This window comes from Actinomadura opuntiae, from assembly GCF_030283205.1.
GTDB lineage: Bacteria > Actinomycetota > Actinomycetes > Streptosporangiales > Streptosporangiaceae > Spirillospora.
This window is the reverse complement of the sequence record NZ_JASNWF010000005.1, coordinates 278,225-332,225: the sequence shown is the minus strand read 5'-3', so window position 1 is coordinate 332,225 and position 54,001 is coordinate 278,225. Positions and strand designations below refer to the sequence as shown.

The 54,001-nt window shown below is 72.8% G+C and carries 57 protein-coding genes (2 of these 57 cut by a window edge); 33 read left to right on the top strand and 24 right to left on the bottom strand.

The features are described from left to right. On the bottom strand, nt 1–315 hold the 5' end (the start) of the coding sequence (locus QP089_RS12915; RefSeq protein ID WP_285911787.1) for an SAM-dependent methyltransferase. 423 nt of this gene lie to the left of the window's left edge; only the first 315 of its 738 coding nucleotides appear in the window; its start codon is at nt 313–315; its stop codon lies off the left edge, out of view. A gap of 183 nt (nt 316–498) precedes the next feature. Here QP089_RS12915 and panB point away from each other — a divergent pair, with 183 nt between their 5' ends. From panB to QP089_RS12895, 4 genes are all read left to right on the top strand, one after another. Then, a complete protein-coding gene (panB, locus tag QP089_RS12910) occupies nt 499–1,359 on the top strand; it encodes a 3-methyl-2-oxobutanoate hydroxymethyltransferase (RefSeq protein WP_285911786.1) in 861 nt (286 codons plus the stop codon). An 86-nt stretch (nt 1,360–1,445) separates the two neighbouring features. Then, on the top strand, nt 1,446–2,246 hold the full coding sequence (locus tag QP089_RS12905) for an SAM-dependent methyltransferase (RefSeq protein WP_285911785.1): 801 nt from the start codon (nt 1,446–1,448) through the stop codon (nt 2,244–2,246). Between the two features lie 113 nt (nt 2,247–2,359). Then, nucleotides 2,360–3,130 carry a TVP38/TMEM64 family protein gene (locus QP089_RS12900; protein ID WP_285911784.1) on the top strand — a complete coding sequence of 257 codons (771 nt, stop codon included), beginning with the start codon at nt 2,360–2,362 and terminating at the stop codon, nt 3,128–3,130. Nucleotides 3,131–3,188: 58 nt separating this feature from the next. Then, a complete protein-coding gene (locus tag QP089_RS12895) occupies nt 3,189–3,830 on the top strand; it encodes an SDR family NAD(P)-dependent oxidoreductase (RefSeq protein ID WP_285911783.1) in 642 nt (213 codons plus the stop codon). 22 nt (nt 3,831–3,852) lie between these two features. On the opposite strand, the gene QP089_RS12890 is transcribed toward QP089_RS12895, so the two are convergent. Next, on the bottom strand, nt 3,853–4,560 hold the full coding sequence (locus tag QP089_RS12890; protein WP_285911782.1) for an SDR family NAD(P)-dependent oxidoreductase: 708 nt from the start codon (nt 4,558–4,560) through the stop codon (nt 3,853–3,855). Nucleotides 4,561–4,662: 102 nt separating this feature from the next. Here QP089_RS12890 and QP089_RS12885 point away from each other — a divergent pair, with 102 nt between their 5' ends. Continuing rightward, complete coding sequence (locus tag QP089_RS12885) at nt 4,663–5,502, top strand: helix-turn-helix transcriptional regulator (RefSeq protein WP_285911781.1); 840 nt, start codon at nt 4,663–4,665, stop codon at nt 5,500–5,502. 24 nt (nt 5,503–5,526) lie between these two features. Here the strand turns inward: QP089_RS12885 and QP089_RS12880 are convergent, their stop codons facing one another. After that, nucleotides 5,527–6,504, bottom strand: coding sequence for a phosphatase PAP2 family protein (locus QP089_RS12880; protein ID WP_285911780.1), 978 nt, complete (start codon nt 6,502–6,504; stop codon nt 5,527–5,529). 520 nt (nt 6,505–7,024) lie between these two features. Here QP089_RS12880 and QP089_RS12875 point away from each other — a divergent pair. From QP089_RS12875 to QP089_RS12855, 5 genes are all read left to right on the top strand, one after another. Then, nucleotides 7,025–8,554, top strand: coding sequence for an ABC transporter substrate-binding protein (locus QP089_RS12875; RefSeq protein ID WP_285911779.1), 1,530 nt, complete (start codon nt 7,025–7,027; stop codon nt 8,552–8,554). Between the two features lie 95 nt (nt 8,555–8,649). After that, nucleotides 8,650–9,192: a TetR/AcrR family transcriptional regulator gene (locus QP089_RS12870; RefSeq protein WP_285911778.1), complete on the top strand. Its 543-nt coding sequence runs from the start codon at nt 8,650–8,652 to the stop codon at nt 9,190–9,192. Further along, nucleotides 9,186–10,127, top strand: a complete 942-nt coding sequence (locus QP089_RS12865) for an ABC transporter permease (protein WP_285911777.1) — start codon at nt 9,186–9,188, stop codon at nt 10,125–10,127. Before QP089_RS12870 ends, QP089_RS12865 begins: the two co-directional genes overlap by 7 nt. Continuing rightward, nucleotides 10,124–11,905 carry a dipeptide/oligopeptide/nickel ABC transporter permease/ATP-binding protein gene (locus tag QP089_RS12860; RefSeq protein ID WP_285911776.1) on the top strand — a complete coding sequence of 594 codons (1,782 nt, stop codon included), beginning with the start codon at nt 10,124–10,126 and terminating at the stop codon, nt 11,903–11,905. The genes QP089_RS12865 and QP089_RS12860 overlap by 4 nt, the downstream gene beginning before the upstream one ends. Next, nucleotides 11,902–12,747 (top strand): ATP-binding cassette domain-containing protein, encoded by an 846-nt coding sequence (locus QP089_RS12855; RefSeq protein WP_285911775.1) that lies wholly within the window; start codon nt 11,902–11,904, stop codon nt 12,745–12,747. The genes QP089_RS12860 and QP089_RS12855 overlap by 4 nt, the downstream gene beginning before the upstream one ends. On the opposite strand, the gene QP089_RS12850 is transcribed toward QP089_RS12855, so the two are convergent. After that, a complete protein-coding gene (locus tag QP089_RS12850; RefSeq protein WP_285911774.1) occupies nt 12,744–13,142 on the bottom strand; it encodes a winged helix-turn-helix transcriptional regulator in 399 nt (132 codons plus the stop codon). The two genes, QP089_RS12855 and QP089_RS12850, sit on opposite strands and share 4 nt — an antisense overlap. Before the next feature lie 117 nt (nt 13,143–13,259). On the opposite strand from QP089_RS12850, the gene QP089_RS12845 reads away from it, so the two are divergent. The 5 genes from QP089_RS12845 (at nt 13,260) to QP089_RS12825 (ending at nt 18,018) form a co-directional block, all read left to right on the top strand. After that, complete coding sequence (locus QP089_RS12845; RefSeq protein ID WP_285911773.1) at nt 13,260–14,105, top strand: NAD(P)H-binding protein; 846 nt, start codon at nt 13,260–13,262, stop codon at nt 14,103–14,105. Between the two features lie 115 nt (nt 14,106–14,220). Continuing rightward, nucleotides 14,221–14,694, top strand: coding sequence for a nuclear transport factor 2 family protein (locus QP089_RS12840; protein WP_285911772.1), 474 nt, complete (start codon nt 14,221–14,223; stop codon nt 14,692–14,694). 122 nt (nt 14,695–14,816) lie between these two features. Further along, nucleotides 14,817–16,025, top strand: coding sequence for a hypothetical protein (locus QP089_RS12835; protein ID WP_285911771.1), 1,209 nt, complete (start codon nt 14,817–14,819; stop codon nt 16,023–16,025). After that, on the top strand, nt 16,025–16,810 hold the full coding sequence (locus QP089_RS12830; RefSeq protein WP_285911770.1) for an SDR family oxidoreductase: 786 nt from the start codon (nt 16,025–16,027) through the stop codon (nt 16,808–16,810). Before QP089_RS12835 ends, QP089_RS12830 begins: the two co-directional genes overlap by 1 nt. A 47-nt stretch (nt 16,811–16,857) precedes the next feature. After that, nucleotides 16,858–18,018: a sulfotransferase family protein gene (locus QP089_RS12825; protein WP_285911769.1), complete on the top strand. Its 1,161-nt coding sequence runs from the start codon at nt 16,858–16,860 to the stop codon at nt 18,016–18,018. 124 nt (nt 18,019–18,142) lie between these two features. On the opposite strand, the gene QP089_RS12820 is transcribed toward QP089_RS12825, so the two are convergent. Then, entirely contained in the window at nt 18,143–18,991 is an 849-nt protein-coding gene (locus tag QP089_RS12820) for a helix-turn-helix domain-containing protein (protein ID WP_285911768.1), read from the bottom strand. 155 nt (nt 18,992–19,146) lie between these two features. On the opposite strand from QP089_RS12820, the gene QP089_RS12815 reads away from it, so the two are divergent. Then, nucleotides 19,147–19,329, top strand: coding sequence for a hypothetical protein (locus QP089_RS12815; protein ID WP_285911767.1), 183 nt, complete (start codon nt 19,147–19,149; stop codon nt 19,327–19,329). Between the two features lie 95 nt (nt 19,330–19,424). After that, nucleotides 19,425–20,258 carry a helix-turn-helix domain-containing protein gene (locus QP089_RS12810; protein WP_285911766.1) on the top strand — a complete coding sequence of 278 codons (834 nt, stop codon included), beginning with the start codon at nt 19,425–19,427 and terminating at the stop codon, nt 20,256–20,258. A gap of 68 nt (nt 20,259–20,326) precedes the next feature. Here the strand turns inward: QP089_RS12810 and QP089_RS12805 are convergent, their stop codons facing one another. Beyond that, on the bottom strand, nt 20,327–20,524 hold the full coding sequence (locus QP089_RS12805; protein ID WP_285911765.1) for a DUF397 domain-containing protein: 198 nt from the start codon (nt 20,522–20,524) through the stop codon (nt 20,327–20,329). Between the two features lie 129 nt (nt 20,525–20,653). Between QP089_RS12805 and QP089_RS12800 the strand changes: the two genes are divergently transcribed. The 5 genes from QP089_RS12800 (at nt 20,654) to QP089_RS12780 (ending at nt 26,931) form a co-directional block, all read left to right on the top strand. Continuing rightward, on the top strand, nt 20,654–21,634 hold the full coding sequence (locus QP089_RS12800) for an AfsR/SARP family transcriptional regulator (RefSeq protein WP_285911764.1): 981 nt from the start codon (nt 20,654–20,656) through the stop codon (nt 21,632–21,634). Further along, on the top strand, nt 21,631–23,754 hold the full coding sequence (locus QP089_RS12795; protein ID WP_285911763.1) for a hypothetical protein: 2,124 nt from the start codon (nt 21,631–21,633) through the stop codon (nt 23,752–23,754). Before QP089_RS12800 ends, QP089_RS12795 begins: the two co-directional genes overlap by 4 nt. A gap of 3 nt (nt 23,755–23,757) precedes the next feature. Beyond that, entirely contained in the window at nt 23,758–25,053 is a 1,296-nt protein-coding gene (locus QP089_RS12790; RefSeq protein WP_285911762.1) for a hypothetical protein, read from the top strand. After that, nucleotides 25,053–26,363, top strand: coding sequence for a DUF4407 domain-containing protein (locus QP089_RS12785; protein WP_285911761.1), 1,311 nt, complete (start codon nt 25,053–25,055; stop codon nt 26,361–26,363). Before QP089_RS12790 ends, QP089_RS12785 begins: the two co-directional genes overlap by 1 nt. A gap of 112 nt (nt 26,364–26,475) precedes the next feature. Then, nucleotides 26,476–26,931, top strand: coding sequence for a tellurite resistance TerB family protein (locus QP089_RS12780; protein WP_285911760.1), 456 nt, complete (start codon nt 26,476–26,478; stop codon nt 26,929–26,931). A gap of 1 nt (nt 26,932) precedes the next feature. Here QP089_RS12780 and QP089_RS12775 read toward each other — a convergent pair whose 3' ends face one another. The 3 genes from QP089_RS12775 to QP089_RS12765 all read right to left on the bottom strand — a co-directional run bounded on the left by QP089_RS12775 (nt 26,933) and on the right by QP089_RS12765 (nt 28,321). After that, nucleotides 26,933–27,484, bottom strand: a complete 552-nt coding sequence (locus QP089_RS12775; RefSeq protein ID WP_285911759.1) for a carboxymuconolactone decarboxylase family protein — start codon at nt 27,482–27,484, stop codon at nt 26,933–26,935. A gap of 66 nt (nt 27,485–27,550) precedes the next feature. Further along, nucleotides 27,551–27,874 carry a winged helix-turn-helix transcriptional regulator gene (locus tag QP089_RS12770; protein ID WP_285911758.1) on the bottom strand — a complete coding sequence of 108 codons (324 nt, stop codon included), beginning with the start codon at nt 27,872–27,874 and terminating at the stop codon, nt 27,551–27,553. 60 nt (nt 27,875–27,934) lie between these two features. After that, nucleotides 27,935–28,321, bottom strand: coding sequence for a nuclear transport factor 2 family protein (locus tag QP089_RS12765; protein ID WP_285911757.1), 387 nt, complete (start codon nt 28,319–28,321; stop codon nt 27,935–27,937). Between the two features lie 86 nt (nt 28,322–28,407). Here QP089_RS12765 and QP089_RS12760 point away from each other — a divergent pair, with 86 nt between their 5' ends. Both QP089_RS12760 and QP089_RS12755 read left to right on the top strand, forming a co-directional pair. Next, a complete protein-coding gene (locus tag QP089_RS12760) occupies nt 28,408–29,199 on the top strand; it encodes a helix-turn-helix domain-containing protein (protein WP_285911756.1) in 792 nt (263 codons plus the stop codon). Nucleotides 29,200–29,603: 404 nt separating this feature from the next. Next, the gene (locus QP089_RS12755) at nt 29,604–30,176 is read left to right on the top strand and encodes a dihydrofolate reductase family protein (RefSeq protein WP_285911755.1); all 573 of its coding nucleotides are present in this window, start codon (nt 29,604–29,606) and stop codon (nt 30,174–30,176) included. A 10-nt stretch (nt 30,177–30,186) separates the two neighbouring features. Here the strand turns inward: QP089_RS12755 and QP089_RS12750 are convergent, their stop codons facing one another. Together QP089_RS12750 and QP089_RS12745 are read right to left on the bottom strand one after the other, a co-directional pair. Then, a complete protein-coding gene (locus QP089_RS12750) occupies nt 30,187–30,624 on the bottom strand; it encodes a VOC family protein (protein WP_285911754.1) in 438 nt (145 codons plus the stop codon). A 1-nt stretch (nt 30,625) separates the two neighbouring features. Further along, the gene (locus QP089_RS12745) at nt 30,626–31,192 is read right to left on the bottom strand and encodes a DinB family protein (RefSeq protein ID WP_285911753.1); all 567 of its coding nucleotides are present in this window, start codon (nt 31,190–31,192) and stop codon (nt 30,626–30,628) included. Between the two features lie 105 nt (nt 31,193–31,297). On the opposite strand from QP089_RS12745, the gene QP089_RS12740 reads away from it, so the two are divergent. Both QP089_RS12740 and QP089_RS12735 read left to right on the top strand, forming a co-directional pair. Beyond that, entirely contained in the window at nt 31,298–31,744 is a 447-nt protein-coding gene (locus QP089_RS12740; RefSeq protein ID WP_285911752.1) for an ester cyclase, read from the top strand. A gap of 21 nt (nt 31,745–31,765) precedes the next feature. Next, nucleotides 31,766–32,260, top strand: a complete 495-nt coding sequence (locus QP089_RS12735) for a DUF3237 domain-containing protein (protein WP_285911751.1) — start codon at nt 31,766–31,768, stop codon at nt 32,258–32,260. On the opposite strand, the gene QP089_RS12730 is transcribed toward QP089_RS12735, so the two are convergent. From QP089_RS12730 to QP089_RS12720, 3 genes are all read right to left on the bottom strand, one after another. Further along, on the bottom strand, nt 32,236–33,246 hold the full coding sequence (locus QP089_RS12730; RefSeq protein ID WP_285911750.1) for an AF_0692 family protein: 1,011 nt from the start codon (nt 33,244–33,246) through the stop codon (nt 32,236–32,238). The two genes, QP089_RS12735 and QP089_RS12730, sit on opposite strands and share 25 nt — an antisense overlap. A gap of 67 nt (nt 33,247–33,313) precedes the next feature. Then, a complete protein-coding gene (locus QP089_RS12725) occupies nt 33,314–33,979 on the bottom strand; it encodes a response regulator (protein WP_285911749.1) in 666 nt (221 codons plus the stop codon). A 12-nt stretch (nt 33,980–33,991) separates the two neighbouring features. Continuing rightward, a complete protein-coding gene (locus QP089_RS12720) occupies nt 33,992–35,089 on the bottom strand; it encodes a sensor histidine kinase (RefSeq protein ID WP_285911748.1) in 1,098 nt (365 codons plus the stop codon). A 179-nt stretch (nt 35,090–35,268) separates the two neighbouring features. On the opposite strand from QP089_RS12720, the gene QP089_RS12715 reads away from it, so the two are divergent. Then, entirely contained in the window at nt 35,269–36,807 is a 1,539-nt protein-coding gene (locus tag QP089_RS12715; RefSeq protein WP_285911747.1) for a sigma-70 family RNA polymerase sigma factor, read from the top strand. A 41-nt stretch (nt 36,808–36,848) separates the two neighbouring features. Here the strand turns inward: QP089_RS12715 and QP089_RS12710 are convergent, their stop codons facing one another. After that, nucleotides 36,849–37,619, bottom strand: coding sequence for a CAP domain-containing protein (locus tag QP089_RS12710; RefSeq protein ID WP_285911746.1), 771 nt, complete (start codon nt 37,617–37,619; stop codon nt 36,849–36,851). Between the two features lie 237 nt (nt 37,620–37,856). On the opposite strand from QP089_RS12710, the gene QP089_RS12705 reads away from it, so the two are divergent. Continuing rightward, nucleotides 37,857–39,272, top strand: coding sequence for a hypothetical protein (locus QP089_RS12705; protein ID WP_285911744.1), 1,416 nt, complete (start codon nt 37,857–37,859; stop codon nt 39,270–39,272). A gap of 133 nt (nt 39,273–39,405) precedes the next feature. Beyond that, the gene (locus QP089_RS12700) at nt 39,406–40,908 is read left to right on the top strand and encodes a cellulose binding domain-containing protein (protein WP_285911743.1); all 1,503 of its coding nucleotides are present in this window, start codon (nt 39,406–39,408) and stop codon (nt 40,906–40,908) included. A gap of 22 nt (nt 40,909–40,930) precedes the next feature. Here the strand turns inward: QP089_RS12700 and QP089_RS12695 are convergent, their stop codons facing one another. After that, nucleotides 40,931–42,283, bottom strand: coding sequence for a sensor histidine kinase (locus QP089_RS12695; protein ID WP_285911742.1), 1,353 nt, complete (start codon nt 42,281–42,283; stop codon nt 40,931–40,933). Between the two features lie 137 nt (nt 42,284–42,420). Between QP089_RS12695 and QP089_RS12690 the strand changes: the two genes are divergently transcribed. Beyond that, a complete protein-coding gene (locus QP089_RS12690) occupies nt 42,421–42,924 on the top strand; it encodes a hypothetical protein (RefSeq protein ID WP_285911741.1) in 504 nt (167 codons plus the stop codon). 8 nt (nt 42,925–42,932) lie between these two features. Here the strand turns inward: QP089_RS12690 and QP089_RS12685 are convergent, their stop codons facing one another. After that, nucleotides 42,933–43,610 carry a response regulator transcription factor gene (locus tag QP089_RS12685; RefSeq protein WP_285911740.1) on the bottom strand — a complete coding sequence of 226 codons (678 nt, stop codon included), beginning with the start codon at nt 43,608–43,610 and terminating at the stop codon, nt 42,933–42,935. A gap of 243 nt (nt 43,611–43,853) precedes the next feature. On the opposite strand from QP089_RS12685, the gene QP089_RS12680 reads away from it, so the two are divergent. Then, entirely contained in the window at nt 43,854–44,246 is a 393-nt protein-coding gene (locus QP089_RS12680) for a hypothetical protein (protein ID WP_285911739.1), read from the top strand. Between the two features lie 12 nt (nt 44,247–44,258). On the opposite strand, the gene QP089_RS12675 is transcribed toward QP089_RS12680, so the two are convergent. The 3 genes from QP089_RS12675 to QP089_RS12665 all read right to left on the bottom strand — a co-directional run bounded on the left by QP089_RS12675 (nt 44,259) and on the right by QP089_RS12665 (nt 46,636). Further along, nucleotides 44,259–45,122, bottom strand: coding sequence for an SDR family NAD(P)-dependent oxidoreductase (locus tag QP089_RS12675; RefSeq protein WP_285911738.1), 864 nt, complete (start codon nt 45,120–45,122; stop codon nt 44,259–44,261). Continuing rightward, nucleotides 45,113–46,090: an alpha/beta fold hydrolase gene (locus QP089_RS12670; RefSeq protein WP_285911737.1), complete on the bottom strand. Its 978-nt coding sequence runs from the start codon at nt 46,088–46,090 to the stop codon at nt 45,113–45,115. The genes QP089_RS12675 and QP089_RS12670 overlap by 10 nt, the downstream gene beginning before the upstream one ends. Nucleotides 46,091–46,195: 105 nt before the next feature. Continuing rightward, complete coding sequence (locus QP089_RS12665; RefSeq protein WP_285911736.1) at nt 46,196–46,636, bottom strand: hotdog family protein; 441 nt, start codon at nt 46,634–46,636, stop codon at nt 46,196–46,198. A gap of 154 nt (nt 46,637–46,790) precedes the next feature. Here QP089_RS12665 and QP089_RS12660 point away from each other — a divergent pair, with 154 nt between their 5' ends. Continuing rightward, on the top strand, nt 46,791–47,522 hold the full coding sequence (locus QP089_RS12660) for an HD domain-containing protein (RefSeq protein WP_285911735.1): 732 nt from the start codon (nt 46,791–46,793) through the stop codon (nt 47,520–47,522). A gap of 11 nt (nt 47,523–47,533) precedes the next feature. Here the strand turns inward: QP089_RS12660 and QP089_RS12655 are convergent, their stop codons facing one another. Both QP089_RS12655 and QP089_RS12650 read right to left on the bottom strand, forming a co-directional pair. Then, complete coding sequence (locus QP089_RS12655; RefSeq protein WP_285911734.1) at nt 47,534–47,854, bottom strand: nuclear transport factor 2 family protein; 321 nt, start codon at nt 47,852–47,854, stop codon at nt 47,534–47,536. 90 nt (nt 47,855–47,944) lie between these two features. Next, nucleotides 47,945–50,968 carry a hypothetical protein gene (locus tag QP089_RS12650; protein WP_285911733.1) on the bottom strand — a complete coding sequence of 1,008 codons (3,024 nt, stop codon included), beginning with the start codon at nt 50,966–50,968 and terminating at the stop codon, nt 47,945–47,947. 181 nt (nt 50,969–51,149) lie between these two features. Between QP089_RS12650 and sigJ the strand changes: the two genes are divergently transcribed. After that, nucleotides 51,150–52,082, top strand: a complete 933-nt coding sequence (gene sigJ / locus QP089_RS12645; protein ID WP_285911732.1) for an RNA polymerase sigma factor SigJ — start codon at nt 51,150–51,152, stop codon at nt 52,080–52,082. A 116-nt stretch (nt 52,083–52,198) separates the two neighbouring features. Here the strand turns inward: sigJ and QP089_RS12640 are convergent, their stop codons facing one another. Together QP089_RS12640 and QP089_RS12635 are read right to left on the bottom strand one after the other, a co-directional pair. Continuing rightward, the gene (locus tag QP089_RS12640) at nt 52,199–53,455 is read right to left on the bottom strand and encodes an oxygenase MpaB family protein (RefSeq protein WP_285911731.1); all 1,257 of its coding nucleotides are present in this window, start codon (nt 53,453–53,455) and stop codon (nt 52,199–52,201) included. 281 nt (nt 53,456–53,736) lie between these two features. After that, nucleotides 53,737–54,001, bottom strand: partial view of a hypothetical protein gene (locus tag QP089_RS12635; RefSeq protein ID WP_285911730.1) — the 3' end only. It continues 359 nt past the right edge of the window; 265 of the gene's 624 nt are visible here — the last part of the coding sequence; its start codon lies off the right edge, out of view — the gene reads right to left on this strand; its stop codon occupies nt 53,737–53,739.

The following is a 54,001-nucleotide window of genomic DNA, read 5'->3' as shown; positions in this document are numbered from 1 at the left end:
GAACTCATGCGAGGGGTCGAGTTCCGCGGCGTCCCGGTGGTGCAGGACGAGGCGCTCGTCCACGCCGAGGTCGCGCGCCTTCTCGCGGGCACGCGCCAGCGCCCCTTCGTCGATGTCGACGCCCTCGGCCCGCACCCCCTCATGCGCGGCCAGCGCGCGCAGGAGCCATTCACCGCCGCCGCAGCCGAGGTCGAGGACGCGGGCGTCGCCGCGCGGGACGCCGTGCTCCAGCAGGCTGCGGACCGAATCGTCGTCGAGAGGGGCCGCGATGGGATGGTCTGCGTGGGCGAGTCCGGAGATCTGGTCACGATCCATCCGCCCGAGCCTGACGCGTTCAAGTCCCGCGCACAACCGCGTTTCCCGAACCCGCCCCGGTGCCATGTCCGCGCGGCGGGCGGCGGACATGGAGTCTCGACCCGGTGGGACGGGCGTGTCAGGATGGCGGGAGTCCGGAGACGCCGTTAGGGCGCTTCGAGATGAGCAAGGGGAGCCGTCGTCATGACGCGTGTTTCGCATGCCCGCTCGCAGAACAGGCCGTCCCTCTACGGGGGTGAATTCTCCCGCCGCGTGAACGTGCGGGACATCGCCGCCGCCAAGGAGAACGGCGAGAAATGGCCGATGCTCACCGCCTACGACGCGATGACCGCGTCCGTCTTCGACCAGGCGGGCATCCCCGTGCTCCTGGTCGGCGACACGATGGGCGCCTGCCACCTGGGGTACGGCTCGACCGTCCCAGTGACGCTGGAGGAGGTCCTCGTCCTGGCGTCCGCGGTGGTCCGCGGGACGGAGCGGGCGCTGATCATCGGCGACCTGCCGTTCGGCAGCTACCAGGCGGGTCCGGCGCAGGCGCTGCGCAGCGCGACGCGGCTGGTCAAGGAGGCCGGGGTCGGCGCGGTCAAGCTGGAGGGCGGGGAGCGCAGCGCCCGCCAGATCGACATGATGGTGTCCGCCGGCATCCCCGTCATGGGCCACCTCGGGCTGACGCCGCAGTCGGTGAACGCGTTCGGCGGCTACCGGGTGCAGGGCCGCGGCGAGACGGCGGCGCGGCGGCTCGTCCGGGACGCCCGCGCCGTGCAGGCCGCGGGGGCGTTCGCGGTCGTCCTCGAAGCGGTGCCGGAGGAGCTGGCCACCGAGGTCACCGGCGCGCTGGACATCCCCACGGTCGGGATCGGCGCGGGCCCGAACTGCGACGCGCAGGTCCTCGTCTGGACGGACGCGATGGGCCTCACGCCGGGGCGGGTGCCGCGCTTCGTCAAGGACTACGCGGGCATCCGGGCCACGCTGGACGAGGCCGTGCGCACCTTCGCGGAGGAGGTCGTGAACGGCGCCTTCCCGGCCGCGGAGCACGCCTACCACTGACGCGGCCGGGCAGCGATTCCCGCTTTGAGCGCAGATGTCCGACAATGACGGTGATCGCCGTTGATGCGGCTGGAGAGGGGTTCGCGATGGACGGCTCCGGGAACGTGCCGCCGCCGGGCGTGGTCGACATGACGACGCCGAGCGTGGCCCGCATGTACGACTACTTCCTCGGCGGCAAGGACAACTACGAGTGCGACCGCCTCGCCGCCGAGGAGGTCAGGCGGGCGCTGCCGACGGTGGAGGGGGTCGCGCGGGCCAACCGGGCGTTCCTGCAGCGGGCGGTCCGGTTCGTCGCCGAGAGCGGCATCGACCAGTTCCTCGATCTCGGCACCGGGCTGCCGACGCAGGGCAACGTGCACGAGGTCGCCCGCGCCGTGCGGCCCGGCGCGCGGGTCGCCTACGTGGACGACGACCCGCTGGTGGCCGCGCACGCGCGGGCGCTGGTCGACGCCGACGACCGGACCGCCGTCGTCCAGGCCGACCTGCGCGAGCCCGGCGCGGTGCTGGACGACCCGCAGGTGCGGCGGCTGATCGACTTCGGCCGGCCGGTGTGCGTGCTGTTCGTCGCGGTGCTGCACTTCGTCCCCGACGAGCGGGACCCGGCGGGGATCGTCCGGCGGTTCACCGACGCGGTCCCGCCCGGCAGCCACGTGATCCTGTCGCACGCGGCGGTGGAGGAGCAACGCAACGTGAACGTCGGGGAGACCTACCGTTCGCAGTCGGCGAACGCGGCGCTGGTCGCCCGGACGCGCGAGCAGGTGGCCGGGCTGCTGGACGGCCTGACGATCCTGGAGCCCGGCGTCGTCCCGCTGCACGAGTGGCGGCCCGCCGGCGGCGAGTACGTCACCGACGCCGGCTGGACCGCCGTCGCCCGCAAGGACCGCTGACCCGGCCGGCGACCGGAGCGTCCGGAGCGCGGCCACGGGGGCGGGGGTGGTGCTTTTACCCGCCGCGCCTCGTAGCGTGACCTGGACACCGGAAACTCGCCCGCAGGAGAGACATGAGCCGCCAACCCGCCGCCGCGCCCTTGCCGGGTGCCGGCGAGGCAGCGAAGGAACCGCAGCCGGACGGGGGTCCCGCCGTCAGCCGGGGGGCCGTCGTGAAGCTGCTGGTCCTCGGCGCCGCGCTGCTCGGCGTCGGGGTGCTGGTGGCGGTGGCCGGCGGCGCGGTGTGGGGCGACGTCGGCGACTGGGTCGACTCGCTCGGCTGGTGGGGGCCTGTGGTCTTCGCGCTCTGCTACGCGCTGGCAGTGACCGCGCTGGTGCCGGGCTCGGTGCTGAACGCCTCCGCCGGGGCGCTGTTCGGCGTCGCCGTCGGCGTCGGGTCGGTGCTCGTCGGGGCCACCGCGGGCGCCGCGCTCTCGTTCGCGATGGCGAGGGCGCTGGGCCGCCCCGCGGTCGCCCGGTACGCCGGTTCGGGGCGGCTCGCGCGGCTGGACGCCTACCTGTCGCGCCGCGCGTTCGAGTCGATCCTGGTGCTGCGGATGGTCGGGCTGTTCCCGTTCGGCGTGGTGAACTACGGCGCCGGTGTGGCGGGCGTCCGGTTCGGGCCCTACATCGCGGGCACCTTCGTCGGGATCCTCCCCGGCACCCTCGTCTACACCGGGCTCGGCAAGGCCCTGCGCGAGCCCGGTTCCCCCATGGTGTGGATAGCGCCGGTCGGGTTGATCCTGCTCAGCGCGTTCAGCTGGTGGCTGTCGCGGTACGTCCGGTCCCGCGGCGAGGGCGCCGAGGCGGGCACCGCGCCCGCCCTGGCCGAACTCGACGACTAGCGCTTGACCTTCACACCGGTGTGAAGCTCTAGTGTCACGGCCGTCGAAGGGAGACGAGATGCCGGGAGCAGTGGTCATCGGGGCGGGGCCGGGGATCGGCCGGGCCGTCGCGCGGCGGTTCGCCCGCGAGGGGATGCCGGTCGCCCTCGTCGGACGCAACGCCGGGAAGCTCGCCGAGATCGGGGAGGCCGCGGCGCCCGTCGTCCGGCTGGCCGCCGACGCCGCCGACGAGACGGCGCTGCGCGGCGCCCTCGACGCGGCGGCGGCCGAGTTCGGCGTCCCGGACGTCGTGGTCTACAACGCGGCGCTCGTCCGGCCGGACCGGATCGGCGAGCTGTCGGCCCGCGAGCAGCTGGACGCCTGGGCGGTCAACGTCGGCGGGGCGCTGACGGCCGCCGCCCACGTCGCGCCGGACATGGCGCGGCGCGGGAGCGGCACGTTCATCGTCACCGGCGGCATGCCGGAGCCGAAGCCCGAGTACGTCAGCCTCTCGCTCGGCAAGGCCGGGGTGCGGACGCTGGTGACCCTGCTCGACCAGGAGTACGGGCCGTCCGGCGTCCACGCGGCGAGCGTGACCGTGGCCGGCCCCGTCGCCGCGGGGACCTTCTTCGACCCCGAGCGCATCGCCGAGCACTACTGGCGCCTGCACGTCCAGCCGCGCGATGAGTGGCAGCGGGAGATCGTCCACACCCCCGCCTAGACGCCCCCGGCCGGGCGCGCCGTCACCAGGGGAGGCGGCCCTCGGCGTCGAAGTAGCCGCCGGTCGGGCCGTCCGGCGCGACCTGCGCCATCCGGACGATGATCTCGGCGCCCTCCTCGACGGTCTGCGTGCCGGTGCGCCCGTTCAGGTCCGTCGCGGTGAACCCGGGCTCGACCGCGTTGATCCGCATCTCCGGGAACGCCTTCGCGAACTGCACCGTGATCATGTTGACCGCGGCCTTGGACGCCGGGTACGCGACGCCCGGGTAGGCGTACGCGGGCGTCGACGGGTCGCTGACCTTCGCCAGCGAGGCGAGCCCGCTGGACACGTTCACGATGACCGGCGCCTCCGCCTTCCGCAGCAGCGGCAGGAACGCGTGCGTGACGCGCACCACCCCGAACACGTTGGTCTCGAAGGACGTGCGCATCAGGTCGGCCGTGACCTCGGCGGCGCCGGGCACGCCGTTGTCGGGCAGCCGGGCCTCGATTCCGGCGTTGTTGACCAGCACGTCGAGGCCCCCGTCGGCCTCGATCGTCTTTGCGGCGGCCTCGACGGACGCGTCGTCGGTCACGTCGAGGACGACCAGCCGCGCGCCCAGTTCGGCGGCGGCGCGGCGGCCCCGCTCGGCGTCCCGGCTGCCGATGTAGACGGTGTGGCCCGCCGCGATGAGCCGCCGCGCGGTCTCGTAGCCCAGGCCCTTGTTCGCTCCGGTGATCAGTGTCGTCGTCATGTCTCCAGGTTGCGGCGCGGCGGCGCGGTCAGCCAGTCGTCCCCTCTTCCTGGGAACGGCGGTACCAGGCAGCTGCGCGGTGCGGGCGGGCAGACTGGGGGCATGGCACCGGGGAAGTTCGGCAGGACGCTGCACCGCTGGCGCGACCGCGTCGCGCCCGAGGCGGCCGGGCTGCCCGCCGGCGGGCACCGCCGCACGGCCGGGCTGCGCCGCGAGGAGCTGGCGCAGCTGGCCGGGATCTCCGTCGACTACGTCACGCGCCTGGAGCAGGGCCGCGCGTCCAACCCGTCGCCGCAGGTCGTCGAGGCGCTGGCGCGGGCCCTGCGGCTGTCGCCGGACGAGCGCGAGCACATGTTCCACCTCGCCGGGCTGGCGCCGCCGGGCCCGGACGCGGTGCCCGCGTACATCACCCCGAGCGTCCAGCGGCTGCTGGACCGGCTCGCCGGCACGCCCGTCGCGGTCTACGACGCCGCCTGGACGCTGCTGCTGGCAAACCCGATGTACACGGCGCTGATGGGCGACACGTCGAGCTGGCGGGGATTCGAGCGCAACGGGGTGTGGCGCAACTTCGTCGGGCCGGAGAACCGCGTCCGGTCCACGCCGGAGGAGCGGCGCGCGTTCCTGGCCGCGCTGGTCGGCGACCTGCGCGCGACGGCCGGCCGCTACCACGCCGACCAGGGGCTGCAACGGCTGATCGCGGAGCTGCACCGGACGAGCGAGCGGTTCGCCGAGCTGTGGGACTCCGGCACCGTCGGGCGGCACGACGCGTCCCGCAAGACCATCGACCATCCGCGGGTGGGCACCCTCACGCTGGACTGCGACGTGCTGAACGTGAACGGCAGCGACCTGCGCATCATGATCTACACGGCGGAGCCCGGCACCCCGGACGCCGAGCGCCTCGCGCTCCTCGGCGTGCTCGGCACCCAGTCCCTCGTCGGCTGACCCCGGGAACCCGGGCCGGCCGGGCTAGCCGGCGGCCTTGTCCGGGTCGGCCCGGGTGATGCCGCCGGGCGGCAGTTCCAGGCCGGCCATGGCGGCGGTCGTCGTGGCGGCCGCGCCGTTAACCCCGTTCGCGCCGTTAACCCCGTTCGGGCCCTTCACCCCGTTCACGCCGTTCGTGCCGTTAACCCCGTTCGTGCCGGAGCCGGCGGCAGAGCTCTTCGCGGGGCTCTCCACGGGTTCGGGTCGGGCGGGGGCCTCGCCGTCCGGCTCCGCGGCGCTCTCGTCCACCACGGCGCCCGCTTCGGGGACGGGCGCGGGCCGCTTGCGCCGGATCAGCTGGCCGCCCGCGTAGACCGTCCCGTTGCCGGCCCAGACGAGACCGGTCGCGAAGAGGGTCCCCATGGCCACCACCACGCCGGCCACGACGTCCAGCACGTAGTGGTTGGCGGTCACCACGACCACGATCGCGGTGACGATCGGGTGCAGCACCGCGATCCACCGCGCGCGGTAGCGCCACAGCAGCGCCATGATCACGGCCGTCACCCAGACGGCCCAGCCCATGTGCAGGGACGGCATGGCGGCGAACTGGTCGGCCTTCACCCCGCCGGGGCTGTGGACGGTGCCGAAGCCGGCCCTGGCCACCGAGTCGACGAACCCGTCGTCCGGCAGCAGCCGCGGCGGCATCACCGGCAGGAGGAAGAAGACGACCAGCCCGACGAGGTTCATCAGGACCAGGGAGTTGCGCGCGGGCCGGTAGACGCCGGGCCCGGCGAGGTAGCACAGCAGCAGCACGCCCATCGTGAAGCCGGTGTGCATGTGCTGGTAGATCCAGACCGCCACCTCTGACAGATCGTGATGCCGGGTCAACCATCGGTTAACGCGGAGTTCGACGTCCAGGCCGAGGCGGTCCTCTATGCTCAGCACGTCCCGGCCGTGCGCGAGCGCCGGCCCGTACCGGGTGTCGGCCAGCGACCGGACGTAGCCGTAGACCTCGAGCAGCACGAAGACGATCGCCAGCTCGCCGATCAGCCACGGCCGCTTGCGGCGCGGCCGGCGGACGCCGGTGTCACGGCCGGTGCGTCGCCCCTCGGGGCGCAGGAGTAGCGCGCGGACGGCTCAGCCCTCTTTCCCACGGACGGCCCGGCGGGACCCTGCGCGAGCCGCTCAACGGCCGACCGTACATCCCTTCCGCCCCCTGTGGCACACCGGGGTCCGATCATCGCCGGCCGTCCGCCCGCGTTACGGCCTTCCCCCGCCCGGTCACCGGACGGGCGGGAGGCGATCACGGGGCGGCAAAGGCCAGGTCAAACCGGGTGGGGCGGGTGCTTCCCGCCGGTTCCGGGCGCGGTCCGGCGATTAAAACCGTATAACGATCGGTTTTCTCGGCCGGAGCCATTGACGGGCAGAAACCGATCACATTACGGTTTTCGATCAGCGACGGACACCGCCGAAACCCCGCGCGGCGCCGTCCGCGGACAGCCCCGCCGGTGACGCCGGTCCCGGCCCTCCGGACGGAGAGATCATGAAGAGGTACTCCCCCCGCATCGCGGCCTCGGCGGCCTGCGCCGCGGCCGCGCTGGCGCTGACGGGCTGCGGAGGCGGCGGCTCGGCGAGCGGCGGCGCGTCCGGACTCGACATCGCCACGCTGACGGCCGCGCAGAGCCTCGACCCGGCCGACGCGATCGGCAGCGCGCTGCCCTTCTTCCAGGCCGCCTACGACACGCTCATCAAGCGGGACCCGGACGGCTCCTACAAGCCGATGCTCGCCACCCAGTGGTCCTACGACAAGGACCGGACGCACCTGTCCCTGACCCTGCACAGCGGCGTGAAGTTCAGTGACGGGACCGCGTTCGACGGCGAGGCGGTCAAGGCGAACCTGGAGCACTTCAAGAACGGCGGCGGAGGCGGCGCCAAGTACGTGAAGTCGATCAAGGACGTCAAGGTCGTCGACCCGACCCACGTCGTGCTGGAGCTGTCCCAGCCCGATCCCGGCCTGGAGTTCTACCTCAGCGACGCGGCGGGCCTCATGGCGAGCCCGGCCAAGCTCAAGGACGGGAGCCTCAAGACGACCCCGGTCGGCACCGGCCCCTACGTCCTGGACAAGGGCAAGACCGCCGTCGGCACCAAGTACGTCTTCGACCGAAAGAAGGACTACTGGGGCGACAAGGCCAAGTTCGACACGCTCACGATCAGCGTGTTCGACAACGAGACCGCACTGGTCAACGGGCTGAAGACCGGGCAGATCGACAGCGCCGTCCTCCAGGACGCCAACCAGCAGGCCGCCATCGCCTCCGACGGCAACCTGAAGAAGACGCCGTTCACCTTCGACGTCCAGAGCCTGCTGCTGTTCGACCGGGGCGGGGCCCGCACCCCCGCGCTCGGCAAGGTGAAGGTCCGCCAGGCGATCAACTACGCCCTGGACCGCAGGACGATGCTCGACAAGATCCGCCAGGGCCGCGGCGAGATCACCGACCAGGTGTTCGGGCCGGAGACCAAGGCCTACGACAAGACCCTCGACGCCTACTACTCGCACGACCCCGCGAAGGCCAGGCAGTTGCTCGCCCAGGCCGGCTACTCCGGCGGGTTCACGCTCAAGCTGCCGCGCGTGCCGTCCATGGGCGACGCGCTCGTCTCCTCGATCCAGACCGACCTCGGCGCGGTCGGCATCAAGGTCACCTGGGACCAGCTGGACGCCGCCGGCGCCGTCCAGAAGGTCTACCGCGACCGCGCGTACTCGGCCATGGTCATGAACAACGGGCAGTCGTCGATCGACTGGGTGACCGACCAGGACCTGGTGACGCCCGGGGCGTTCAACATGTTCGGCACCACCGACCCGACCGTGACGAGGCTGCTCGCGCAGGTGCAGGCCGGCGACGCGAACCAGGCCGCCACCGCGTCCCGCGAACTGAACAGGCACCTGGTCGAGGAGGCGTGGTTCGCCCCCTTCTACCGCCTCCAGTACCTGCTGGTGTCGAGCAAGGACGTCAAGGCCGTGACGCAGTCCGGCATGGCCGTGCCGTCGATCTACGACTACACGCCGGCCGGGTCCTGACGGGCCGGGGCGGGGGAGCGGAAGCGCGCGCGGGCACGGGCATGGCGAAACGGGGGCCGTACGGGAAGGGCCAGGCCAAGCGCAAGGAGATCCTCATGGCCGCGCTTGAGGTCTTCGCGGCCGAGGGCTACCGGGGCACCTCCCTGCGCAAGGTGGCGGACCGGTGCGGCCTCAGCCTGCCCGGCCTGATGCACTACTTCGGGTCCAAGGAGGACCTGCTCACGCAGGTGCTGCGGATGCGGGACGAGACGGCCCGGCTGCGGCACCCGGACCACACCCCGGAGACCTACCGGCGGATCGTCCTGGAGGGGACGGCCACCCCCGGGCTCGTGGAGCTGTTCGTGTCCATGGCGGCGGCCGCCGGCGACCCCCGGCACCCCGCCCACGCCCACTTCGCGGAGCGCTACCCGATGATCCGCGACCAGGTCGCCGCGTTCCTGCGCGGCCGCATGGACGAGGGACGGATGCGCTCGGACGTCCCGCCCGACCGGCTCGCGGCGCTGTTCGTCGCCGTCGCCGACGGCATCCAGATGCAGTGGCTGGTGGACCGCTCCCTGGACATGGAGCAGCCGATCGGGGACGTGATGCGGCTGCTGCGGCCCGCCGGAGCCCCCGCGGAAGGAGGAGGCCGATGCTGAGGTTCGTCGCGCGGAGGCTCGTGTCGGGAGCGGTGCTCCTGTTCGTCATCTCCCTGCTGTCCTACCTGCTGCTGTCGATCCCGGACAACGACGTCGGGCGCCAGCTGCTCGGGCAGGGCGCCGAGCAGTCGGCGGTCGAGGCCAAGAACGCCGCGCTCGGCCTCGACCGGCCCGTGCTCGTGCAGTACGGCGACTGGCTGTCGCACGCCGTCCGCGGTGACCTCGGCACGTCCTGGTTCACCAGCGAGGACGTCACGCAGGCGATCGCCAACCGGCTGCCGGTGACCATCAGCCTGATGCTCGGCGTCACGCTGGTGACGGCCGTCGTGTCGTTCCTGCTCGGCGTGTGGGCCGGGGTGCGGCGCGGGGTCGTCGACCGGTTCGTGCAGGTGCTCGGGGTCGTCGGATACGCGCTGCCGGGGTTCCTGGTGACGCTCGTCCTGGTGCTGGTGTTCGCGGTGAAGCTCGACTGGTTCCCCGCGATCGGCTACACCCCCATCGACGCGTCGCCCGGCGGGTGGCTGTCGACGATCACGCTGCCGGTGGCGTCGCTGTCGGTCGCGTCGGTCGCGGGCGTCTCGCAGCAGGTGCGGGGCGCGGTCATCGACGTCCTGCGCCAGGACTACGTCCGGACGCTGCGCGCCCGCGGGCTGTCGACGCCGCGGATCGTGTTCAAGCACGTGCTGCGCAACGCCTCCGCGCCCGCGCTGGTGCTGCTCGGCCTGCAGTTCATCGGGCTGCTGGGCGGCGCGGTGCTGGTCGAGCAGATCTTCGGGCTGCCCGGCATCGGCAGCATGACCGTCTCCTACACCGCGCGCGGCGACGTCCCGGTGGTCATGGCGCTGGTCATGCTCACGGTCATCGGGGTCGTCCTGATCAACCTGGTGACCGACGTGCTGATCGGCTGGCTGAACCCGAAGGCGAGACTCTCATGAGCGGGATTGTTGAGCTCGATGCCGGGGCCGGGGTCGTCGCGGTTCGGCGGCGGGGGGTTCTGCGGCGGCTGCTGCGCAATCCGCTCGGTGCCGTGTCCCTCGTCCTGCTCGCGCTGCTGGTGCTGGCCGTGGCGCTGGCGCCGCTGCTCGCGCCGCAGGGCCCGCAGACCGCCTCGCTCGGCGACGCGTTCGCCGGGGCGAGCGGCGCGCACCCGCTCGGGATGGACTCGGCGGGCCGCGACATCCTGTCGCGCCTCCTGTACGGCGGGCGCAACACGCTCGGCGGCGCCGCCCTCAGCGTGGCCATCGCGCTGCTGCTCGGCGTCCCGTCCGGGCTGTACGCCGGCTACTACGCGGGCGCGTTCGACTCGGCCGCCACCTGGGTCGCCAATCTCGTGATGGCACTGCCCGCGATGGTGGTGCTGCTGGCGTCCCGCGCGATCCTCGGCTCCGATCCGTGGGTCCTGATGATCGTGCTCGGCTTCCTCGTCGCGCCGCAGTTCTTCCGCATGGTGCGCGGCATCGTCGCGGACGTGCGGGGCGAGGCGTACGTGGACGCGGCGCGGGTGTCGGGGCTGTCGGACACCCGGATCGTCGCCCGGCACGTCCTCACGGTGGTGCGCGGGCCCGTCATCATCCAGGTCGCGCTGGTCGCCGGGCTCGCCATCGGACTGCAGGCCGGCCTGGAGTTCCTCGGCGTGGGCGGCGGCTCCACCGCGACCTGGGGCGCGATGCTCAACGAGGCGTTCCAGAACATCCAGCGCGCGCCGATCCTGATGCTGTGGCCGGGGCTCGCGCTCGGCCTCACCAGCGGCGCGCTCGTCCTGCTGGCCACCGCGCTGCGCGACGCCCTGGAGGACCGTGCCGGGACGCCCCCGGCGCGCCCCCGCCGACGCGGCACCGCCACCGCGCCGGTCGCCGGTGACGCGGGTGGCGACCGGGCGGAGCTGCTGTCGATCCGCGGGCTGGCGGTCGCGTATGCGCGTCCCGACAGCACCGAGGCCGAGGTCGTCCACGGCATCGACCTGGACGTGCGTCCGGGCGAGATCGTCGGGCTGGTCGGCGAGTCGGGCTCCGGGAAGACGCAGACCGCGTTCTCGGCGCTCGGGATCCTGCCGGACGGCGGGCGCGTCAGCCGCGGCAGCATCATCGTCGCAGGCCAGGAGATCGCCGGGCTGCCCGAGCGGCGGCATCGCGCGCTGCGCGGGACGACCGTCGCCTACGTCCCGCAGGAGCCGATGAGCAACCTCGATCCCGCGTTCACCATCGGCAGCCAGCTCACCGAGCCGATGCGGCACGTCCTGGGCCTGTCCCGCAGGCAGGCCGCCGAGCGCGCCCTCGACCTGCTCCGCATGGTCGACATCCCCGACCCCGAGCAGGTGCTGCGCCGCTACCCGCACCAGATCTCCGGCGGCATGGCGCAGCGGGTCCTCATCGCCGGGGCGATGTCGTGCGACCCGGAACTGCTCATCGCCGACGAGCCCACCACCGCGCTGGACGTCCGCGTCCAGGCCGAGATCCTCGACCTGCTGCGCCGCCTCCAGGCCGAACGCGGCCTCGGCGTCCTGCTGGTCACCCACAACCTCGGCGTCGTCGCCGACCTGTGCGACCGCGTCGCGGTGATGAGCGCGGGGCGGATCGTGGAGACCGGCGCCGCCGACCGGGTCCTGCGCGACCCGCAGGACCCCTACACCCGCAGGCTGCTGGACGCCGTCCTGGACGACGTGCCCGCGCGTCCGCCCTGGCGGCCCGTCGAAGCGAGGAGCGAGACCGCGTGAGCACCGCATCCCCGGACGGCGCGGCGCTGCTGTCGCTGCGCGACGTCCGCGTCGCCTTCCCCGGCGGGCGCCGCCGCGCCCGCACCGAGGTGCTGAAGGGCGTCGACCTGGACGTCCGGCCCGCCGAGACGCTCGGGCTGGTCGGCGAGTCCGGCTCCGGCAAGACCACGATCGGCCGGGCGATCCTCGGCCTGGTCCCGGTCGCGTCCGGCACGATCACCTTCGACGGCGAGCGCGTCGACACCGCGAACGGCGCCCGCCGGCGCGCCCTCAGCCGCGACCTCCAGGTGATCTTCCAGGACCCCTACACGTCGCTGAACCCGTCGCTGACCATCGGCGACACCCTCGCCGAACCCCTCATCGCCCAGGGCGCCGACGCCCGCGGCACGCGCGCCCGCATCGCCGCGCTGCTCGACCGCGTCCACCTGCCGGCCGACGCCGCGCACCGCCTCCCGCGCGAGTTCTCCGGCGGCCAGCGCCAGCGGATCGCGATCGCCCGCGCGCTGGCGCTGCGTCCCCGGCTGATCGTCTGCGACGAGCCGGTCTCCGCGCTCGACCTCACCACCCAGCGCACCATCCTCGACCTGCTGCTGGAGATCCAGGCCGACACCGCCGTCGCCTACCTGTTCATCTCGCACGACCTGTCCGTCGTCCGCGCGATGAGCCACCGCGTCGCCGTCATCCACCACGGCGTGATCGTGGAGACGGGCGACGCCAGCCAGGTCACCACGGTCCCCGAACACCCCTACACGCGCACCCTCCTGCTGTCGGCGCCGGTGGCCGACGTCGCCGAGCAGCGCCGCCGCCGCGAGCGCCGCGCGGAGGCGTCGTCGGAGCGTTAGCTCCGCGGGGCCGAGGCGTTGTCGTAGTCGTGCCGGGCCCGCTCGACCGTGCCGAGGTTGGCGTCGGCCCATTCGGCGAGGTGGGCGAACAGCGGGGCGAGGCTGCGGCCGAGGTCGCTGATCTCGTACTCGACCCGGGGCGGGACCTCGGGGTGGTACGTGCGCACGACCAGGCCGTCGCGCTCGAGCTGCCGCAGGCGCTGGGTCAGCACCTTCGGGGTGATCGTGGTGATCCGCCGCTGCAGCTCGACGAAGCGCTGCCGGCCGTACTCGTTGAGGCTCCACAGGATCGGGGTGGTCCACCGGCTGAAGACGATGTCGACCACCGGGGCGATCGGGCAGGCCTGCTCGGGGTCGGCCGACGCGGCGGCGGCCTTCCATGTCGTGTCGCCCATGCGGATGCCCTCCGGGATAGTCACTTTCTTCTAGGTACCTACTATATCCAGGATGTTAGCGTCCTCAGCGTTGTGACGTACCGCTCGCCCGAGCGGTCGGACGGCTGGAGGATCGACATGATCGTTGTGACCGGAGCGACCGGGAACGTCGGTGGCGCGCTGGTGCGGGTGCTCGCGGAGGCGGGCGAGAAGGTGACCGCCACGTCCCGGAACATCACCGAGGCCGACGCGCCCCCCGGCGTCGAGCACCGCCGGGCCGACCTCGCCGACGCCGCGAGCCTGCGCCCGGTGTTCGACGGTGCCGATGCGCTGTTCCTGCAGAGCGGCGGCGCCAGCGCCCACACGCTGGACGTGGGCGCGATCCTCGACGCGGCCGAGGCCGGCGGTGTCGGGCGGGTGGTGCTGCTGTCCTCGCTGGGAGTGGCGACGCGGCCCGAGTCGGCCTCGCACGGGGTGCTGGCGCTGTCGATCGAGGAGGCGGTGCGCGGGTCGGGCCTGGACTGGACGATCCTGCGGCCGGGCAACTTCGCGTCCAACAGCTACGCCTGGGCCCCGTCGGTGCGCGCCGAGCGGACCGTGATGGCGCCGTTCGGCGACGTCGCGCTGCCGACCGTGGACCCGCGGGACATCGCCGAGGTCGCCGCCGCGGCGCTGCGCGAGGGCGGCCACGCCGGGCGGTACTACGAGCTGACCGGACCCACCCCCGTGACGCCCCGGCAGCAGGCCGAGGCGATCGGGGCCGCGCTGGGCGAGCCGGTCCGGTTCGTCGAGCTGACCCCGGACCAGGCGCGGGAGCGGATGCTGGACTTCATGCCAGCGGACGTGGCCGAGACCACCCTGGCCGTCCTGGGCTCGCCGACCCCGGCCGAGCAGCGGGTCAGCCCGGACGTCGAGAACGTGCTGGGACGGGCGCCCCGCGCGTACGCCGACTGGGCCCGCGCCAACGCCGCCGCCTTCCGCTGATCCGCAGCGGGTCCCGCGGGACCTCCGGCCGCCGCCGCGGCGGGCGGCCGGAGCGTCGTCGGATCGTTAGAACGTGTTCTTGTCTTGCGTCGGCCGAGCGGTCAGGCTGTGTCGCATGGACCTGGAAGCCCTGGAAGAGATCCGCCGGCTCAAGCACCGCTACCTGCGCTGCGTCGACCTCAAGCAGTGGGACGAGTTCGCCGGGCTGTTCACCGGCGACGCGGTCGCCGAGTACGACACCCCGGTGCTGGGCAAGACGCTGCGGCTGGAGGGGCGGGACGCGATCGTCGACTACATGCGCTCCAACCTGGGGCCCGACAAGATCAGCGCGCACACGGCCGGCAGCCCGGAGATCGACCTGGACGGGGACCGGGCGACCGGCGTCTGGTCGCTCGACGACACCATCATCATCCCCGAGCACCGGCTGCTCATCCGGGGCGCCGCGTTCTACCACGACGTCTACCGGCGCGGCGAGGACGGCCGCTGGCTGGTGGAGAAGACCGGGCACAAGCGGACCTACGAGTACATGGTGTCGCTGGACGACGCCCCGAGCCTGAAGTTCACCACCCCGGTCCCCGGCTCCCGGTGATCGGGACCCGTCCGTTGACCTGGACGTAGAACGCGTTCTAGCGTCCGTCCCGAGCACCGACCGCCGCACCGCCCGCCGCACGTGCCGGCGCGCCCATGACCTCGCGTCCCCAGGAGAGCCCGGTGGCCACCGACGCACCAGACCGTTCCGACACCGCGACGCGCCCGTTCGCCGACGCGGTCGTCGAGGCCGAGCAGATCATCCGCACCGCGCCGTTCGTCGAGACCGACCAGGACCTGGCCGAGGGCCTGGACTACCTCGCCGGCAGCATCAAGGCGTGCCTGCACATGGTCGGCGCCTACCAGCACGACCACCCGTACTTCGCCTCGTCCACCGGCCCGTACACCAAGCTGGGCCTCGACAACCCCGACACGCTGTACTTCCACGCCTACATCCGGGACGACGCCGAGTACGTCGTCACCGGGCGCCGGGGCACCACCGCCGACCTCAGCTTCCAGATCATGAACGGCGACTACTCGCCGACGCAGTCGCCCGACAGCCTCACCGCCTTCGACGACCGGAAGCTGGACATCGCCGAGGACGGCTCGTTCCGGCTGACGTTCGGGCCGCCGAAGGACGGCGCCGGGGACGACTACGTCGCGCTCGCCCCGGGGTCGGCGATGCTGATCGTCCGGGAGGTGTTCAGCGACTGGGAGAACGACCGGCCGGGGGAGATCCGCATCCACCGGGCCGACACGCTCGGGACGTCCCCGCCGTCCGTCCCGTCCGACCGGATGGCGCGGCGGTACGCGGTCGCGGGCAAGATGCTGGTGTCGAGGATCAAGACGTTCCTCGCCTTTCCCGAATGGCACTACCTGCAATTGCCGGTCAACACCCTGACCGAACCGCGGCCGACGCCGGGCGGCCTCGCGACGCAGTTCTCGTCCGTCGGCCATTACGAGCTCGACGACGACGAGGTCATGGTCATCACCGCGCCCGCCGCCGACCCGTCGGTGGCGCCGTACATGGGCTTCCAGCTCGGCAGCCTGTGGTACATCTCGCTGGACTACATCAACCACCAGACGAGCCTCACCCGCGACCAGGCCCGCGTGGACGAGGACGGGAAGATCCGGTACGTCGTCAGCGAGCGCGACCCCGGCCTCGCCAACTGGATCGAGCGGACCGGCCACCGCCGCGGCTATCTCCAGTTCCGCTGGCAGCGCCTCACCCGCGACCTGTCGCCGGACGACGGACCCACCGCGGAAATCGTCAAGTTCGACGACCTGCCGCGCGTTCTCCCGTACTACGAGAAGCAGCGCGTCACCGCCGAGGAATGGGCTGAGCGGATCGCCTCCCGGCAGGTCGCCGTCGCGCGAAGGATGCTCGGCTGATGGCATCGGAACTGCTCAAGGACAAGGTCGTCGTCGTTTCCGGTGTCGGCCCCGGGTTGGGACGCGGCCTCGCGCTGCAAAGCGCCAAGGCGGGCGCGGACATCGTGCTCGCCGCGCGCAACGAGACCCGCCTCGCCGAGGTCGCCAAGGAGGTCGAGGACCTCGGCCGCCGCGCGGTCACCGTGCCGACCGACATCAACGACCCGGCGGCCTGCGAAAGGCTCGCGGAAACGGCGCTGACGTCGTTCGGGCGGGTCGACGGCCTGATCAACAACGCCTTCGCGACCCCGCCGCTGCGCGACCTGATGAAGGTCGACATCGACGCCGTCCGGGCCGGTTTCGAAACGAACGTCCTGGCCGCCCTCCGCCTGACCAGGCTGTTCGTGCCTGCTCTGGAGGAGCGCGGCGGATCCGTCGTGATGATCAACTCGGCGGTGCTGCGGCATTCCCGGCGCACTTTCGGCGCCTACAAGATGGCCAAGGCCGCGCTCCTGGCGATGACGCAGAACCTCTCCACCGAACTGGGGCCGCGCGGCATCCGCGTGAACACGATCGCGCCCGGCTACATCTGGGCGGACAACCTGCAGTGGTACTTCAACCATCTCGCCGAGAAGCGCGGCGTCCCGATGCAGCAGGTGTACGACGAGAACGCGGCCACCACCGACCTGCGCAAGCTGCCGGAACCCGACGAGGTCGCCGACGCCGTGGTGTTCATGCTGTCGCCGCTGGCCCGCGCCGTCACCGGGCAATGCCTGGACGTCAACTCCGGCGAATGGCACCACTAGGGAAGTCCCGTGTTGAGGAAGGCCCCCGTGTTGAGGAAGGCACAGCGATGAACGCAGGCCGCGACAGCGTCGGCACGGTCGAGGACCTCCACGCGTCCGCGAGCAAGGTCACCGGCATGACGGACTTCGGCGACGACGATTACCTCGACGGGCTGACAGTGCTGCTGGACTCGCTGACGAAGGACGCGGGGCTGACGCCGGTCGGCAACAAGGCCCAGCGGGCGATGCTGCGCGGCGCGCTCGCGGCCCGGCAGTTCTCCGAGGCGGCCTGGAAACGGCACCCCGAATACGCGGACGTGCCGATCGAGCGGCCCATCTTCGTCACCGGCCTGCCCCGCACCGGCACCACCGCCCTGCACCGCCTCCTGACCGCAGATCCGGCCCACCAGGGCCTCGATCTGTGGCTGGCGGAAGTGCCGCAGCCCCGGCCGCCCCGCGAGAAATGGGCGGACGACCCCGTCTTCCAGGCGATCGACGCCGGATACCGCCGGCACCACATCGAGAACCCGGAATTCATGGGCGTCCACTACATCTCGGCCGACTCGGTCGAGGAATGCTGGCAGCTCCTGCGGCAGAACATGCTGTCGATCTCGTTCGAATGCCTGGCGCACCTGCCGACCTACTCGTCCTGGCTCGCCGGGCAGGACTGGACGCCCGCCTACGCCCGGCACCGCCGCAACCTGCAGCTCATCGGCCTGAACGACGCCGGCCGCCGCTGGGTGCTGAAGAACCCGAGCCACCTGTTCGCGCTGGACGCGCTCCTGGACGTCTACCCCGACGCCCTGATCATCCAGACGCACCGGACGCCGCGCACCGCCATGGCGTCGATGTGCAGCCTGGCCGCGCACGCCACCGCCGGCTGGTCGGACGTCTTCACCGGCGCCACGATCGGCCGCGACCAGCTCGACCTGTGGAGCCGCGGCCTGGAGGCGTTCCGCGCCGAACGCGCGAAGCACGACCCCGCGCAGTTCGCGGACGTCCATTACGACGACTTCGTCCGCGACCCGATCGGCACCGTCGAGGCCGTCTACGCGCATTTCGGGCTGCCGTTCACCGACGAGGCCCGCGCGGCGATGACGGACCTGCACGGCGAGAGCACCACCAGCGCCGCCAAGCCCGCGCACCGCTACTCCCTGGAGGACTTTGGCCTGACCGCCGCCGAGGTCGACGCCCGCTTCGCCGACTACATGAGCGACCTGCGAGCCTGAACCGCCCCGCTCCTCACGGGGAGTTCGTTTCCCGGTCCGGCACCCGGTAGGTGTGCCGGTCGCTCCGGTCACGCTGGCATGAACGAATCTGCCTGCGGATCGGAGGAGACGAGCGGTGCGGTGCTCACGTGGCGTCGAGGAGCCCCTCGATAAACCGGCGGGACTCGGCCGGATCCAGCGCCCGCGCCCGCACCTGCTGAAACGCGGCGGTGTAGCGGCCCACGTCCTCTGCGGAGTCCAGCGAGCACCTGCGGTTGAGCATCTCGGTGTAGACGACCTTCGGGTCGTCGCCGGTGAACTCGAAGATCCGGAAGGTGAATCCCATCGCCTGGTGCGGGCCGGCCTCGAACGGCAGGACCAGCAGCGTCAGCCACGGCTGCGCGGAGGCGTCGGCCAGCCTGGCCAGCTGCTCCCGCATGACGGCCGGGGACCCGACGGAGCGGCGCAGCGCCGCCTCGTCCAGGACCACGGTGAGCTCGGGCGGATTCGCACGTTCCAATGCCCGCTGCCGGTCGAGGCACAGCTCGACGCGGCGCTCGGCGACGTCCAGCGGGAGGGCCGGCCATGCCGCAAAGTAGGCGCGCGCGTACGCGGGAGTCTGCAGCAGCCCTGTGACCAGGCTGTTCTCGTAGATCTGGATCGCGGCGGCCTCCTCCTCCAGGCTGAGCAGGGTCTCGCCGCCCTCGTCGAGCAGGTCGGCGTACCGGGACCACCAGCCCTTGGCGCGCGCCTCGCGGACCATCTGGAGCAGCTCCTCGCGGCGTCCGTCCGTGACGCCGTACAGGTCGAGCAGCTCGCGGGCGTCCTGGATGCGGACGGCGACCTGGTTGTTCTCGATCCTGCTGATCTTCGCGGGAGAGCACTCCAGGTAGGCGGCGACCTCGTCGAGGGTCTTCTCCGACGCGGCCCGCAGCCGATGCAGCTCGGCGGCGAGCCGCCGCCGCTGCATGACCGGGCTCCTGCCTCGTGTCATCCCACTCCTTGCAAACGGTAAGTCCCATCGAGCGCGCCGCGGCCCCCGAGGAGCGGAGCGGTACAGAGCAAGGGAGCGTACCCATGTCCTCGCAGCAACAGTTCCCTACCCCCACCCTCCCTCCTTTCGGAAGATTCCGTCCAATCCTGGAGATTGTGGAACGCTTCCTCGTGACCGCCGCCGCCCTGTTCAGGGGCGGTGGGCACGGCGCCGCGTCGGTCGCCTGTCTCGCGCTGGCCGTCGCCTGTGCCATGCCGCCGCTCGTCGTCGAAGGGCTCGCGGTGGCCCGCACCCGACGGAGGTGCCGGGAGCGCGGGACGCCGGATACGGGCGACTAGCCCGCTTGGTTGCGATTGTCCAATCCCAGATGGCACACTTGCAACTTGCAAGTTGCAGAATGCTATTCACATGCGGTGCCACCCCGGAGGATCACATGGCGCCAAAGCCCACCACCGTGCACGACCGCCGCAAGCGGCTGGGCCGGGCGCTGCGCACCGCCCGCGAGCGCGCCGGCCGAGACCTCGCCGAGGCCGCGGCGCCCCTCGGCTGGACGGCGGAGCGCCTGGGGGCGCTCGAAGAGGGGCTGGTGACGATCCGCAGGGCGGATGCCAAGGAGTTGCTGACCGGCTACGGAGCCGCCGACGCCGCGACGCTCGCACTCGTCGAGGGCACGGCCGGCTGGTGGACGCCGCACTCCGACCTCGTCGACGAGCCGCTGGAGAAGCTGCTCGTCTTGGAGGACGGCATGGCCCGCCTGCGAAGCCACCAGGCGGGCCTCGTCCCCGGGCTGCTGCAGACCCCGGACTACGCCTGGGAACTGATGGTGACCATGTCCGACCAGCCGCTCGACCGGGTGCAGCGGCTGGTGGACCTGCGGCGGGCGCGGGCGCGGGCGTTCACCCGCGAGCCCCGGCCGCAGGTCACCGTCGTCCTCGATGAAGGGGCGCTGCGCCGGCCCGTCGGCGGCCCGGCGGTGATGCGCCGGCAGTACCGGCATCTGATCGAAACGGGACGGCTGCCGGGCGCGGACGTCCGCGTCAGGCCGTTCGACGCGGCGCCGCACCACGCGAGCGGCCTGACGTTCCATGTCTTCGAATTCACGGGAGACGGGCCGGTGGTCCAGCTGGAGCTCCTCGATCGCGAGGAGCTCATCCGATCCGAGCGCGAAGTGGCGCTCTACCGCGACGCGTTCGACCTCGCGCTGGCCGGCGCCCTTTCGAGGGAAGAATCGGTGGCGTTTCTGCAGGAACTGGAGCGGGGGTGCTGACATCGGGCGGCAGCGCCCGCGCCGCGGGGGCCGAGCGCTCCCGCCCGATGTCGGTGGAGCGTGCCGTGTCAGCGGTTCCGCAGCAGGTCGAAGAAGGCGCGCGCCGCCTCGCCCGGCACCCGCAGGACCACGCCCGCCGGGGCCTTGGAGTCGCGCAGAAGGACGCCGCCGTCCAGCGCCGCCGCCACCTCGACGCAATTGCTGTTCGCCGCGCCGGAGTACGAGCTCTTCCGGAAGGCCGCCGTTTCGGTACCGGTGTTCTTCATGCCTTTTCCTCGCTTCGCGGAGAAGTGAATACCTGGGAAAAGGCTTCTGTGTAGGTGTGGGCGCGAAGGTGGGATTCGCGCTGGGAAGGCGACCGGGAATTCCGCTCGCCAGTACGGAGGGGGAAATCAATGGCAGAAGAAGTCGACATTGTTCCTGACGTTCGTTTCACGCTGTTCGGCCGGGTCGGCGCCACCGCCGGCGGCCGGCCGCTGGACCTCGGCGCCCGGCAGTCGCGCTGCCTGCTCGCCGTCCTGCTGCTCGCCGACGGCCCCGTCCACCGCGACCGGCTCGTCGACTCCCTCTGGGAGGAGCCGTCCGACGGCGCGAACCAGGACCTCTACCGCCTCGTCGGCCGGCTGAAGAAGACGCTGGCCGGAGCGGGGCTCGACGGGGCGCTCGAGTGCCGGGACGGCCTGTACCGGCTGACGGTGCCGCCCGGCTCGCTCGACGTCGCCCGGTTCCGCGACCTGGTCAGGCGGGCGGCGGCCGAGGACGACGAGCGGGCCGCCGCCCTGCTGGAGGAGGCGATGCGGGTCGCGGCGGACGAACCGCTGGCGGACCTCGTCGGCCTGCGGATGGACGCGCAGCGGCAGGGGCTGGTGGAGGAGCGGCGCGCCGCGCGGCTGGAGCTGGAGCGGGTGTCGCTGAGGCTCGGCCGGCACCAGGCCAGGATCCCGGCCCTGGCGGCCGCATTCCGCGCGGACCGAGCGGACGAGGCGATGGCCGGGCTGCTGATGATCGCGCTCTACCGCGCGGGGCGCCAGAACGAGGCCATGGCCGTCTACGGCGAGGTCCGGGAGCACCTGGACGAGGTCGGCGGGGTCGGGGTGGGCCGTGAGCTGGCCTGCCTGTACGAGCGGATGATCAGGAACGAGCTGGACGAGGCGGTGCCCGATCCGCAGGCCCGTACCGGACGGCAGGCACCCCGCGGCGGCACCGGGCCCGGCGACACCGGTCCCGGACGCGACCGCGAGCCCGAGCGTGACCGCGAGCCGAGGCGCCGGGCGGCGGACAGGGATCCCGCCGTCCACAACGAGTTCAAGGACAAGGTCATCGCGCCGAACGCGGTGTTCGGCATCTCGAACCACTACGGGCGGGAGGGCCGATGAGCGAGCCGGGTGGGCGGGAAACGTCCGAGCCCTCGGAGCCGCGCAAGGCGTCCGGATCCGACTCCGGCGCGGACGCCTCGGACGGCCCGGCCGGCGGACCGTCGCAGGACCAGGCGATCAATGTCGTCGTCAACGCGTTCCACGACGTGGTCACCGCGCCCGGCTCGGCGTTCGGAGTATCGACCGTGAACACCACGGTCGCCTCCGCGGCGACGGGACCGCTCTCCTCGGCGGTCATCTCGACGACCGTGGAGCTGTACGCCGAGCCCGAGCCGTTCGAGAGGGCCCTGGCCTCGCTCGCCGAGAACTCCGCCGTCGCTCTCTGCGGCGAGGTCGGCTGCGGAAAGCGGACCTCGGCGATCGCGCTGCTGCGTGCAGTCCTTCCGGCCGAAGCCCCCATCGTGTCGCTGTCCCCGGTGGCGACGCTCGACCAGCTGGCGAAGAAGCGGGACTACACGGCCGGTCAGGGATACGCGGTGTTCGACAGGCTCGGTCGGGAGAAGGGGCTGGAGGCCGACCACCAGTGGGAGGTCCTCCGGACCCGGGTGCGGGGCGCAGGGGCCTACCTGGTCGTCACCACCCGCGAACGCGGCGGGCGGCGTCCCGAGTCGGTCGAACACTTCCCCTGGCGGCGCCCGGCGCTCGGTGCCGCTCTGAGCCTTTACCTCGGCGACACGGCGAGCGAGGAGGCGGTCGCGGAGGTCACCGAGCTGATGCCGGCCGACGCCCCTATGAGCGACGTGGTGGAGGTGGCCCACCGGATCGTCCAGGGCGACGCGCCCATCGACGCCGTCGCGGCCGTCCTGGACCAGCTCGAGCGCTCGACCGTCCGGGACTGGTTCGACCGAGAGCCGAGCCGCGAGCAGATCCTCGACATCACGACGATGGCCTTCGCCACGGGCAGCAACATGCGCGACTTCGAAAGCTGCCGGTCGGCTCTGGAGACCGAACTGGCCGGGACGCTCCCGCCGCCCGCCGCGGCCTCGCCCGCGTCCAACGCGGGGAGCCCGCCGCCGGACGCCGCCCCGGCCCCGGCCCCGGTCGTGCCGGACGCGATCGACCAGGCCCGCCGGGACCGGCTGCTCGACCACGAACTGATCCGGCCGGAGCGGGTCACCGTCGACGGCATGCCGCGCAGGATCCTGGTCTTCCGGGAGGACCGCTATCGGCGGTACGTGCTCGAAGAGCTGAGCGACCGGTTCGGCATCGACTTCTGGAACGCGGTCAGGGCGTGGCTGCACGGGGCCGTCACCCGGCTGCGGCTCCAGCTCGCCTTGGCCTCCGGACTCGCGCTGCTGGCGCACTCGGCGTTCGACGAGATCGAGGAGTCGTACCTGTTGCCCTGGGCGAGGGGCGGCGCGGGATGGGCGGGGCGCTCCGCGGCGGCCTGCACGCTCTGGTTCATGTGCCTGGACGAGGAGCTCGCACCGATCGCCCTGCGCACCGCGGACCACTGGGTCGGCAGGGGCTCCAGCGAGATGCGGCTGACCGGGATCATCGCGTTCACCGGGGAGCTGGGCGTCCGCTACCCGACCGAGGCGCCCCGGCGGCTGTGGCAGCTCGTGCGGCAACGCAACGACCTGAGCGGGATCGCCGCCGCCGCGTTCGGCGACCTGTTCGCCAACCTCGTCTCGCGCGACGGCGGCGGCCGGCAGGTCGTCCACCACCTGAGCGCGCAGGTCAATCGCCTGAGCCCGTTCGGGAAGGATCGGGTGCTGTACCGGGAGTCGCTGCGCGCGGCGCTCAGCGTCGTCCGGGCGCGCGTTCCGGGCACCGGACGTCCGGCGATCATCCAGTACCTGTGCGACCGGCCGGACGAGATCCCCATCGTCGCCCGCATGTGGGCGCCGCTGCTGCGCAACCGGCCGTTCCGGCACGACGCGCTGTCGGCGCTGCACCGAGGCCTCCGGGACATGGGCGAGATGACCTCGTCCGCGCCCGAGCACGCCCGGCGCTTCGGGAACGCGCTCGGCGACTGCCTGTCCGGGCAGGAGAGCGAGCTCCTCGCCCGGGACTTCGCCAAACGCACCCGCAACTCCAAGCAGGCCGACCGGTCCCCGGCGCTCGCGCAGATCCTGATCGCGGCGCTGGCCGACGCCGGCCGGAAGAGAGAGGACTGACCCATGACCCAGCGCTATCCGATCATCGAGGCGAAGGCGCTCGACCCGGTGGGCAAGGCGCGCCTGCTCGGGCTCGGCACCCGGCGGCGCGACTGGGGCGAGATCCCCCGACCGCGCGCCGAGCAGGCGCAGGTCTACATCGTCGACGGCCGCCACGTCGTCGACCACGGGCGGCTGGGGCCGGACGACGAGACCGTCGTGCGGGCCACGCACGTCAGCGTCGTCGACCTCACCCGAGACCGCTCGGTGAGCGTCGAGGTGACCATCCCGTCGAAGGACGACAACCATTTCACGGTCCGGGTCGAGTTCCTGTGCACGGTGCTCGAACCGGAGAAGGTCGTCCGGACCGGGCAGGGCGACGCGGCCGTGGTCCTGCTGGGGTACGTGCGCAGGTACAAGAAGCTGTTCAACCTCGGTCTCGAACACGAGCTCCCCGCCGTCAACCAGGTCCGCCTGCTGGTGCAGACACAGCTGGAGGCGTACTACCAGCACGTCCGACCGGACACGCCGGGCATGCGGGTGCAGCTGGCCAGCATCGAGGTGCCCACGCCGCCCGAGCTGGAGAACCTGGGCAAGGACAGGTTCGGTGTCAAGCAGGGGGGCATCACCGACGCCCTCCGGGCCGACGTCCAGTTCGACGTCGACAGCCTGAGGGCCCGGCACGCCGAAGAGCTGGCACTGCTGCAGAAGCGGTACGAGCTGCAGCTCGCCGAGCAGCAGTACAGCATCGACGCGAGCCGGCAGGTCGCCCGCCACCGCCTCACCGACGACGACAACCGGTTCGCCGCGCAGCAGGCGGCGGAGCTGCGCGCCTCGATCGGCAACGACCCATGGCGCGCCGACCTGTTCGCCCTGGCGAAGGGAGAGGGCTCCGCCGCGCAGATCGCCGCCGGGATGCACGACGCCCAGGCCGACGCGGAGGCACGGCGCCGCGAGTTGGAGGACCGCCAGGCCGAGATCGCGCACGACGAGCTTCGGCGCACCTGGGCCACGGCGGAACGCGACGCCGGCTGGTCTCGGGAGGACCAGCGGCAGGCCGTCGAGGCGCGACTCGACCTCCTGAAGGAGCTGGCGAAGCACGGGCACCTCGATGAGGTGAGCATCGACGAGATCGACGGCTTCATGGACCGACTGGTCGGCCGTCCGGGCCAGGGCCGGCTCGGCGCGTCCGCGGACGCCGCCAGCGAGTTGGACGCCCCGGACACCGCGGGCGTCGCCGGGCGGGACGCTGCCGCCTTGCCGGACGACGGCGGTGAGCCGGACGACGGCGACGAGAGCTTCTCGGAGGACAGAACCTGATGGTCGTACGGATTCCCGACAGCATTTCCGCGTTCCGCCCGGAACGGACCCGGCGCGGTGCGGGCCGCCGGCTTCGCTCGCTGATCGGCGTCGACGAGGAGATTCTCGACTGGACGCCCGAACTCCGCCCGCACTACACCAAGATCGGCGCGCTCGTCCTCACGACCAGCACCCTGGCGGCGCTGTCGATGCTCACCGCGCTGGTGAAGTTCCTGGCTGCCCCGTGGCCGGCGCTGATCCCGATGGCGCTGTTCTGGGGGTGGCTGATCTTCTGCGTCGACAGCTGGCTGATCGCGGGCACCCACGGCAACGGCAACGCCGGGCGCGTCTTCTGGGTACGCCTGATGCTCGCCGCGTTGCTCGGCCTCTTCATCGCCGAACCGCTGCTGCTCAAGGTCTTCGAGCCCGCCGTCCACCGGCAGGTCGCCGACGACCGCAGGCACGAGCGCGTCGAGCAGGAGTCGGCGCTGAAAGCCTGCAACCCCGTCCCGTACAAGGAACTGGACGCCAAGACCCTGCAGGGCTGCCGGTCCCGGCACCTGCTTCTGGCGGTCGCCGCCGACCCGGGCGGCGTGACGGACGGCATCGACAAGCTGACCCGCGAACGCGACACCCGGCAGGCGTCCCTCGACGCAGACCAGCGGCAGCTCCTCGCCCTCCAGAAGATCGCCCGGCGGGAGTGCGCTGGCGGAGGCGGGGACGGGTTCAGCGGCCAGGAGGGCAACGGCCCCCACTGCAAGAAGGACGACCTGAATGCCGAGACCTTCCGCGTCCAGCACCGGCTGGGACCCAGGCAGCAGGAGATCGCGAAACTGCAGGATCAGATCAACGTCCTCGTCGCCCGCCGCGACACCGTCGCGACCGACTACGCGAACGAGATGGACGCGGCCATCCAGAAGCAGTTGCCGCCGCTGCAGGGACGGATCGGCATTCCGGAGGAGGACAAGGCCCTAGAGGGGCTCGGGCACAAGAACCTCGTCGTCTTCTTCGGAAGCTGGCTGCTGCGCCTGCTCCTGATCCTCGTTGACTGCCTGCCCGTGCTCGCCAAGCGCCTGTCCGGCCAGACCGCCTACGACCGGATGGTCGCCCGGCAGATCGCGACCAATGAGGAGCTGCACGAGGCAGACAACGAACTCCAGCGCCGCCGCGACCTCGCCCCCAAGCAGGACGAGCTGAACGAACTGGATCGCCGCGACCGGGTCCGGCAGCAGATGCGCGACGACGAACTGCAACGCGACAGTGTCAAACAGGATGAGGACCTCGAAAAGCGGATCGACGACTACGCCCGGCGCCTGCGCGGCGAGATCTGAACCACCGTCCCACGGCAGCGCGGTTCCCTCGCCCCGCCGGGAACCATCCCTCGATTACTACAGTTGTAGAAGTGAGTGCGGACCGTCCGCACGGCGACGTGGGAGGGGAAGCATGGCTCTCTGGAACAGGCTCCGCGAGTCGACGCAGACGATGCAGGCGCAGCTGCTCACCAAGAAGAACGAACTGACCAGCGGAGCGTTCCGGGACGCGAGCATGGCCATGTGCGCGCTGGTCGCGGCGGCCGACGGCAGCGTCGACGCGGCCGAGCGGCAGCGCACCGCGTCGCTGATCATGGGCAACGAGGTGCTGCAGAACTTCGCGGCCGACGACCTGCAGCGCCGCTTCAACGACTACGTGGCCAAGCTGACCGCCGACTTCGACTTCGGGAAGGTCGCCGTCCTCCAGGACATCGGCAAGGTGAAGAAGAAGCCCGCCGAGGCCCGCGCCGTCATCCAGATCGGCATCGTCATCGGCGGCGCGGACGGCGACTTCGACGAGCGGGAGAAGGCCGTCGTCCGCGAGGCGTGCTTCGCGGTCGGCCTCCCGCCCGCCGAGTTCGACCTGTAAGTCACCGCCCCGCGAACGCGGGCGCCCACGGCTCGTTCCCGATCTCCAGCGCGTTGATCAGCTGGCCGATCATCCGGTACCACCCGGCGAGGACGAGCAGCTCCAGCAGCCGGGGCTCGTCGTAGTGCGCGGCGAGCCTGTCCCACGTCTCCCGCGGCAGCCGGGCGGAGTCGTGCAGCTCGTCGACGGCCCGCACGAGCAGGCGCTCCCGTGCCGACCAGGGGGCGGGGTCCCCGGACACGGTCGCCTCGACCTGCTCCGCCGTCAGCCCGGCCGCTTCTCCGAACGTCGCGACGTGCACGCCCCACTCGTACTCGCACCCGGCCCGCGCGCACGTCCGGTCGATGACGATCTCGCGGTCCCGCGCGGGGAGCCGCCCGTGCGCGAGCAGCCCCGCGCCGAGGACGCGCATCCGCGACGCGAGCTCGGGGTTGCGGTGCAGGACGCGGAACAGGGCCAGCGGCTCGTGCGCCACACCGGGCGGCATCCACTTGCGCAGGGCCTCCGCGATCTCCGGTGCGTACGGGGGTTCGAGCGGTGCGATGCGCGCCATGACGCCTCCCTGGAGTGCTTCGTTTTCAGAAGCATCATCGCGCTTCGAAAACAGAAGCACAAGGGGTCAGTCCAGCTCCGCGGCCCACCGCTCGGACCAGCGCGACAGCGGCCCGAGCGCCTCCCGCGCGTCCGCGCCGAGCGGGGTGAGCTCGTACCGGCCGTCATCGGCCTGCCGGACGAGCCCCGCCTCGGCCAGCTCGACCAGCCGCTGCCGCAGCACGCTCGACGACATCCCGTCGCACCGCTGCTGCAGCGGCCGGAACCCGAGCGGCCCGTCGTGCAGCTCCCACACGATCCGCAGCGTCCACCGCCGCCCGAACAGGTCGAGCGCCGCCATGATCGGCCGCCCCGTCGTCGACCCCCGCACCGGCCTGCCCGGCCTCGCCATGGCCCACCCCCTCGTTTCGGCTTCCGAAACGCTACCGCCTGCGGCGCGGGGGGAGACCGTTCAGGAACGGTTCCACCATTCCAAATTCGCGGCCGCATGGGCCACCGGCTCGATGGTCTCCCAGCATTCGGCGACCAGCCCGTCCTCGATCCGCCAGATGTCGACGACCGCGATCTCCGGACCCCCGCCGGGGAGTCGCCGCCGGGAATGCAGCACGACGTGGTCGTCGTCGGCGAGCAGGTGCCGGACCTCGACCTCCATGCCGGCCAGCGGGCCGGTGAGCGTCGTCTGCACGGCGGCGAGCCATTCCGCCTTGGTCGAGGACGTCGCGTCCGGACGGTGGTGGACGAAGCCGTCGCTCAGCAGCGGTTCGAGCGTTTCCACGCCGCCCGTCTCGATCAGTTCCGCCAGTGCCCGCTGAATGATGCCCTTGTTGTCGTTCGTCATGGACGCAGTCTTTCCACCGCCGCGGGAATTGTCGATGAAATGGCATTTCATGGCGTCCGGCGCCACGATGAGTACCCTTCAGGACCATGCACACGGTCGGGGAGCTCCTGCGGCAGTGGCGGCATCGCCGCCGGCTCAGCCAGCTCGACCTGGCGATCGCGGCGGACGTCTCGCCCCGGCACGTCAGCCTGGTCGAGACGGGCAAGTCCAACCCGAGCGCCGAGATGGTCGTCCGCCTCGCGGACCAGCTCGACGTGCCGCTGCGCGACCGCAACCGGCTGCTGCTCGCGGCCGGCTTCGCGCCCCGGTACCCCGAGCGGCCGCTCGGCGACGGTGCGCTGACGGCGGCCCGGAACGCGGTCGAGCGGGTCCTCCGCGCGCACGAGCCGTACCCGGCACTGGCCTTCGACCGCCGATGGAACATCGTGACGACCAACCGCGCACTCGAACCGTTCCTCGCGGAGGTCGATCCCGAACTGCTGCGGCCGCCGGTCAATCTGCTGCGGCTCGGACTGGATCCGCGCGGCCTCGCCGCCCTGGTCGTCAACCTGTCCGACGTGCGCGCGGTGTTCCGCTCCCGGGTCAGGCGCCAGCTCGCCGCCGCCCCCGACCCCGAACTCACCGCCCTCTACGAGGAACTGCTGGCGCCCGGCCCCGAGGACGGCCCGCCGGCCGAATCCGACGTCCTGATCCCGATGATCGTCCGCTTCGGCGGGCGGGAGCTGCGGCTGTTCTCGACCATCACCACGTTCGGCACCCCGATGGACATCACGCTGGACGAGGTCGCGATCGAGTCCTACTACCCGGCCGACACCGAGACCGCCGCCTACTTCGAACCGCCTCCCGACGACGCGGCCAAGACCCCGGCAGTCCCCTGAACACGACGGCCGCGTCCTCTCGGGACGGCCATAACAACACGCCGCACCTCAGCGAGCCGCCCAGCGCAACGGCGGAGAGCGCATCCGCGTCTACCTCATCCGGCGCGCGTCGTCCGACTGGATCGCCGCGAGCGGCCTCACCACCGCCGACACCGCTGCTCGGCGACGCCGCCCACCTCATGCCGCCGTTCGGCGGTTGCCGAGTGTCCGTGCGGTTTCGAAGGGGTTCGGCGTGGTTCAGGCGACGGCGGCGATGGGTGAGCGGGTGCGGTGTTGAGGGGTGGCCGGGGGCGGTCCGGTGGGGGCGATGAGTTTTCGGGGGGTGGGCGGTCTGTCATGGTCGGGTGGACGGACACGGGCCGCCGGCCCCAGGGGAACCGCCACGAGAAGCTCGGGAGACCACGATGCGCACTCTGATCAGCTCCGCCTTCGTTTCGCTTGACGGCGTCGTCGAGGCGCCCGGCGGGGAGCCGGGGTACCGGAACTCCGGATGGACCTTCAAGGAGGTCGAGTTCCTGCCGGAGGCCTACGAGATCAAGGGGCGGGAGCAGCAGGAGGCCGCCGCGATGATGATGGGCCGGGTCAGCTACGAGGCGTTCAGCCCGGTGTGGCCGTCCATGGAGGAGTTCGCCGACTACAAGGTGATGCCGAAGTACGTCGTCTCCACCACCCTCAAGGACGACGACCTGGTCTCCGACTGGGGCGAGACGACGATCCTGCGTTCGCTGGACGAGGTCGCCGCGCTCAAGGAGACCGAGGGCGGGCCGATCATCATCGCCGGCAGCGCCACCCTCAACCGGGACCTGTCCGACGCGGGCCTGATCGACCGCTACCACCTGCTCGTCTACCCGCTGCTGCTCGGCGCCGGCAAGCGCCTGTTCAGCGACACCGACAAGGACACGCAGAAGCTGAAGCTCGTCGAGCACGAGGCGTACGCGAACGGCATCCAGAAGAACGTCTTCGACGTCGTCCGCTGACCGGGGCGGGTCAGTCGAGGCAGAATTCGTTGCCTTCGGGGTCGGTCATGATGATGTGACCGGCTTCCAGCGGGGGAGCGGGTTCGAACCGCTGGACCCGGGTGGCGCCGTGGGAGGCGAGCCGCTCCGCCTCCGCTTCGAGGGCCGCCATCCGCGCGTCGCCGGTGAGGCCGGGGGCCGCGCGGACGTCGAGGTGGACGCGGTTCTTGACCGTCTTGGGCTCCGGGACGCGCTGGAAGAACAGCCGCGGGCCGGCGCCGCCCGGGTCGACGACGGCCGAGGCGTCGTTGCGGCGTTCGGGCGGGACGCCCATCGCGTCGAGGGCCTCGTCCCAGGTCCGGAAGTTCCCGGGCGGGTCCTGGAGCCGGTAGCCGAGGGCCTCGGCCCAGAAGGCGGCGAGGGCGGCCGGGTCGGCGCAGTCGAAGGTGATCTGGGTTTCGCGGGCCATGTCAGTTCGCCTTCCGGTGCAGGTGGAGGTCGCGGAGCAGGCACACCTCGGACAGGTGGTGGATCATCTCGCGGTTGATGTGCAGGACCAGCGACCCCATCGGACGGTCGCCCCACGGCGCCTCGGCGTCCCCGCACGGGCGGGCGAGGCCGGACTCGCCGAGGGACTCGACTCCGGCCGTCCACGCGGCGTACTCGGCGTCGAGTTGGGCCAGTGCCTCGGACGCGGTCGCGGCGTATTCGAACGCGTCGTAGTCGGTGGCGGCGCGGCCGAAGTGCGCGGCGTTGCGGACGGCGAGGACGCCGACGATGACGTGCCCGAGCCGCCAGGCGATCGTCGTGAACGGCGCGGGCTCCGGCGGCGGGAACGCGAAGTCGATGGTCATCGCGCCGGATCCGGCCTGCACCGGGGCGGTGCCGGTGCCGCGCGGGCGGACGCTCCAGCAATCGGCGACGGGCTCCCAGAAGTACTCGTCGTCGGTGAGCCCGTCGAGGCGGGGGCGCAGCAGGTTGGTCCAGTGCCAGGTGAGCTGGTCCCGCAGCAGGGGATTCCAGGTCTGCTCGGTCATGCGCCCAGCCTGGCGCATATAGCGGACAGATTCGTTCCGTTATAGCAAAGGCATGCCGGGCGAAGACCCCTTGTCAATTTGTACGATCGTTCGTATTGTTTTCCCATGGACAGCGATCGCATGTTCGCGCTGGCGCAGGAGCTCGCCGTCGCCAAGAGCCGCCAGGACGTGCCCGCGGCGATGAAGCTGCTGCACCCGGAGATGGTGCTGGAGACCCCCGCCTTCGGGACGACCGCGCGCGGCCACGCGGAAAACGAGAAGGCGCTGCGCCGGTTCTTCGCCTCGTTCCCCGACTACGACGTCGCGCTGCAGGGGCATGCGGCGAACGGCGAGGCCCTCGTCTGCTGGGGGACGGTCCGGATGACCTGGACGGGCGACCGCTTCGGCGTGGTGCCCGACGGCAGGCGCGCCGAACTGCCGGTGTTCATCCGGTTCGCCTTCAGGGACGACCTGATCGCCGGCGAGTACTTCTTCTTCGACCTGTCGGAGCTGTGCGCCCAGTCGGGCGTCTCGGCCGACGCCGTCCGGCGCAGGCTCTTCGCCGCCGCCTGAACCCCCGGAAAGGTGATGCACATGGCCGCGGACCCGCGCCTGAAGGACAACGGAGAGATCCGCACGGAACCCCTCTTCGACATAGTGGTCGACCTGGATCCGCCGCTGGACTTCGGCCGCGGACCGGCCGGGCGGCGCATGCTGTTCGGCTCCGCCGGCGGGACGTTCGAGGGCCCGGACCTGCGCGGCGACGTGCTCCCGGGCGGCGGCGACTGGGCGCTGTTCCGCCCCGGCGGGACGATGGTCCTGGACGTGCGGCTCACGCTCCGGACGGACGACGGAGTCCTGATCCACATGACGTACGGCGGCCGCTTCACCACCCCGCCGGAGCTGCGCGCCGAGATGGCCGACCCCGCCGGGAGGCACCGGGTCGACCCGTCCCGGTACTACTTCAGGACCAGCCCGTTCTTCGAGACGGGAGCCGAGCGGTACGCATGGCTGAACGACATCGTCTGCGTCGGCTCCGGCTACTTCGTCGAGGGCGGAATCGCCTACACGGTCGCCCGGGTGGCGTGAGCGGGGACGCCGGCGTCCGAGCGGAGGCGGCGGGCGAGGGCAGCGAGGAGGTAGCTCATCACCGCGGCGATGACGGCCAGGCCGACCCCGTCCGGGACGTTGTCGGTGTTGGCGGCGAAGCCGAACGCGGTGTGCGCGACGAGTGCGCCGGAGATCGCGGCGAGGCGGTGGCGGTCCGTCCAGCCGCCCGTCCGGGCCAGGTAGAACGCTGTGCAGACGGCCAGGAGCGCGGCGGCGGCCATCGGAACCGGCACCCACGCCCTCGGGACGAACGCGGAGTGGTCGGCGCCGGCGAAGGGGAACAGCAGAGCGAGGAAGCCGAAGGACGCGAGGCCGCAGACGACGCCGAGGCGCCAGGGCGTGCGCGGGATGCCCGGCGAAGCGGACGGGCGGCGCCGGGGCAGCACGAACAGCGCGACGAAGGTGAGCACCGCGCAGGGCCCCAGGATGATCAGTAAAGCCTCACCCGGCAACGTGTAGTGCGGGTCCTCTGAGGGCGGGACGGAGACCCGCAGCAGACCCGCCCCGAGAACAGCGACGATCCCCGTGATGATCACGCCGCCACGGCGCAGGTAGGGGGCCCGTCCGTGGCGGCGGAACACCAGCTCGACCAGCGCGATCGGGACGAGCACGCTGAACACCGCGTGGTAGGGCAGGTTCAGCTCGGCGTACGGGGCGTTGACCCCGAAGGGCCTCGGCCCCCAGTCCGCCGCGTCGTACAGGTGCGGGCTGGTCAGGCTCTGCAGCGCCAGCCCCTCCTCGACCAGCCCGTAGACCAGACCCAGGACCAGGACGCTGCTCCACCCGCCCCCGAGACGGCGGACCAGCTCCCGGATCAGCAGCACGCCGGCGCCGTAGATCGGCACGTACAGCAGCACGAGCCAGATCATCCGGACCGGGACGGTGCCGAGGGCGAGCTCGGCGACGGCGGGGGCGACCAGCACCAGGGTCCACGCCGCCCGCCGGGAACGCGGCTGCGATGTCATGCCGCCAACGCTAGGAACGAGCGGCTCCGAGCGCTTCCAACGAAGGATCGGTCTCGGCCGTCCGACTTTAGTCGCAGGGGCGGGGCCGGACCAGGCCGAGGTCATAGGCCAGCACCACCGCCTGCACGCGGTCCCGCAGGCCGAGCTTGCGCAGGATGCTCGACACGTGCGTCTTCACCGTCGCCTCGGTGACGACGAGCCGTTCGGCGATCTCGGCGTTGGACGCGGCGCGCGCGATGAGCTCCAGCGTCTGCATCTCGCGGTCGGTGAGCGCGGCGAGCGCGTCCGGGCGGACGGGCGGTCGCGGCTCGGTCGCGGTGAACCGGTCGAGCAGCCGCCGCGTGACCGACGGCGCGAGCAGCGCGTCCCCGCGCGCGACGACCCGGACCGCCTCCGCGAGGTCGTTCGGCCGGACGTCCTTGAGCAGGAACCCGGCGGCGCCCGCGCGCAGCGCCGCGTACAGCGGCTCGTCCAGGTCGAACGTCGTCAGGATGATCACCTTCGGCGGGTCCGCGGACGCGGTGATGCGCCGGGTGGCCTCGATGCCGTTCACGCCGGGCATCCGCACGTCCATCAGCACGACGTCGGGTTCGAGCCGGGCGGCGAGGCGGACGGCCGACTCCCCGTCGCCGGCCTCGCCGACCACGGTCAGGTCGTCCCGCGCCTCGATGATCATGCTGAAGCCGGCCCGCACCAGGTCCTGGTCGTCGGCGATCAGCACGCGGACGGTCACGCGCGCACCCCTCTAATGGTGGGCCTCCAACGGCAGCGAAACCCGCACGCGGAACCCGCCGGCCGGGTCGGGCCCGGCCTCGAACGTGCCGCCGAGCAGCTGGGCGCGCTCCCGCATCCCGGCGATGCCCTGCCCGCTCCCGGCGAGGCCCGCGCCGCCCGGGTTCCCGCCCGGACCGTCGTCGTGGACGTCGACGTCCAGGCACCCGCCCGCGACGCGGAGGACCACGTCGGCGCGGGCGGTGCGCGCGTGCCGCAGCGTGTTCGTCAGAGCCTCCTGGACGATCCGGTAGACCGCGAGGCCCACCCCGGACGGAACGTGCACATCGCCCATACCCTCCCGGTGCAGCCGCACCTGCAGCCCGGCGCCGGCGACCGAGGCGACGAGCCGGTCCAAGTCTCCCAGGCCGGGGACCGATCCGGCGGGGTCCGCGCCCTCCGCGTCCCGCACCGAGCGCAGGAAGTGCCGCAGCTCCGCGAGCGCCTGCCGCCCCTCGGCCTCCAGGTTCCGGACGGCCCGCCGCGCGAGGTCGGGGCTGGAGTCGAACACGTCGTCCGCTGCGGCGGCCTGCACGACCATCACCGACACGGTGTGCGAGAGGACGTCGTGCAGCTCGCGGCCGATCCGCGCGCGCTCCTCCAGCGCCGCCCGCCGCGCCTCGGAGTGCCGGCGCGCCGCGCCCGCCCGTCCGAGCGCGCCCCAGCTCCACGCGAGCAGGGCGGCGACGGGCCACACCGCGACCATCCGGCCCTGCGCCGCCGCGACGGCGACGGTCACGGCGGCGACCGCGCCCATTCCCCACAGCGAGACCCGCGCCGGCCGCAGCCAGGCGAACGCGCACAGCACGACGAAGACGATCCCGGGACCGATCTCGGGTCCGAGTGCCTGGATCCCGGCGCCCGCGGCGGCCGCCGTCCCGAGCGCGACCTCGGGGCGCTCCCGCATCAGCAACGCCGCCGCCGCGCCCTGAACCGCCAGCAACGCGACGATGCCGGCGCGCTCCGGCCAGCCCAGATGCAGGAACGGGACGGCCCCCGCCGCGCCGAGGGCGCACGCCGCGGCCACCGCCCGCCACCAGGACGGCAACACCGCCGCATACCGATCCCGCACGCTCGCCGACGCTACCAATCCGGCCCCCGGTGCGGGACGCCACCGGAACCGCCGGGCCCTTCGCGGACGTACTGGAAACGGGGCACTTGCCGTTGATGGTGTGCTTGTTGTTATCTGCGGTGCTTCGAGGGGTCTCCAGGGGGAGTCGGGGGTGATCCGCCGAAGGGACGGTGACACGCGTGGGCGAGGACGTGGACCTGCTGGTCCGGGCGGCGCAGGACGGCGACGCCGAGGCCACCGAGCGGCTGGTCGCCGCGCACCTGCCGCTGCTCTACAACGTGGTCGGCTGGGCGCTCGACGGCCACGCCGACGTGGACGACGTCGTCCAGGACTCGGTGCTGCGGGCGCTCGGCGGGCTGGACGGCCTGCGCGAGCCGGGCCGGTTCCGCTCCTGGCTGGTGTCCATCGCGATGAACCAGGTGCGCCGCCGCTGGTCGGCGCTCCAGCGCGGCACCCCGATGGACCCCGAGGACCTCGCGCGGGTCGCCGCGTCCGAGGCCGACTTCGCGGAGGCCGCCGTGCTGCGGCTGGAGCTGTCGGGCCAGCGCCGCGAGATCGCCGAGGCGACGCGCTGGCTGGACGCGGGCGAGCGCGACCTGCTCGGGCTGTGGTGGCTGGAGGCCTCCGGGCACCTGTCGCGCGCCGAGCTGGCCGACGCGCTGGGCCTGCCGGCGGCGCACGCGGCGGTCCGGGTGCAGCGGATGAAGAAGCAGCTCGCGACGTGCCGCGCCGTCGTCCGGGTCGTGGCGGCGGCGCCGCGCTGCGAGGCGCTCGGCCCGGTGCTCGCGCGGTGGGACGGGCGGCCGTCCCCGCTGTGGCGCAAGCGCGTCGCCAAGCACATCCGCGGATGCCGGGTCTGCGGCGCCCGGGAGCGCGACCTCCTGCCGCCGGAGGCGCTGCTGGCCGGGCTGGTCATGGTCCCGCTGCCCGCCGCGCACCCGCTGCACTCCTTCGCGACCGCGCTGGCCACCGGCGGTTCGTCCGGCGCCGGTGCAGCCTCCTCCACAGCGGCGTCCTCCACAGCGGCGTCCTCCACAGCGGCGTCCTCCACAGCGGCGTCCTCCACAGCGGCGTCGTCCGGGGCGGGCGGGGCGGCCAAGGGCGGCGTGGCGGCTGCGTCGAAGTGGGCGGCGGGGGCCGCGGTGGCCGGCGTCGCGGGCGCGGCGGTGATCTTCTGGGGCATGGGGGACTCGCCCGACCCGCCGCCGCGCAGCGCCGACCCGCCGGCCGTGGCGCAGCGGACGCCGTCGCGCACGCCCGAGCCGCACCCCGGCGCCACGTCGGTCAGGGAGCACCTCGCGCGGCCGACCAAGAAGCCCGCCAAGGCTCCGGCGTCGACGGTCGAGCAGCAGGTCGTCCGGCTGGTCAACGAGAACAGGGCCAGGGCCGGATGCCGCCCGCTGCGCGTCTCGCCCGCCCTGCACAAAGCCGCCCAGGCGCACGCGCAGGACATGGCGTCCCGGCGCGCCCTCGACCACCGCGGGGCCGGCGGCGACGACCCGGGGGACCGGATCACCGCCGCCGGTTTCCGCTGGAGTGCCTGGGCGGAGAACATCGCGCAGGGGCAGACGTCCCCGCCCGCCGTCGTGACGGCCTGGATGAACAGCGCGGGGCACCGGGCCAACATCCTCAACTGCCGCCTGACGATGATCGGGGTGGGCGTCGTGCGCGGGTCCGGCGGGCCGTGGTGGACCCAGGACTTCGCGACGCCCGCCTGAACGGCGCCGCCTGAACGGCGCACTCTGAGCGTTGCGCCCGGTCAGCGGCTCGTGCCGAAGTCCTGCGTCCAGTACGGGCCGCCGCTCAGCACCACGCCGACGCCGATCTCCTTGTAACCGCAGTTGAGGATGTTCGCGCGGTGGCCGGAGCTGTTCATCCACGCCTGCATGACGCTCGCCGGGGTCGCCTGGCCCTTGGCGATGTTCTCCCCGTAGGAGGACCAGCGGTATCCGGCGGCGGTGATGCGGTCGCCCGGGTCCTTGCCGTCGGGGTTGGTGTGGTCGAAGAAGTTCCGGGCGTGCATGTCGGCCGAGTGGCCCTGCGCGGCCCGCGCGAGCTTGCTGTTGACGGTCAGCGCGCCGCATCCGTGCTTGGCGCGCTCGGCGTTCACCAGCGTGACGACCTGCGAGGCGTACTTCCCGGCGGTTCCGCCGACGGGCGCGGCCGGGGCCTTCGGCTTGGCGGGCGCGGGCTTGGCCGTCCGGTGGCGGGTCGCGCGCGGGGTCGGCTTGTGCGACGGCTTGGCCTTCTTGTGCCGCTTCGGCTTCGCCGTCCTGCTGGGCGACGGCTGCGGCGCGTCGGCGACCGGACGCGGCGGCGCGGCGCTCGGCGACAGCGACGACCCGCTCGCGGTGGGCGCGCCGTCGGCGCCGCCCCCGAACGCGCCGGCGGCCGTCCCGGCGACCCCGCCGATCACCAGCAGGCCCGCCGCCCCCGCGGCCGTCCAGACGGCGACGCGGCGGGACGCCCGGCGCGGCCGCCTTCCGGGGCGCGGCCGTCCGCCGCCGCCGTGGGCATGGGGGTTGCTCATGGCGATGCCACATCCTTCTCTGTCGGGGTGTGCGAACACGCAGCGGACCCCCGCACCGTACCGGCGATAACAGAAAAATCCTGGCTTGGGGTGAATCGTTCTCCGGCGGGCCGCCCGGCTCGGCCAAGAAAGCGGCAAGACCGCATGTCGAACGGCCCCTCTCCGCCGGGCGCGCTCTCTGATGGGTCTGCGGAGGGCGCAGGATGCCTCCGCGTCCGGGGAAGAAGGAGTCGCGCCGTGAAGACAAGCTGGAAGGCCGCCGTCGCCGCCGCCGGAGCGGCCGCCATGACGACCGCCTCCGTGGCCTGGCCCGCCACCGCGGGCAACGCGTCGGGCGGGAGCGCGTCCGGCGCGAACGCGCCGGGCAAGGGGCGCTGGGCCCTCGTCGACGCGGAGAACTTCGACCGCCCGCTGCACGTCGACGGCGCCCCCTGGCGGCTGGACCCGCAGGGCAAGCACAGCCCGTGGAACGTCGACGCGTTCGACGACGACGGCGAGGCCTGGACGAAGATGAGCGGCCCGCTGTTCAAGCAGCAGATGGCCACGCTCAACGTGTTCCGCAAGCGCGTCGCGTTCGGCCAACACGGATGGCTCACCGCCGAGGTCGCCGCCGTCGACAAGGACCACGACGGCCGTCCCGACTCGCGGCCCGGCCTGTCCACCACGACCCTGCCCGGCGGGCAGAAGGCCGCGCGGCTCTCCGAGCCGAGCTGGGACGCCGGGGTGCTGATCCGGCCGACGCGCCCGCTGCCGCCGCACTACCGCGTGGAGATGACGCTGCGCGGCATCGACTTCGGCGGCAAACGGCACGGCACCTTCGACTACAACGGCCGGCACAACGGCTACACCAAGGAGCCCTGCAAGACCCGCTATCCCTGGACGTTCACCGGGGCGCTCGCCGGAAAGTCGCGCTGCGAATACCACGACGTGACGCGGGAGAACGGCTTCTACTACATGACCGTCCTCGACTACGCCACGCCCGCGCCGCACGGCAACCCGGACATCCATTTCCGGCGCAAGGTCATCATGGACGGCTACTACAGCGACCTTTCCCGCTGGAAGCACGCCGCGACCTGCAACCCGAAGACCCGCAAGATGTACCGGACGTTCGACGGCACCTTCAACGGCGTGAACGCGCTGTTCGCGCGCGGCGACAAGTTCATCGGCGGCCCCGACAACGACCTCAGCACCGAGTACTACGCCAAGACCGCCTGCGGCAACGCCTCCCTCGACAAGCCCTACGGTCCCGGCAAGCGGTTCAGCGGGCATCTGACCAGCGCGGAATTGCAGCCGCAGTTGCTGCCCAAGGCGTCCTACCGGTTCGCCGTGGAGCGCGACCGCACCGGCTACACCCTGGAGATGAGCGGGCCGTTCCTGCACATCGGGCAGGCCACGCTGCGCGTCCACCACGACTTCATCGAGAACGGCCGCCCGATCTGGCACTACAACCAGACGCCCGGCGAATACGACGGCCGCTTCGACCGCAGGCTCGTCCATAAGGGCCCGGCGGGGAAGTACGTCACCGAGCACACCTGGCCGAAGGGGTCGGCCTACCCCGACTCGTTCGTCATCGGCGACCCGCACCTCAACTACTACGAGGGCGAGGCGGTCATCGACGACATCCGCCTCTACGTCCCGCGCGGGAACGGGTGAGCCGCTGACCGGTGATCTTGCTTAGGACCTGATCAGGAACGGCTTAGCAGCTCGCTAAGAGCGGCCTGACGTGCGGCGGAACGCCCTAGTTTGGCGCCGTCGCCCCTGATCGCCCGTCCTGAGGAGGACCGCCATGTCACCCACCCCCCGGCGCCGACGTCCAGGGCGGGGATACTTCGCCGCCGCCGGAACGGTCGCCGCGGCCGGCGCCGTCGCCGGCGCGCTGGTGCTGATGCCGGGCACGGCGAGCGCCGAGGCCATCAGGGCGTCCTACGCCAAGGTCGGCGACTGGGGGACCGGCTACACCGCGCAGTACACGGTCACCAACACCGGCACCGAGACCGCGCACGGCTGGGACCTCGGCTTCGACCTGCCGGCCGGGGCCCGGCTCACCAGCCTGTGGAACGGCCGGTACAGCGTGTCCGGCCGGCACGTGACGGTGCGCAACGAGAGCTGGAACGGCGACCTCGGCGGCGGGCGGTCGGCCGTGGTCGGGTTCGCCGTGGACGAGACGGCGGGGACCGGCGACCCCACGGGCTGCCGCATCGGGGGCGCAGCCTGCGAGACGGCGCCGGCCCCGTCGCCGACGCCGAGCGGCCGGCCGTCCGGCACGCCCACGCCGAGCCCGAGCCCGACGGCGACGCGGACGGCGAGCCCGTCGCCGAGCCCGTCCAAGACGGTGACGCCGACCCCGACTCCCACGAAGACGACGCCCCCGCCGCAGGAGTCCGGCGACGGGACGACGGTGTTCGCCCCGTACGTCGACACGGGCCTCTACCCGCCGTACGACCTGAAGGCGGCGCGCACCGAGGCGGGCGTCAAGGAGTTCACCCTGGCGTTCGTGGTGTCCGGCGGCGCCTGCACGCCCAAGTGGGGCGGCGTCGAGGACCTGGACGCCAACAAGGTCGCGCAGCAGATCGGCGCCGTGCGCGATGCGGGCGGCGACGTGCGCGTGTCGTTCGGCGGCGCCAGCGGCAGCGAACTCGCGCTGTCGTGCTCGACGTCCGGCGCGCTGGCCGCCGCCTACGGCAAGGTCGTCGACCAGTTCAAGCTCACCAAGGTCGACTTCGACGTCGAGGGCGGCGCCCTTACCGACGGCGCCGCCAACGACCGCCGCGCCAAGGCGATCGCGTCGCTCCAGCACGACCACCCGGGGCTGCGCGTGTCGTTCACCCTGCCCGTCCTCCCGCAGGGCCTCACCCAGGACGGCGTGGACCTGCTGAAGAACGCGGCCGGCAACGGCGTCGGGATCGACGCGGTCAACATCATGGCGATGGACTACGGCGACGGCGCCGCCCCGAACCCGTCCGGGAAGATGGTCGACTACGCCATCGACGCCGCGACCGCGACGCACGCGCAGGTCAAGGGCATTCTCGGACTCGGCGACGCGCAGGCGTGGCGGCGGGTCGCGGTCACCCCGATGATCGGCGTCAACGACGTCGCGACGGAGGTGTTCACGGTCGCGGACGCCCGCAAGGTCGCGGCGTTCGCGAAGGGCAAGGGCATGGCGTGGGTGTCGATGTGGTCCGCGACCCGCGACAAGCCGTGCGCGGGCGGCGCGAAGAACTACGCCGACCCGACGTGCAGCAGCATCGCGCAGCAGCCGTTCGACTTCGCCCGCGCCTTCGGCGGCTGACCAACGGTGGGACCGCGGGGCCTCACTCGCGGGCGCGCCGCCGGGAGCGGCTCCGGGAGCGGCGCGCCGAGCGGCGGGACGGCGCCCTGGACTCGGTGCGCAGCCACAGTTCGATCTGCGCGCCGCCCAGCGGCGCGGTGCCGATGTTGAGCGATCCGCCGGTCGACTCGGCGAGCCGGCGGGCGATGTCGAGGCCGAGGCCGGTGGAGCCGGCGCCGCTGGCACCGCGCCGCAGCGCCTCCGCCGCGTCCGGGATGCCGGGCCCGGCGTCGCCGATCAGCAGGCCGGTGGAGTACCGGCCGCGGTGCAGCGTGACCGACAGCGCGGTGCCCTGCGGCGTGTGCCGGAAGACGTTGCCGAGCAGCGCGTCCACGGCCGCGACCAGGTCGTCCTCGCCGACCGGCACCGGCGCCGGGCCGTCCGGCAGGACGACCTCGCAGTCGCGGCCCTGGTCGGCGGCGAGGGCCGACCAGAACTCCAGCCGGCGCCGGACCACGGCGGCGGCGTCGCAGCCCGGACGCCCGCCCGCCGGCCGCCGCGCCGTCGCGATGATCTGGTCGACGGTCTCCTCGAGCCGGCCGAGCGCGTCCTGGCTGTGCGCCATCCGGTCCGGGTCGGCGGGGTTGGCGGCCAGGCCGTTGAGGTTCACCCGCAGCGCGGTCAGCGGGGTGCGCAGCCGGTGCGACAGGTCGGCGGCCGACTCCCGCTCGGCCTCCAGCAGCCGGACGAGCCGGTCGGCCATCCGGTTGAAGGCCGTGCCGGCGTCGCGCAGCTCGTGCGGGCCCGCCGGCGCGACCCGGGCGCCGAGGTCGCCGTCGCCGACCCGGGTCACCGCGTTCGCCAGCCCCTCGGCGGCCCGCACGACCCGGACGGCGAGCCGGTCGGCCATCGCGACCGACACCAGCACCAGCGCGACCGCGACGAGCCCGAGGATGGTGCGCGAGCGCGCCACGCCCCGGTTCAGCTCCGCGTCCGGCACGTACACCTCGATGACGGCGACGCGGTCGGCGTCCAGCAGCGCCGGGGTGAGCAGCACCGTCCCGCCGGACGCGGACGCGGTGAACGCGCGGCGCAGGCTTCGCGCCCTCGCCACGTCGGCGGCCGTGGCGTGCGCCGCGCCGATCGCGGCGCCCTGCGGCGGGTGCAGCGCGAGCCGTCCGGCGGCCCCGGCGGGCGTGGAGCCGACCGCGTCGGCGAGCGAGGCGGGCGCGGCGGTGACGGTGAGGACCGGTTCCAGCGACGCGGCCTGCTGCGCGGCGGCCGACAGCGCCCGGTCGTGCGCCATCTGCCCGACCAGCAGCCCGAGCGGGACGACGAACGACAGCGCCACCATGGCGGTCACGGCCGTCGCGATCCGCGCCAGCGCACCTCTCATCGGCTCTCCCGGGTCCGGTCGCCCGGGCGGTCGCTCCGGCGCGGGACGGTGCGGCGCGGGACGGCGCGGCGTTCCGCGGGTTGCGGTTCATCCGGATACCAGGGCGGTTTGTTCGCGGTTGGGGAGATACTAGGCCAATGCGGGTTCGTTTTCGTTTCACCGCCGTGTGGATCGCCACCACGGCGGCGGGCATGGCGATCAGCTGGGCCGGTGTCGGCCACGCGCTGCGCGGCACGACGCTGCCCGCACCGGACCTCGCGGCCGACGCCCCCGTGCAGCGCGGCCGTCCGCCCGCCCCGCCGTCCGCGGCCTCGCCGTCCGCATCGGCATCGGCTCCACGCCGTTCGGCATCGCCCGCGGCGTCGCCGTCCGCCCGCGCCACGGCCTCCGCGTCGCCCAGCCCGTCCGCGCCGGCGTCCGGGAAGGTCCGCACGTACGTGGTGCGCTCGGGACGCGTCGTCCTGTCGCTGACCTCGACGTCGGCGCGGCTCGTGTCGGCGGTGCCCGACAGCGGGTTCGAGGCGAAGACGTGGCGGAAGCCCGGCTGGCTGCGCGTCGACCTCACCGACGGCGCGCACGGCTCCGCGGTGTTCGCCACCTGGAACGGCCATCCGACGATCGTCCAGGTCTACGAGTACTGAGCCGGCCTTCATTCGGGGCCGGTGAGCATGACGCCGACGCCCCGGACGGTGTGCAGGTAGCGGGGCGCGGCGGCGTTCTCGCCCATCTTGCGGCGCAGCCACGACAGGTGCACGTCGATGGTCTGGTCGTCGCCGTAGGGCTGCTGCCACACCTTCGCCAGCAGCTCCCGCCGGCCGACGACGCGTCCGGCGTTCTCCGCCAGGTACCCAAGCAGGTCGAACTCGCGGCGCGACAGCCGCAGTGGCGCGCCGCCCATGGACGCCTGGCGCCGTTCGAGGTCGACGCGGAGCTCGCCGAGCACGACGGCGCTGCGGCGCGCCTGCCCGCGTGCGCGCCGCAGCACCGCCTCCACGCGGGCGTGCAGGTGGTCGGCGGAGAACGGCTTGACCACGTAGTCGTCGGCGCCCGCGCCGAGCAGCCGGATGATCTCGGCCTCGCCGTCGCGGGCGGTCGCCACGATCACCGGGACGTCGGAGACGGCGCGCAGCATCTTCAGCGCCTCCCCGCCGTCGAGGTCGGGCAGCCCGAGGTCCAGCACGACGACCTCGGGCGCGGCGGCGGTCGCCTCGCGCAGCGCGTCCAGCGCGCGTCCCGCGCTGCGGACCGCGTGCCCCAGCTCGGTCAGCTCGCGGATCAGCGCGCGCCGCACGTGCTCGTCGTCTTCCACCAGCAGGATCGAGGCCACAGCTGGACGATAGGCCATCACCCCGGCCTGCCGGAACGAACCGTGCACCGGCGGCCGAAGAAGCGGGGCGGATGGCGCTTAACACTTCATCAGCACTCGATTAAGACTTCCATAAGGGTGTCTTCTCGCAGCACTTTCCGGCGATTCTCGAATGTGCCACGAGTTAATGTCATCAGTGGACGACAACGGGGGCGGAGCCTGTTCCGCGCGGTTTCTGGGGGGCTTATGGTCACCGGCGCCGGGATGCAGACGCGCGCGGCCGGCGGAGCGCGCCGCAGGCACCGCGGACGGCGCCGGCGGCAGCGCGGACGGCACGCGGGCGGCCCGTCGAGCGCCTTTCCGCGCGCGTCCGCATCGGCGTGGAGCCCGGCCGGTCTCCGGCGGTGGGGAGCCGTCGCCGGCGTGGCGCTGCTGCTGCTCGCGTCCGGGCGCGCGGTGCGCGAGGTCGGCCCGGACAGCGCGTCCACGATGCTGCTGACCTGGCTGTTCGCTCAGGTGGCGGTCCTCGCCGTGTGGTACCGGCTGCCGCTGCGCCGTCCCGCCGGCGCCGCCCGGACACCCGCCCCGCTGCACCGGGTGGCCGCCGCCGTCTGGCTGGCGGACGCCGCGCTCGCCGTCACGGCCGTGCTCTGCTGACCGGCCCGGCGGCTACTCGACGACGGCGGGATTGTAGGTCGGCGGGTCGCCGAGCATTCCGCGATGCGAGCGCGGACGGGACCCGTCGGTGTCGACCACGCCGAGTTCCTCGCCGAGCTCCGCGCCGATGAGGACCTGCCCGGTCCATTTCATCGGCTCCGGGGACCGGGCGAGCGCGTCGATGACCCGGCCGCTGAATTCCGGCGACTCGGCCCCGGCGGCGAACGAGGCGTACTTGTCGGGGACGCCGTCGAAGAGCGCCTTGTTCCGCTCCGTCTTCAGCAGGCCCATCCACAGCGATATGACGGCCACGTTGTAAGGCCGGAAATCGACCGCCATGTCGTGGGCCATCTTGTCCACGGCGGCCTTTCCGGCACCGTAGGCGGGGCCGTGCATGTAGCAGCGTCCGCCGAACGACGAGGTGTTGACGACGAGACCCGCATTGTTCCGGATCAGCAATGGCGCGGCGTAGTAGGTCGCCACGTAGGCCGACCGCATTCCCACGTCGAACATGTTCTGCAACGCCAGCGGCTTCTCCCAGAAGGGGCCCTTGCGGGTCAGGCCGTCCGGGATCGTGAACGCGTTGTTGACCAGGATGTCCAGCGCGCCGCTCTCCCGCCCGACCTGCTCGAACAGGGCCCTGACCTGGTCGTCGTCGGAGTGGTCGCAGACCACCGGGATCCCGGTGCCGCCGCGCGCGGTGATCTCCTCGGCGGTGGCGAACACCGTGCCGGGCAGGTCCGCGTCGCCCTCCGCGCGGGTGCGCCCGGTCACGTAGACGGTCGCCCCGGTCTCGCCGAGGGCCAGCGCGATGCCCTTCCCGGCGCCGCGGCTCGCGCCGGTGACCACCGCCACCCGGTTCCCGGTCAGGCCCATTCGTCGCTCCTCGCGAGGAATTCCAGCATGGTCGCGGTGGTCTCCTCGGGTCTCTCCATCTGCATCATGTGGCCGGCGTCCTTGAGCATCCGGACGTCGCGCACGTCGTCGTGGTGCTCGTGCAGCTTGTCCAGCGGGTCGTCACCGTGCCAGCCCTCAAGGTCGGTGTCCTGCTCGCTGCCGATGAAGAAGAACGGCACGGGGTTCTTCCTGCCCCGGTACGACTTGCGGTGCTCCCAGGACAGGTCCATCGCGCGGTACCAGTTCAGCCCGCCGGTGAAGCCGCTCGCGCTGTACTCGGCGACGTAGAACTCCAGTTCCGTGTCGGTCAGCCACGTCCACGGAAGGGGCGGGGTCTGCGGCAGGGCGTCGATGTACGTCGTCCCCGGCGGCTGCCGCCAGACGTCGAGGTAGTGGTAGTCGCTGGACAGCGCGTAGAACACCCTGCGCAGGAACTCGCGCGGCGCCGCCGCCAGGTCGCGGTCGGCGACGCCGGGTTCGGCGACGAAATAGTGGATGTGGTTGAAGTGCCGCCGCGCCTGCCGGGCCGCGAGCGTCAGCGGCGGCTCCTCGCTCGGCGTGAAGAACGGGTTCTCCAGCCCGATGATCGCCGCAACGCGCTCGGGGTGGTGGTAGGCGAGGTCGTACGCGGCGAACAGCCCGAAGTCCAGGCCGCTGAACACCGCCCGCTCCTCGCCGAGATGGTCGAGGAGGCCGGTGAGGTCCCCGACGATCCGGTCTACGCCGTACTCGCGGGGGTCGTCCGGGCCGCTCGTCCGCCCCATCCCGCGCATGTCGGGCGCGACGACCCGGAAACCCGCGTCCGCGATCGGCCCGATCTGGTGCCGCCAGCTGAACCAGAGGTGCGGGAAGCCGTGCAGGAGGACCACGAGCGGTCCTCGCCCCTGCTCCACGTAGTGGACGTCGAGGCCGTTGATGTGCGCGTACCGATGACTCCAGCCGGCCATGCTGCGCTTCCTTCGGGCCGAGGGACCTGACCTTCGGACTGTGCAGGACGGCCGGCGCCGGCGACAGCGGGGTGTCTCGCTCAGTGGGAACCCGCGCGCCCCGGTTCAGCGCCTCGGGAAGAACGTGATCCAGTCGGCGACCATCGCCGGGGAGCCGTCGCCCTCGACCTCCAGCTCGTTGCGGGTCAGGACGCGCGTCCCCGCGTCCTTCTCCTGGAGGTCGAGCAGCGTCGCGCGCACCCGGACGCGCCGGCCGGTCCGCACGGACCGCAGGAAGCGGACCTTGTCGACGCCGTAGTTCAGCCCGCCGGAGCCGAGGTCCAGCTCCCGTTTGTGGAACGCCACCAGCATCGACAGCAGCAGGAACCCCGAGACCGTCCGCTCGCCGGACCCGCCGCCCCCGGACTGCGGCCGGCCCATGAACTCCTCGCGCAGGAACGTCGCGTGCCGGAACGCCTCCTCGTCGGCGCCGCCGATGAGCTCCCAGTCCGAGCAGAACAGCTCCTTGCCGACCAGGTCGGGGAAGTCGGCGAGGGAGTAGGCCATCCGAATCGTCCTTCCGGGGTCCGGCACCGGGACATGCCGGACCGATCCTGCCCTATCGCCAGGAACCGGGTGATCACCGGCCGCGTCCGATCGGTACGCGGGAACGGACCGCACACTCCGCCCGGGGGACTCCTTCCCGCGAGAGGGGAGCACGGTGCCCGGCTTTCTGGAGACCCTTCCGCTTCACACGATCACCGCGGTGTACGGCGAGGCCGGCCTCCGCGACCGGTTCGCGCGCGAGATCCTGCGCTTCCCGGAACCGGATTGGCGGCGCCTCAGCACCGCCCTGGCCCTGGCCAGTGACCTGCACCGGCAGGACCGGCGGGTCAGCGAGCCCACGATCAACCACCTGCTCCGCGTGACGCTGCGCGTCATGTGCCACTACCGGGTGGACGACGTGGACGTGCTCGTCGCCGCGCTGCTGCACGACTCCGTCGAGGACCACCCCGCCGACCTGGCCGGGGACGGCCACGACGATCCCGCCGAAGCGGCCCTCGGCGTGCTGGAGGCCGAGTTCGGGCCGCGCGTCGCCGGCCTCGTCCGCGCGGTGACGAACCCCGTCTACGACCGCGGCCGCGACGTCCACGCCCAGTACCGCGCGCACGTCGCCGCGAACCTGGACCGTCACCCCGCCGCGCGGATCATCAAGGTCTCGGACTTCACCGACAACGGCGTCGGGCTGATGCACACCACCGGGCCGAAGGTCCGCAAGCTCGCCCGCAAGTACCGGCCGCTCGTGCCCGAGCTGAAAGAGCTGATCGCCCGCCCGGACACCCCGCTGGCCGACCCCGTCAAGCGGCACATCACCGGGCAGCTCGACCGCGCCGAGGAGCGCTTCGACGCGATCCTCCAGGGCCACACGCTCCAGTCCCGCGCCGCCTCCTAGCCCCCGGCGCGCTAGGCCTGGCCGGTCTCGAATCGGCTCACTTTGCCGTCGCTCACGTCGAAGTGCCATCGGGTGCGCATCTCGCCCCAGGTGTCGTTGCGGTAGCGGGCGACGAGCGAGCGCCCGCCGTCGTCCTCGGACTCCACCTCCATGTGGCCGTTGGCGCCGAAGATCTCGCTGTCGGCCCACTGGCCCAGGTCGCGCTCGTTCCCGTCGTCGCTCATCGTGGCGCCGTCGGCGAGCGCGGCGCGGAACGCCGCCACGTCGTTGGCGTTGATCGCGTTCACCAGCGCGCGGACGGCGGGCTCGCTCAGCTCGTCGGCAGGGATCACGGACCGCTCCTTCGCGGGAGGACGCCGGCACGCGCACGGACGTCGCGGCGTCACGGACAGTGACGATGATCTACCCCGCCGGCCGCGCCTCTACGCGAGTTCCGACTCGCACAAGGCCGTGATCACCGCCGAGCGCCCGACGGTCCGCGGGTCTCGGACGAGTTCCCAGGCGAGCGCCGTCCCGGCGCCGGGTTCGCGGAGGGCGGCGGGCAGCCAGGTCCCGCGATCCAGGCGTCCGCTCGCGACCAGCGCGAGGAGCGGTTCGGTGGCCGGGCGGCCGAGGGCGGTCTCGGCCGCGAGCCTGCGCAGCTCCGGTGGCGTGTCCGCGCCGAGGACGACGTCGCGCACCAGGTCGGCGACGGGACGGGGGAACCTGCGGAGCAGCCTCTCCAGGGCCACGGCGCGGATCCGTTCCGCGACCCTGGGAGCGAGGAGCAGGGTGCGTGCGGAGTCGTCCGACGCCTGCTCCAGCATTTCGGCGACCTGGCCTGCGGCGTGGTCCGCGAACTCGTCGGGGACGGTGCCGGGGGACCGTTCGGCGATCTCGGCCACCTTCAGCAGCAGGCGGAGCGAAGGGGGCGCCGACAGCATGGTCAGCGCTTGGAGCCGCGATTCCGGTGCCAGCTCCGGGATGAAGGCGAGCTTCAGCGCGATCTGTTCGAGGCGGCGCCGGGCCTTGGGTGCGGCCTCGAACGCCTCGGGGAGCGTCCAGACCCGGGTCTGCGGGTCGGTGGCTTCGTCCAGCGCCAGCCGGACGTGGACGCCGGCGCCGAGCCGCCTGACGGCGCCGTGCCGCAGCCACGCGTCGATCCCGGTGTCGGTGGCGAGCGCCTCCAGGACGGACGGCGGTACCCGCTCCACCCGGTCGTCCTTGAGGAGTCTTACCGCTGCCGCCGTACGCAGCGGCGGCGTGACGTTGTGGTCCGTTGCGATTGCGCACAACGCCGTCAGCGCCGTGCCGCGCGCGTCGAGCAGTTCGAGGGCGATCGCCCGCTGGGCCCGGGAGAGGCCGGTGCAGGTGACGAGCCGGGCGAGCAGCGCCGGTTCGACCGCCCGGGCGTCGCTCAACAGAGCCCGCGCCGCTTCCGCGCGGTGCCGGGCGTCCACCGTGCCGTCCAGTGCGATTCCGGCGAGTATCTCGGCGCCGTCGGGCTCTCCGCGCCAGAGCAGAGCGCGAGCCGCGGGGAGGCGGTGGTCGAGCCGGGGGGCGGCCGTCGCGACGTTCCGCAGGGCGGCGGTTTCGGCGAGGCCCAGTGCTCCCTGGGCCTGGACGCGCAGCGAGGGGTCCGTGTCGGCCGCGGCGTCCAGTAGACGGGCCAGGCCGTCCGGCGCGCCCGCGAGCAGATCGAGTGCCCGGCGCCGGTCGGTGTCCGGGACGTCGGGGTTCCAGGCGAGGTCGCACAGCACCTCCCGGACGGGCACGCCCTCACTGCCGAGCAGGGCCTCGGCCGCGGCGAGCCGGACGGGCACGGCGACCGACGCGTCGGTCAGCAGCCGCCGCGCCAGCCGGAGGGCGGCCGGGTGCGGCGGGGCGGACGCGAGCGCCTCCTGGACGAGGGCGGCCAGCCGCGCATGGACGTCCGCCGCCGGCGCCAGCGCGAGCAACGGCGGCAGGCACTCCACCTGCCCGGCGGCCACCCGCTCGGCCAGCACGCCGACCACACGATCCCAACGCTCCCGGGCGGCGCCGTCGGCGACGACGTGCGCGGCGGTCACCGGATCCGGATCGGGTCCGGACAGCAACCGGTCCACGACCTCCTCGGCGGACGGCCCGCGCCGGGCGAGGGTGAACAGCGCGAGACTCCGGCGGGACGGCTCCCGCATCTCGGCGCGCCACCGGTCCTCGTCGAACTCCCGGGACCCGGCGGCGAGGTACTCGGCGATGCCGCGATCCAGGAACACCGGCTCGCCTTCCGCCACGTCGAACAGCGATGCGCCGGTGAGCAGCGCGTGCAGCGTCGCCGTGGACGGTTCCGGTTCGTCCGGCGCCGTCTCGGCCGCCCACACGCGCGCCACGTCCATCACCCCGGCCCGGCTCTCGGAGACCTGGGCGGCGGCGAGCACGCCGACGAGATCTTCGGTCTGGCCGGTGAGCCATTCCGGGACGTCGACCTGCGAGGTCAGCTGCGGCGGCGCGGAGCGGCGGCCGGTGCGCAGCACCGACACCAACGTGCGGAACAGCGCGCTGCGGTCGAGCACCGCCCGCGGTTCCGATTCGATCTCGTAGAGCAGCGCCGCCACAACCGCCACCAGCGGAAGCACCTCCTGGCGCACCCGTTGGACGGCGTCGGCGAGACCCGCCGCGGCCCGTCCGGCGGCCTCCGGAATGTCGAGCCGCGCCGCGAACCAGGCGTCCGCGAAGCGCCGCAGTTCGGCAGGGCCGAACGGCCGCAGCCGCAGGGTCCGCACTTCGGGTGCGGCGAGGTCGACGGCGCGGCCGTCCGGCAGCGGGCGGCCGGTGACCATGATCCGGTGGACGCGGCCGCCCGCCCGCAGTACCCCCTCGATCCGCCCGGCCAGCAGCCGCCGGGCCGCGGCGCCGGCGACCTCGTCCACCCCGTCGATCATGACCAGCCAGGGGACGCCGCGCAGCGGGCGCCGGGCGAACAGCGCCCGCAGTTCCGCCAGGTCGCCGGGGGTGCCGTCGGGCGGCAGGTGCGCGAATGCCAGCGCCTCCGGAAGGTCGCGCGCGACGGGGTCGGCGGCGGCGGTGGCCGGCAGCACGACCGCGACGGCCCCGCCGAACGGCGCCTTGCGCCGTGCCCGCAGGCCGTGCCATCCGCGGCGGGCCTCCAGCCAGTGGGTCGCGGACTCGGCCGCCAGCATCGACACGGTTGCGGACTTGCCGCCGCCGGGACCCGCTACGAGGAAGAGATGCCGCTCGTGCTCCAGGGCGTCCCTGACGGTCGCCGTCCCAGACCCGACCCGCTGCTCGATGTGGATCTCGGGCAACGGCGGGACGTACGAGCCGAGCCGGTAACCGTGCAGGCCACCGCGCGTGCGCTGGGCGGTCAGCAGGTCGCGCAACGGCCCGGCCGGAACCAGCGGCCCAGGCCTCCCCGTCGGCATCCCGCCGTCCGCCGGCGGCCACGGGACCCGGCCGGCGGAACGCACCCTTGGACTCCCTCAGTGACCACACCTGTGTCTGCACGGTAAGCAGACCTTTGCGCGCCCGTACATGGCGTCCTGCACACAGCGGCCGAGCTAGCGGCGTCGAGCAGAGGCGGCGGCTCACATTTCGGGTGGGTGTTTCGTCAGGAAGGTGAGGGAGGATGGCGAGCGAGGGGACGGCGGCATGAGCACAGGGTCCGACACGGCCGGGGGCGCGGCGGGGCCGGTCGTAGGTGAGCGGGAGCGGCTGATCGGTCTCGCCTACCGGCTTCTCGGTTCCATGTCGGACGCGGAGGACGTCGTCCAGGAGACCTACGCCCGCTGGTACGCCATGTCCCCCGAGCAGCGGGACGCCATCGCCTCGCCCGGCGCCTGGATGACGAAGGTCGCCGGCCGGGTCTGCCTGGACCTGCTCGGCTCTGCGCGGGCGCGGCGGGAGCGCTACGTGGGCGAATGGCTTCCCGAGCCGCTGCCGGGGACCGCGGAGTGGGGCGACGGGCGGCCGGGCGGCACCGCCGCCGAGCCCGCCGACCCGGCCGACCGGGTCACGCTCGACGAGTCGGTCGGCATGGCGTTCCTCGTCGTGCTCGAGTCGATGACGCCGGCCGAGCGGGTCGCGTTCGTCCTGCACGACGTCTTCCGCTTCCCGTTCGCCGAGGTGGCCGAGATCGTCGGGCGCTCGCCGGTGGCGTGCCGGCAGCTGGCCTCGTCGGCCCGGCGCCGTGCCCGCGCGGGACGGGGGTCGGCGACGCCGGCGGCCCAGCGCGCCGGCGTCGTCCGCGAGTTCCGCAAGGCGTGGGAGGCCAAGGACGTCGGGGCGCTCATCGGGCTCCTCGACCCCGCGGCCGTCGCGGTCGGCGACGGCGGCGGCCGCGCCAGCGCCGTGCTCCGGCCGGTCGAGGGCGCCGGGGAGATCGCGCGCCTCCTGGTCGACCTCGCCGGACGGGCGCCGGGCGCGACGATCACGGAGCGCACCGTCAACGGGGAGCCCGGCCTGGTGGTCGGCGCGGACGGGGCGGGCCTCGCGGTGATCGCCTTCGAGGTCGCCGGCGACCGGATCACGCGCATCTGGGCGGTGCGCAACCCCGACAAGCTCCGGCTCTGGACGGCGGCCTGACGACCGCGCCTGACGACCGCGCGACCGCGCCTGACGACCGTGCGACCGCGCCTGACGACCGTGCGACCGCGCCGCCGGGCCCGGGTGAGGGGGCGGCCCGGCGGCGCGGTGACCGGTCAGTAGTTGGGGTTGTTGGTCGTCGGGATCTGGATGCTGATCGGGTAGTCGGCCCCCGACAGGATGAGCAGGACGCCCTGCCGGATGATCTCGTCGAACACCCAGTAGAACTCCCGCAGCTCCTTCGGCGCCTTGGTGATGTCGAGGACGCCCTCGCGGACGGCGACGAACGGCGGCCAGAGGTTCTCGAAGACCGGGTCCCAGACCGGCTCCTTCGGGATCTTCAGCCAGGTCGCGATCTCGTCGCCGAGCACGTAGCGGGTGAGCGCGCCGAGGATGTGCTTGGTGAGGATGCCGCCGTCGATGAACGCCGCGAGGTTGAGCAGGATGTCGGCGAGCTTGATGCCCTCGTCGGTGGGCGCCAGGATCGGGTCGAGGACCTGCGCGGCCTGGGCGTTGGCCTCGTCCCACGACTTGGGGATGTACTCGTCCTTGATGCCGAGCATGTGCGCGGCCAGCTGCCAGGAGTGCAGGAACGCCGCCGACTCGTCGTCCGGGATCTGCACCTTCCACTTGGTGAGCTGCTTCATGACCGTCGTGGGCAGGCTGTGCCAGGTGACCATCATGTCGGCCTGGCTGATCGGGATCTTCTCGTCGGCCACCTTGGTCCAGTACGGGGACTTGGGCAGCAGGTGCCGCACGCCCGCGTGGGCCAGCCGCGTCTTGACGCAGGTCACGATCATCTCGCCGTCGGGCTGGAAGGCCTTCTCGGTGCCGATGTCGTAGCCGAGCTTGGCGGTCTTGGTGATGCGGTCGCGCATGTCCGCGCCGCCCTTGGAGTAGTAGACGGCGCGCGCCTCGTGCGGGATGGCCGTGCTCATCATCCCGCTGGCGAAGCCGTAGGTGACGCCGAGGTACAGCCCGCGCTTCTGGTTGAACTCGAACGCCTTGGCGAGCTTGTCCTGGTCCGTCCACGCCGGCAGCTGCCGGGCACGTTCCACGAAGTCGCGCACGTCGGCGGGCAGCCCGGCCGGCAGCGCCTGGCCGTTCTTGGTCCAGGTCTTGAGCAGTTCGTTGACCTTCGGCACGTCGCCGCGGTCGATCAGTGAGGCGACCAGCGGGTCGGCCTCCGCGTCCCACACCCACTTGGGGTCGGCGCCCTCGCCGCGCCCGACGACCGAGCCCTGGGGCGACCACGTCCACAGGGTGTTCGCTCGCGCGGGGGTCGCGACGGTCAGCGCGCCGAGCGCGCCGAGCGTCCCGCCGGCCATCAGCACGCTGCGCCTGCTGGGTTTGTCGCTGCCGGATCTGTCCATGCCTTCGCTCCTCCTCGGGGCCGAGAGCACCTTCCTGACACGCGGTGACGCCTCGTCGCGGCCCGCCGTCGGCACGCGGGAAGCCGGTGGTCCGCCGCGCGGACGCACGAGGCGCGGCCCGGTCGGCCGTCGCGGCAAGGGACACACCCGGGTTTCCGGTGAGCCACCCGGAACACTAGACCGTTATTGGCGTTCCGCCAATAGTTGCTGACGACATGGTGAACTTCCGCGGTCGCCGCGCGGCGCCAACGGGGGTGGGAGCGCTCGTCAGGACGGGACGGTCAGCCGGCGGCGGCGAGCACGCGCAGCCCCTCGGGGGTCAGCTCCCCGCCGGGCCGGCGCTCGCGCCCCTCGGTGAGGAACCCCCGCCTGCGCGCGAGCCGGACCCAGTTCGCCGCCGCCCGCCAGGTGGACCCGCAGGATTCGGCGATCTGCTGGACGGGATTCGAGAACCGGTGGTCGACATTCCATATATAGAGCGCCGCCACCAGCGCGAAGAATTCGTCCGGACGACCCTTTCTCCCGGGCGTCGGATCCTGCTCGGCG

What these genes read in the sequence shown, in the direction of transcription:
- panB (WP_285911786.1), top strand. Translation starts at nt 499, where the DNA reads ATGACGCGTGTTTCGCATGCCCGCTCGCAGAACAGGCCGTCCCTCTAC.
- QP089_RS12905 (WP_285911785.1), top strand. Translation starts at nt 1,446, where the DNA reads ATGGACGGCTCCGGGAACGTGCCGCCGCCGGGCGTGGTCGACATGACG.
- QP089_RS12900 (WP_285911784.1), top strand. Translation starts at nt 2,360, where the DNA reads ATGAGCCGCCAACCCGCCGCCGCGCCCTTGCCGGGTGCCGGCGAGGCA.
- QP089_RS12895 (WP_285911783.1), top strand. Translation starts at nt 3,189, where the DNA reads ATGCCGGGAGCAGTGGTCATCGGGGCGGGGCCGGGGATCGGCCGGGCC.
- QP089_RS12890 (WP_285911782.1), bottom strand. Translation starts at nt 4,560, where the DNA reads ATGACGACGACACTGATCACCGGAGCGAACAAGGGCCTGGGCTACGAG.
- QP089_RS12885 (WP_285911781.1), top strand. Translation starts at nt 4,663, where the DNA reads ATGGCACCGGGGAAGTTCGGCAGGACGCTGCACCGCTGGCGCGACCGC.
- QP089_RS12875 (WP_285911779.1), top strand. Translation starts at nt 7,025, where the DNA reads ATGAAGAGGTACTCCCCCCGCATCGCGGCCTCGGCGGCCTGCGCCGCG.
- QP089_RS12870 (WP_285911778.1), top strand. Translation starts at nt 8,650, where the DNA reads ATGGCCGCGCTTGAGGTCTTCGCGGCCGAGGGCTACCGGGGCACCTCC.
- QP089_RS12865 (WP_285911777.1), top strand. Translation starts at nt 9,186, where the DNA reads ATGCTGAGGTTCGTCGCGCGGAGGCTCGTGTCGGGAGCGGTGCTCCTG.
- QP089_RS12860 (WP_285911776.1), top strand. Translation starts at nt 10,124, where the DNA reads ATGAGCGGGATTGTTGAGCTCGATGCCGGGGCCGGGGTCGTCGCGGTT.
- QP089_RS12850 (WP_285911774.1), bottom strand. Translation starts at nt 13,142, where the DNA reads ATGGGCGACACGACATGGAAGGCCGCCGCCGCGTCGGCCGACCCCGAG.
- QP089_RS12845 (WP_285911773.1), top strand. Translation starts at nt 13,260, where the DNA reads ATGATCGTTGTGACCGGAGCGACCGGGAACGTCGGTGGCGCGCTGGTG.
- QP089_RS12840 (WP_285911772.1), top strand. Translation starts at nt 14,221, where the DNA reads ATGGACCTGGAAGCCCTGGAAGAGATCCGCCGGCTCAAGCACCGCTAC.
- QP089_RS12830 (WP_285911770.1), top strand. Translation starts at nt 16,025, where the DNA reads ATGGCATCGGAACTGCTCAAGGACAAGGTCGTCGTCGTTTCCGGTGTC.
- QP089_RS12825 (WP_285911769.1), top strand. Translation starts at nt 16,858, where the DNA reads ATGAACGCAGGCCGCGACAGCGTCGGCACGGTCGAGGACCTCCACGCG.
- QP089_RS12820 (WP_285911768.1), bottom strand. Translation starts at nt 18,991, where the DNA reads ATGACACGAGGCAGGAGCCCGGTCATGCAGCGGCGGCGGCTCGCCGCC.
- QP089_RS12810 (WP_285911766.1), top strand. Translation starts at nt 19,425, where the DNA reads ATGGCGCCAAAGCCCACCACCGTGCACGACCGCCGCAAGCGGCTGGGC.
- QP089_RS12805 (WP_285911765.1), bottom strand. Translation starts at nt 20,524, where the DNA reads ATGAAGAACACCGGTACCGAAACGGCGGCCTTCCGGAAGAGCTCGTAC.
- QP089_RS12800 (WP_285911764.1), top strand. Translation starts at nt 20,654, where the DNA reads ATGGCAGAAGAAGTCGACATTGTTCCTGACGTTCGTTTCACGCTGTTC.
- QP089_RS12795 (WP_285911763.1), top strand. Translation starts at nt 21,631, where the DNA reads ATGAGCGAGCCGGGTGGGCGGGAAACGTCCGAGCCCTCGGAGCCGCGC.
- QP089_RS12790 (WP_285911762.1), top strand. Translation starts at nt 23,758, where the DNA reads ATGACCCAGCGCTATCCGATCATCGAGGCGAAGGCGCTCGACCCGGTG.
- QP089_RS12785 (WP_285911761.1), top strand. Translation starts at nt 25,053, where the DNA reads ATGGTCGTACGGATTCCCGACAGCATTTCCGCGTTCCGCCCGGAACGG.
- QP089_RS12780 (WP_285911760.1), top strand. Translation starts at nt 26,476, where the DNA reads ATGGCTCTCTGGAACAGGCTCCGCGAGTCGACGCAGACGATGCAGGCG.
- QP089_RS12775 (WP_285911759.1), bottom strand. Translation starts at nt 27,484, where the DNA reads ATGGCGCGCATCGCACCGCTCGAACCCCCGTACGCACCGGAGATCGCG.
- QP089_RS12770 (WP_285911758.1), bottom strand. Translation starts at nt 27,874, where the DNA reads ATGGCGAGGCCGGGCAGGCCGGTGCGGGGGTCGACGACGGGGCGGCCG.
- QP089_RS12765 (WP_285911757.1), bottom strand. Translation starts at nt 28,321, where the DNA reads ATGACGAACGACAACAAGGGCATCATTCAGCGGGCACTGGCGGAACTG.
- QP089_RS12760 (WP_285911756.1), top strand. Translation starts at nt 28,408, where the DNA reads ATGCACACGGTCGGGGAGCTCCTGCGGCAGTGGCGGCATCGCCGCCGG.
- QP089_RS12755 (WP_285911755.1), top strand. Translation starts at nt 29,604, where the DNA reads ATGCGCACTCTGATCAGCTCCGCCTTCGTTTCGCTTGACGGCGTCGTC.
- QP089_RS12750 (WP_285911754.1), bottom strand. Translation starts at nt 30,624, where the DNA reads ATGGCCCGCGAAACCCAGATCACCTTCGACTGCGCCGACCCGGCCGCC.
- QP089_RS12745 (WP_285911753.1), bottom strand. Translation starts at nt 31,192, where the DNA reads ATGACCGAGCAGACCTGGAATCCCCTGCTGCGGGACCAGCTCACCTGG.
- QP089_RS12740 (WP_285911752.1), top strand. Translation starts at nt 31,298, where the DNA reads ATGGACAGCGATCGCATGTTCGCGCTGGCGCAGGAGCTCGCCGTCGCC.
- QP089_RS12735 (WP_285911751.1), top strand. Translation starts at nt 31,766, where the DNA reads ATGGCCGCGGACCCGCGCCTGAAGGACAACGGAGAGATCCGCACGGAA.
- QP089_RS12730 (WP_285911750.1), bottom strand. Translation starts at nt 33,246, where the DNA reads ATGACATCGCAGCCGCGTTCCCGGCGGGCGGCGTGGACCCTGGTGCTG.
- QP089_RS12710 (WP_285911746.1), bottom strand. Translation starts at nt 37,619, where the DNA reads ATGAGCAACCCCCATGCCCACGGCGGCGGCGGACGGCCGCGCCCCGGA.
- QP089_RS12700 (WP_285911743.1), top strand. Translation starts at nt 39,406, where the DNA reads ATGTCACCCACCCCCCGGCGCCGACGTCCAGGGCGGGGATACTTCGCC.
- QP089_RS12695 (WP_285911742.1), bottom strand. Translation starts at nt 42,283, where the DNA reads ATGAGAGGTGCGCTGGCGCGGATCGCGACGGCCGTGACCGCCATGGTG.
- QP089_RS12690 (WP_285911741.1), top strand. Translation starts at nt 42,421, where the DNA reads ATGCGGGTTCGTTTTCGTTTCACCGCCGTGTGGATCGCCACCACGGCG.
- QP089_RS12680 (WP_285911739.1), top strand. Translation starts at nt 43,854, where the DNA reads ATGCAGACGCGCGCGGCCGGCGGAGCGCGCCGCAGGCACCGCGGACGG.
- QP089_RS12675 (WP_285911738.1), bottom strand. Translation starts at nt 45,122, where the DNA reads ATGGGCCTGACCGGGAACCGGGTGGCGGTGGTCACCGGCGCGAGCCGC.
- QP089_RS12670 (WP_285911737.1), bottom strand. Translation starts at nt 46,090, where the DNA reads ATGGCCGGCTGGAGTCATCGGTACGCGCACATCAACGGCCTCGACGTC.
- QP089_RS12665 (WP_285911736.1), bottom strand. Translation starts at nt 46,636, where the DNA reads ATGGCCTACTCCCTCGCCGACTTCCCCGACCTGGTCGGCAAGGAGCTG.
- sigJ (WP_285911732.1), top strand. Translation starts at nt 51,150, where the DNA reads ATGAGCACAGGGTCCGACACGGCCGGGGGCGCGGCGGGGCCGGTCGTA.
- QP089_RS12640 (WP_285911731.1), bottom strand. Translation starts at nt 53,455, where the DNA reads ATGGACAGATCCGGCAGCGACAAACCCAGCAGGCGCAGCGTGCTGATG.